General features: G+C 47.2%; 54 protein-coding genes and 1 riboswitch (2 of these 55 cut by a window edge). Of the genes, 51 read left to right on the top strand and 3 right to left on the bottom strand.

Annotated elements, in window-relative coordinates; genetic code table 11:
• The 26 genes from ACYQ2E_RS00535 to ACYQ2E_RS00410 form a co-directional block, all read left to right on the top strand.
• A protein-coding gene (locus tag ACYQ2E_RS00535; protein ID WP_460016091.1) for a beta-ketoacyl-ACP synthase III crosses the window boundary here: on the top strand, positions 1-805 show its 3' portion. 137 nt of this gene lie to the left of the window's left edge; 805 of the gene's 942 nt are visible here — the last part of the coding sequence; its start codon lies beyond the left edge, outside the window; it ends in the stop codon at positions 803-805.
• 79 nt (positions 806-884) lie between these two features.
• On the top strand, positions 885-1,109 hold the full coding sequence (locus ACYQ2E_RS00530; RefSeq protein WP_460016090.1) for an acyl carrier protein: 225 nt from the start codon (positions 885-887) through the stop codon (positions 1,107-1,109).
• 92 nt (positions 1,110-1,201) lie between these two features.
• Positions 1,202-2,125, top strand: coding sequence for an ACP S-malonyltransferase (gene fabD / locus ACYQ2E_RS00525; protein WP_460016089.1), 924 nt, complete (start codon positions 1,202-1,204; stop codon positions 2,123-2,125).
• A 12-nt stretch (positions 2,126-2,137) separates the two neighbouring features.
• Positions 2,138-2,872 carry a 3-oxoacyl-[acyl-carrier-protein] reductase gene (fabG, locus tag ACYQ2E_RS00520; protein ID WP_460016088.1) on the top strand — a complete coding sequence of 245 codons (735 nt, stop codon included), beginning with the start codon at positions 2,138-2,140 and terminating at the stop codon, positions 2,870-2,872.
• 78 nt (positions 2,873-2,950) lie between these two features.
• The gene (gene fabF, locus ACYQ2E_RS00515) at positions 2,951-4,180 is read left to right on the top strand and encodes a beta-ketoacyl-ACP synthase II (RefSeq protein ID WP_460016087.1); all 1,230 of its coding nucleotides are present in this window, start codon (positions 2,951-2,953) and stop codon (positions 4,178-4,180) included.
• Between the two features lie 3 nt (positions 4,181-4,183).
• Positions 4,184-4,657 carry an acetyl-CoA carboxylase biotin carboxyl carrier protein gene (locus tag ACYQ2E_RS00510; RefSeq protein ID WP_460016086.1) on the top strand — a complete coding sequence of 158 codons (474 nt, stop codon included), beginning with the start codon at positions 4,184-4,186 and terminating at the stop codon, positions 4,655-4,657.
• A gap of 21 nt (positions 4,658-4,678) precedes the next feature.
• A complete protein-coding gene (gene fabZ, locus ACYQ2E_RS00505) occupies positions 4,679-5,119 on the top strand; it encodes a 3-hydroxyacyl-ACP dehydratase FabZ (protein ID WP_460016085.1) in 441 nt (146 codons plus the stop codon).
• Positions 5,120-5,244: 125 nt separating this feature from the next.
• Positions 5,245-6,612 carry an acetyl-CoA carboxylase biotin carboxylase subunit gene (accC, locus tag ACYQ2E_RS00500; protein ID WP_460016084.1) on the top strand — a complete coding sequence of 456 codons (1,368 nt, stop codon included), beginning with the start codon at positions 5,245-5,247 and terminating at the stop codon, positions 6,610-6,612.
• Between the two features lie 41 nt (positions 6,613-6,653).
• Entirely contained in the window at positions 6,654-7,556 is a 903-nt protein-coding gene (gene accD / locus ACYQ2E_RS00495; protein WP_460016083.1) for an acetyl-CoA carboxylase, carboxyltransferase subunit beta, read from the top strand.
• Positions 7,549-8,304, top strand: coding sequence for an acetyl-CoA carboxylase carboxyl transferase subunit alpha (gene accA / locus ACYQ2E_RS00490; protein ID WP_460016082.1), 756 nt, complete (start codon positions 7,549-7,551; stop codon positions 8,302-8,304). The genes accD and accA overlap by 8 nt, the downstream gene beginning before the upstream one ends.
• Positions 8,305-8,495: 191 nt before the next feature.
• A complete protein-coding gene (locus ACYQ2E_RS00485; RefSeq protein ID WP_460016081.1) occupies positions 8,496-9,785 on the top strand; it encodes a uracil-xanthine permease family protein in 1,290 nt (429 codons plus the stop codon).
• Positions 9,786-9,953: 168 nt separating this feature from the next.
• Positions 9,954-11,537 (top strand): ribonuclease Y, encoded by a 1,584-nt coding sequence (gene rny / locus ACYQ2E_RS00480; RefSeq protein ID WP_460016080.1) that lies wholly within the window; start codon positions 9,954-9,956, stop codon positions 11,535-11,537.
• Between the two features lie 378 nt (positions 11,538-11,915).
• The gene (gmk, locus tag ACYQ2E_RS00475; protein WP_460016079.1) at positions 11,916-12,560 is read left to right on the top strand and encodes a guanylate kinase; all 645 of its coding nucleotides are present in this window, start codon (positions 11,916-11,918) and stop codon (positions 12,558-12,560) included.
• A 2-nt stretch (positions 12,561-12,562) separates the two neighbouring features.
• Positions 12,563-12,904, top strand: a complete 342-nt coding sequence (gene rpoZ / locus ACYQ2E_RS00470) for a DNA-directed RNA polymerase subunit omega (protein ID WP_460016078.1) — start codon at positions 12,563-12,565, stop codon at positions 12,902-12,904.
• Positions 12,905-12,954: 50 nt separating this feature from the next.
• Positions 12,955-15,315, top strand: a complete 2,361-nt coding sequence (locus ACYQ2E_RS00465) for a primosomal protein N' (RefSeq protein WP_460016077.1) — start codon at positions 12,955-12,957, stop codon at positions 15,313-15,315.
• Between the two features lie 12 nt (positions 15,316-15,327).
• Positions 15,328-16,275, top strand: a complete 948-nt coding sequence (gene fmt / locus ACYQ2E_RS00460; protein WP_460016076.1) for a methionyl-tRNA formyltransferase — start codon at positions 15,328-15,330, stop codon at positions 16,273-16,275.
• Positions 16,265-17,575, top strand: a complete 1,311-nt coding sequence (rsmB, locus tag ACYQ2E_RS00455) for a 16S rRNA (cytosine(967)-C(5))-methyltransferase RsmB (protein WP_460016075.1) — start codon at positions 16,265-16,267, stop codon at positions 17,573-17,575. The genes fmt and rsmB overlap by 11 nt, the downstream gene beginning before the upstream one ends.
• Positions 17,576-17,591: 16 nt before the next feature.
• Positions 17,592-18,341 carry a Stp1/IreP family PP2C-type Ser/Thr phosphatase gene (locus ACYQ2E_RS00450; RefSeq protein ID WP_460016074.1) on the top strand — a complete coding sequence of 250 codons (750 nt, stop codon included), beginning with the start codon at positions 17,592-17,594 and terminating at the stop codon, positions 18,339-18,341.
• Positions 18,338-19,888 (top strand): Stk1 family PASTA domain-containing Ser/Thr kinase, encoded by a 1,551-nt coding sequence (pknB, locus tag ACYQ2E_RS00445; RefSeq protein WP_460016073.1) that lies wholly within the window; start codon positions 18,338-18,340, stop codon positions 19,886-19,888. Before ACYQ2E_RS00450 ends, pknB begins: the two co-directional genes overlap by 4 nt.
• Before the next feature lie 152 nt (positions 19,889-20,040).
• Positions 20,041-20,310: a 30S ribosomal protein S15 gene (gene rpsO, locus ACYQ2E_RS00440; protein WP_460016072.1), complete on the top strand. Its 270-nt coding sequence runs from the start codon at positions 20,041-20,043 to the stop codon at positions 20,308-20,310.
• 512 nt (positions 20,311-20,822) lie between these two features.
• Positions 20,823-21,248 (top strand): transcriptional regulator Spx, encoded by a 426-nt coding sequence (gene spx / locus ACYQ2E_RS00435; protein ID WP_460016071.1) that lies wholly within the window; start codon positions 20,823-20,825, stop codon positions 21,246-21,248.
• On the top strand, positions 21,241-21,504 hold the full coding sequence (locus ACYQ2E_RS00430) for a UPF0223 family protein (protein ID WP_460016070.1): 264 nt from the start codon (positions 21,241-21,243) through the stop codon (positions 21,502-21,504). The genes spx and ACYQ2E_RS00430 overlap by 8 nt, the downstream gene beginning before the upstream one ends.
• Positions 21,505-21,556: 52 nt before the next feature.
• Complete coding sequence (gene murA, locus ACYQ2E_RS00425) at positions 21,557-22,855, top strand: UDP-N-acetylglucosamine 1-carboxyvinyltransferase (protein ID WP_460016069.1); 1,299 nt, start codon at positions 21,557-21,559, stop codon at positions 22,853-22,855.
• A 172-nt stretch (positions 22,856-23,027) separates the two neighbouring features.
• Positions 23,028-24,329 (top strand): trigger factor, encoded by a 1,302-nt coding sequence (gene tig, locus ACYQ2E_RS00420; RefSeq protein WP_460016068.1) that lies wholly within the window; start codon positions 23,028-23,030, stop codon positions 24,327-24,329.
• 163 nt (positions 24,330-24,492) lie between these two features.
• Entirely contained in the window at positions 24,493-24,837 is a 345-nt protein-coding gene (locus ACYQ2E_RS00415; RefSeq protein WP_460016067.1) for a DUF3784 domain-containing protein, read from the top strand.
• Positions 24,838-24,925: 88 nt separating this feature from the next.
• A riboswitch (THF riboswitch) is annotated at positions 24,926-25,049 on the top strand.
• A 47-nt stretch (positions 25,050-25,096) separates the two neighbouring features.
• Positions 25,097-25,654, top strand: coding sequence for a folate family ECF transporter S component (locus ACYQ2E_RS00410; protein ID WP_460016066.1), 558 nt, complete (start codon positions 25,097-25,099; stop codon positions 25,652-25,654).
• On the opposite strand, the gene proC is transcribed toward ACYQ2E_RS00410, so the two are convergent.
• Positions 25,646-26,431, bottom strand: a complete 786-nt coding sequence (gene proC, locus ACYQ2E_RS00405; protein WP_460016065.1) for a pyrroline-5-carboxylate reductase — start codon at positions 26,429-26,431, stop codon at positions 25,646-25,648. The genes ACYQ2E_RS00410 and proC overlap by 9 nt on opposite strands.
• A gap of 87 nt (positions 26,432-26,518) precedes the next feature.
• Between proC and glmU the strand changes: the two genes are divergently transcribed.
• From glmU to ACYQ2E_RS00380, 5 genes are read left to right on the top strand one after another with little or no spacing between them, the layout of a single operon-like run.
• Positions 26,519-27,892, top strand: a complete 1,374-nt coding sequence (gene glmU / locus ACYQ2E_RS00400; protein ID WP_460016064.1) for a bifunctional UDP-N-acetylglucosamine diphosphorylase/glucosamine-1-phosphate N-acetyltransferase GlmU — start codon at positions 26,519-26,521, stop codon at positions 27,890-27,892.
• 25 nt (positions 27,893-27,917) lie between these two features.
• Complete coding sequence (locus tag ACYQ2E_RS00395; protein ID WP_460016063.1) at positions 27,918-28,502, top strand: NUDIX hydrolase; 585 nt, start codon at positions 27,918-27,920, stop codon at positions 28,500-28,502.
• A gap of 14 nt (positions 28,503-28,516) precedes the next feature.
• Positions 28,517-28,798 carry a cell wall synthase accessory phosphoprotein MacP gene (macP, locus tag ACYQ2E_RS00390; protein ID WP_460016062.1) on the top strand — a complete coding sequence of 94 codons (282 nt, stop codon included), beginning with the start codon at positions 28,517-28,519 and terminating at the stop codon, positions 28,796-28,798.
• On the top strand, positions 28,789-29,118 hold the full coding sequence (locus ACYQ2E_RS00385) for an inorganic diphosphatase (RefSeq protein WP_460016271.1): 330 nt from the start codon (positions 28,789-28,791) through the stop codon (positions 29,116-29,118). Before macP ends, ACYQ2E_RS00385 begins: the two co-directional genes overlap by 10 nt.
• A gap of 27 nt (positions 29,119-29,145) precedes the next feature.
• On the top strand, positions 29,146-29,826 hold the full coding sequence (locus tag ACYQ2E_RS00380; protein ID WP_460016061.1) for a 5'-methylthioadenosine/adenosylhomocysteine nucleosidase: 681 nt from the start codon (positions 29,146-29,148) through the stop codon (positions 29,824-29,826).
• A gap of 30 nt (positions 29,827-29,856) precedes the next feature.
• Here the strand turns inward: ACYQ2E_RS00380 and ACYQ2E_RS00375 are convergent, their stop codons facing one another.
• Positions 29,857-30,321 (bottom strand): GNAT family N-acetyltransferase, encoded by a 465-nt coding sequence (locus ACYQ2E_RS00375; protein ID WP_460016060.1) that lies wholly within the window; start codon positions 30,319-30,321, stop codon positions 29,857-29,859.
• A gap of 48 nt (positions 30,322-30,369) precedes the next feature.
• Between ACYQ2E_RS00375 and ACYQ2E_RS00370 the strand changes: the two genes are divergently transcribed.
• The 14 genes from ACYQ2E_RS00370 (at position 30,370) to ACYQ2E_RS00305 (ending at position 51,059) form a co-directional block, all read left to right on the top strand.
• Entirely contained in the window at positions 30,370-31,494 is a 1,125-nt protein-coding gene (locus ACYQ2E_RS00370; protein WP_460016059.1) for an AI-2E family transporter, read from the top strand.
• A 133-nt stretch (positions 31,495-31,627) separates the two neighbouring features.
• Positions 31,628-32,968, top strand: coding sequence for a hemolysin family protein (locus ACYQ2E_RS00365; protein ID WP_460016058.1), 1,341 nt, complete (start codon positions 31,628-31,630; stop codon positions 32,966-32,968).
• Between the two features lie 135 nt (positions 32,969-33,103).
• Entirely contained in the window at positions 33,104-33,895 is a 792-nt protein-coding gene (gene pflA, locus ACYQ2E_RS00360) for a pyruvate formate-lyase-activating protein (RefSeq protein WP_460016057.1), read from the top strand.
• Positions 33,896-33,979: 84 nt separating this feature from the next.
• Positions 33,980-34,927 (top strand): manganese-dependent inorganic pyrophosphatase, encoded by a 948-nt coding sequence (locus ACYQ2E_RS00355; protein ID WP_460016056.1) that lies wholly within the window; start codon positions 33,980-33,982, stop codon positions 34,925-34,927.
• A gap of 160 nt (positions 34,928-35,087) precedes the next feature.
• Positions 35,088-36,320, top strand: a complete 1,233-nt coding sequence (pepT, locus tag ACYQ2E_RS00350; RefSeq protein WP_460016055.1) for a peptidase T — start codon at positions 35,088-35,090, stop codon at positions 36,318-36,320.
• Positions 36,321-36,587: 267 nt separating this feature from the next.
• A complete protein-coding gene (yjeM, locus tag ACYQ2E_RS00345; protein WP_460016054.1) occupies positions 36,588-38,159 on the top strand; it encodes a glutamate/gamma-aminobutyrate family transporter YjeM in 1,572 nt (523 codons plus the stop codon).
• 162 nt (positions 38,160-38,321) lie between these two features.
• A complete protein-coding gene (locus tag ACYQ2E_RS00340) occupies positions 38,322-38,852 on the top strand; it encodes a Crp/Fnr family transcriptional regulator (RefSeq protein WP_460016053.1) in 531 nt (176 codons plus the stop codon).
• A gap of 234 nt (positions 38,853-39,086) precedes the next feature.
• Complete coding sequence (gene pepO / locus ACYQ2E_RS00335; RefSeq protein WP_460016052.1) at positions 39,087-40,970, top strand: endopeptidase PepO; 1,884 nt, start codon at positions 39,087-39,089, stop codon at positions 40,968-40,970.
• Positions 40,971-41,034: 64 nt separating this feature from the next.
• The gene (locus ACYQ2E_RS00330; protein ID WP_460016051.1) at positions 41,035-41,244 is read left to right on the top strand and encodes a zinc ribbon domain-containing protein; all 210 of its coding nucleotides are present in this window, start codon (positions 41,035-41,037) and stop codon (positions 41,242-41,244) included.
• A 9-nt stretch (positions 41,245-41,253) separates the two neighbouring features.
• Positions 41,254-41,586, top strand: coding sequence for an MGMT family protein (locus ACYQ2E_RS00325; RefSeq protein WP_460016050.1), 333 nt, complete (start codon positions 41,254-41,256; stop codon positions 41,584-41,586).
• Between the two features lie 127 nt (positions 41,587-41,713).
• Positions 41,714-42,745, top strand: coding sequence for a hypothetical protein (locus tag ACYQ2E_RS00320; protein ID WP_460016049.1), 1,032 nt, complete (start codon positions 41,714-41,716; stop codon positions 42,743-42,745).
• A gap of 310 nt (positions 42,746-43,055) precedes the next feature.
• The gene (rpoB, locus tag ACYQ2E_RS00315; protein ID WP_460016048.1) at positions 43,056-46,643 is read left to right on the top strand and encodes a DNA-directed RNA polymerase subunit beta; all 3,588 of its coding nucleotides are present in this window, start codon (positions 43,056-43,058) and stop codon (positions 46,641-46,643) included.
• Between the two features lie 2 nt (positions 46,644-46,645).
• Entirely contained in the window at positions 46,646-50,305 is a 3,660-nt protein-coding gene (gene rpoC / locus ACYQ2E_RS00310) for a DNA-directed RNA polymerase subunit beta' (protein ID WP_460016047.1), read from the top strand.
• A 433-nt stretch (positions 50,306-50,738) separates the two neighbouring features.
• On the top strand, positions 50,739-51,059 hold the full coding sequence (locus ACYQ2E_RS00305; protein WP_460016046.1) for a YgjV family protein: 321 nt from the start codon (positions 50,739-50,741) through the stop codon (positions 51,057-51,059).
• A 77-nt stretch (positions 51,060-51,136) separates the two neighbouring features.
• Here the strand turns inward: ACYQ2E_RS00305 and ACYQ2E_RS00300 are convergent, their stop codons facing one another.
• Positions 51,137-52,081, bottom strand: a complete 945-nt coding sequence (locus ACYQ2E_RS00300) for an acetylxylan esterase (protein WP_460016045.1) — start codon at positions 52,079-52,081, stop codon at positions 51,137-51,139.
• A gap of 104 nt (positions 52,082-52,185) precedes the next feature.
• Here ACYQ2E_RS00300 and ACYQ2E_RS00295 point away from each other — a divergent pair, with 104 nt between their 5' ends.
• The 6 genes from ACYQ2E_RS00295 to ACYQ2E_RS00270 all read left to right on the top strand — a co-directional run.
• Entirely contained in the window at positions 52,186-53,115 is a 930-nt protein-coding gene (locus ACYQ2E_RS00295) for a glycoside hydrolase family 113 (protein WP_460016044.1), read from the top strand.
• Between the two features lie 81 nt (positions 53,116-53,196).
• A complete protein-coding gene (locus tag ACYQ2E_RS00290) occupies positions 53,197-54,498 on the top strand; it encodes an ABC transporter substrate-binding protein (RefSeq protein ID WP_460016270.1) in 1,302 nt (433 codons plus the stop codon).
• Positions 54,499-54,606: 108 nt separating this feature from the next.
• Complete coding sequence (locus ACYQ2E_RS00285) at positions 54,607-55,491, top strand: carbohydrate ABC transporter permease (RefSeq protein WP_460016043.1); 885 nt, start codon at positions 54,607-54,609, stop codon at positions 55,489-55,491.
• Complete coding sequence (locus tag ACYQ2E_RS00280) at positions 55,491-56,312, top strand: carbohydrate ABC transporter permease (RefSeq protein ID WP_460016269.1); 822 nt, start codon at positions 55,491-55,493, stop codon at positions 56,310-56,312. Before ACYQ2E_RS00285 ends, ACYQ2E_RS00280 begins: the two co-directional genes overlap by 1 nt.
• The gene (locus ACYQ2E_RS00275) at positions 56,309-56,869 is read left to right on the top strand and encodes a hypothetical protein (protein ID WP_460016042.1); all 561 of its coding nucleotides are present in this window, start codon (positions 56,309-56,311) and stop codon (positions 56,867-56,869) included. The genes ACYQ2E_RS00280 and ACYQ2E_RS00275 overlap by 4 nt, the downstream gene beginning before the upstream one ends.
• Positions 56,850-57,671, top strand: the 5' portion of a protein-coding gene (locus tag ACYQ2E_RS00270; protein ID WP_460016041.1) for an alpha-galactosidase. Its footprint extends 1,383 nt past the window's final position; only the first 822 of its 2,205 coding nucleotides appear in the window; the start codon lies at positions 56,850-56,852; the stop codon falls past the right edge of the window. Before ACYQ2E_RS00275 ends, ACYQ2E_RS00270 begins: the two co-directional genes overlap by 20 nt.

Genomic DNA, 57,671 nt, shown 5'->3' with positions numbered 1-57,671 from the left:
GATTCTTCAGCGCCATCTGGCGGCGGAGAATGAGACAACGACGGATTTGTCGGCTGCGGTGGCTGAAAAACTGCTGGCCCAGGCTGGAATATCTGCGGAGACGCTTGATTTCATCATTGTTGCAACTATGACGGCTGACACGGTCATGCCTTCAACGGCTGCGAAGGTCCAGGCGCGCGTGGGTGCGTCAAATGCCTTTGCCTACGATATGACAGCGGCCTGCTCAGGCTTTATCTTTGCGCTGGCCCAGGCGGACAAGCTGATTATGAGCGGCGCCTATCGCTGTGGGCTGGTTATCGGTGCTGAGACAATGTCGAGAGTACTGGACTGGTCGGACCGCTCGACGGCTGTCTTGTTCGGTGATGCGGCCGCTGGCGTGCTGCTAGATAATTCCGGCAGTCAGCCGCTGATTCTGGCGGAGAAGCTGCAGACGGACGGCTCACGGGCGGACAAGCTGACCTGTTCCAGTAAAGAATTTCTGAAAATGGACGGACGGGCAATTTTTGATTTCGCCCTGCGCGATGTGCCGAAAAACATCAAAGAAGTTGCGGGTGATGAAGAAATCGATTACTTCCTGCTCCATCAGGCCAATGCCAGGATTTTGGACAAAATGGCCAAGAAACTTGGCCAGCCGCGAGAGAAGCTTTTACAGAACCTGCAAAACTATGGCAACACAAGTGCGGCCAGTGTACCGCTTCTCTTGTCAGAAATGACAGAGGCAGGCACTGTGAAGCCCGGTCAGAAAATACTGCTGTCAGGATTTGGCGGCGGCTTGACCTGGGGCTCGTTACTGATTCAGATTTAAACAAGTCATAAACGTGAAAATATTTCACTTTTATAATATAATATTACTTACTGCCGAAAAGGCATAAAGGAGAAAAACAATGGCTATATTCGATAAGGTTCAGGACATTATCGCTGACGAACTTGACAAGAGCAAAGATGACATCACGCTTGAGACTTCATTTGAAGCGCTTGACGCAGATTCTTTGGACGTTTTCCAGATTATCAACGATATTGAAGATGAATTCGACGTTGAAGTGGACACTGATGAAGATTTGAAGACGGTTGGCGATTTAGTCAAATACGTTGAAGAGCATCAGGCATAAGAGTTCGGGGCGAATCCGCCCCCTTTTTCAAAAACTAATGGTTTGATGTTCAAAGTAACTTTGGCGAAAAAATGTCGCTAGACTGAGGTAGAATGACAAAGACAGCATTTTTATTTTCTGGGCAGGGTGCTCAGAAGTTAGGCATGGGCCGCGATTTATATGACAAATTTGACTGTGTCCGTGCAGCATACGATGAAGCTTCTGAGCTTTTGGGCTACGATTTGCGTACCCTGATTGACTCTGATGAAGAAAAACTGAATCTGACGGAATTCACGCAGCCTGCGATTTTGACAACTTCTGTGGCTATTTTGCGCTTATTGGCGGAAAACGGCTTTCAGCCTGATGTCGTAGCTGGTTTGTCACTTGGCGAATATTCAGCGCTGGTTGCAAGCGGTGCTTTGAACTTTGGCGATGCTGTGAAATTAGTCGCGAAGCGCGGCAAATACATGGCAGAAGCAGCACCAGCCGGTGTCGGCAAAATGGTGGCCGTCATGAAAACAGACCCTGCTCTGATTGAAGAAATCTGTGCGCGAGTTGCGGCAGAAACAGGCCAAATTGTCAGCCCGGCGAATTACAACACGCCTGACCAAATCGTCATCGGCGGTGAAGCGGCGGCCGTGGATAAGGCATGCGAAGCCCTGAAAGCAGCCGGCAGCAAGCGTCTGATTGAGCTCAAAGTCTCAGGTCCTTTCCATACTGCTCTCTTGAAGCCGGCCAGCGAGAAGCTTGCAGTCGAGCTGGAATCCGTGCAGTTCGGAAAGTTCAATATTCCGCTGATTTCCAATACAACTGCGCAAGTCATGCCGGAAGCCGATATTAAGCACTTGCTGACGCGCCAAGTCATGGAGCCCGTGAGATTCTACGAGTCAATCGCGACCATGCAGCAGCTTGGCGTGACACGTTTCATCGAAGTCGGACCAGGCAAAGTGCTCTCAGGTTTTGTCAAGAAAATCGCACCCGATGCAGAAATGGCAAACGTTGAGAATCTAGACACTTTTGAAAATTTGAACAATTAACAGGGAAAAATTATGGAAATCAAAAATAAAAACGTCTTCGTCACAGGCTCTACCCGCGGTATCGGCCTTGCCATCGCCGTGAAATTTGCGGAACTTGGGGCAAATGTCATCATCAACGGTCGCGGCCAAGTCTCAGAAGAAATTCTGGCGGACTTGTCCAAGCTAGGTATCAAAGCAGTGGCGGTTTCCGGCGATATCGGAAGCTCAGAAGATGCCAAGCGAATGATTGCCGAAGCGACAGAGCAGCTGGGCTCAGTGGATGTGCTGGTCAATAATGCCGGTATCACCCGCGATGGCTTATCGCTGAAAATGTCTGAAGCAGATTTCGAAGCCGTGCTGCACACCAACTTGACCGGCGCATTCAACATGACGCAGGCCGTCCTGAAGCCTATGACACGTGCACGTGAAGGCGCAATTATCAACATTTCCAGTGTGGTCGGTTTGATCGGAAATGCAGGTCAGGCGAACTATGCGGCCTCAAAAGCCGGTCTGATTGGCTTGACCAAATCCATCGCCCGCGAAGTGGCAGGGCGCAATGTCCGTGTCAATGTCGTGGCGCCTGGATTTATCGATTCTGACATGACAGCAGGCCTGTCTGACAAAGTAAAAGAGGCGATGCTCGGCCAGATTCCTATGAAACGATTTGGTAAGGTGGACGAAGTCGCTGATGTTGCGGCTTTCCTTGCCCAGCAAGAATACATGACCGGCCAAGTCCTGACAATTGACGGCGGCATGGTGATGTCTTAAGCAGCTGTACTTTCCTAGTTCCAGGCATTAATAAAATAATTGAAAAATTAACAAATCTTTCGAAGAAAGGTATTAAACATGACAAATAGAGTTGTAATCACAGGCTACGGCGTCGTTTCAGCAATCGGCAATTCAGCTGACGAGTTCTGGGAGAGCCTGAAATCAGGCAAAACCGGCATCGGCCCAATCACGAAATTTGACGCTGAAGCCACTGGAATCAGCGTTGCAGCTGAAGTAAAAGATTTTCCTTTCAGCAAATACTTCGAGAAAAAAGAAGCGCGCCGAATGGATCTATTCAGCCAATATGCAGTTTACGCGGCACTTGACGGCCTGGAAATGTCCGGAATTACGCAGGAAAACACTGATTTCGACCGTCTCGGCTGTATCATGGGCTCAGGCATCGGCGGACTCGAGCAGTCACAAATCAATTCACAGAAGCTCCTGCAGGGGCCTCGCAAGGTTTCGCCGCTCTATGTACCGCTAGCCATTGCCAATATGGCCGCCGGAAACATTGCTCTGCGCACAGGCGCACGCGGTGTGTCCCGAGCAGAGGTAACAGCCTGTGCAGCGGGTGCCAATGCAATCGGTTCAGCCTTCCGTGAAATCAAATTCGGCTACGCCGATGCTGTGATTGCCGGCGGTGCTGAGGATGCTATTTGTGAGTTAGGCATCGCTGGCTTCGCCAACTTGACTGCATTGACCAAAGAAACAGATCCGACTAAGGCTTGTATCCCCTTTGACAAAAATCGTTCAGGCTTTGTAATGGGGGCTGGCGCGGGTGTGCTGATACTTGAGAGCCTGGAGCATGCGCAGAAACGCGGTGCAGCCATTCTCGCTGAATTGGTCGGCTACGGCTGCAACAATGACGCTTTCCATATGACAACACCGTCAGCTGGCGGCATTGGTGCACAAAAAGCCATGCGCCTCGCACTTGACGAAGCAGGTGTTTCAGCTGAGCAGATTGACTATATCAATGCGCACGGCACATCCACCCATGCCAACGAAGAATCAGAAGCAGCAGCCATTCATGCAGTCTTTGGGGACAAAGTGCCTGTTTCCTCAACCAAGGCACTGCACGGCCACGCACTTGGCGCTGCCGGCGGTATTGAAGCAGTTGCAACGCTTCAGGCCATTCTCCACCAGTACGTTCCGGTCAATGCAGGCACCACCGAAATTGACGAAGACATGACTATCAACGTTGTACTTGAACACGGCTACGAAGCGCCGGTAGAATATGCCGTCAGCCAGGACTTCGGTTTCGGCGGACACAATGCCGTGCTTATCTTCAAAAAGTGGACAGGAGAATAATTCATGGATATCAACGAAGTAAAAGATTTAATGCGGGAGTTCGATTCCTCCTGCCTGCGTGAATTCAACTGGAGCAATGCGACAGATAAGATTTCATTTTCAAAAAACCAGACACCGCTGCTCACTGCAGGACCTGCCGTTTCAGCCGTTCCGGCTATTCAGTCTGACAAATTTGATGTCCCTGTTAAAACAGAGACAGAAGACGTAGAAGTTGAAGAGAAACCCGTGGAAACCGCAGCAGAAGGCGAATGCGTGAAAAGCCCGCTGGTCGGCGTCATTTACACCAAACCTGCGCCAGACAAAGCCGAATTTATACAAGTTGGCGATACTGTCAAAAAAGGACAGACACTGCTGATTATCGAGGCCATGAAAGTCATGAATGAAATCCCAGCCCCGCAGGACGGCATCGTTACAGAGATTCTTGTAAGCCCGGAAGAAGTCGTAGAGTACGGCCAAGAATTAGTTAGAATCAAATAAGCATTTTGTCGAGGTAAGTAAATGACATCAGTAAATATAGACATCACAAAAATAATGGAGGCTCTGCCTCATCGTTACCCCATGCTTCTCGTAGACCGTGTGACAGACATCTCCGAAGACGGAGACTCAATCACCGCCTACAAAAACGTGACCATTAACGAAGAAATCTTCCAGGGACATTTCCCGCAGAAGCCTATTTTTCCAGGCGTTTTAATCATGGAAGCACTGGCACAGGCTGCCGGCGTCCTGGAACTCTCAAAGCCAGAAAATAAAGGCAAGCTAGTCTTCTACGGCGGCATGGACAAAGTAAAGTACCGCCGTCAAGTCAATCCGGGCGACCAGCTCATGCTCCATGCGACTTTCGTCAAACGCCGCGGCAACGTCGCAGTTGTTGAAGCAGAAGCCACAGTCGACGGCGAAATGGCAGCCAAAGGTGTATTAACCTTTGCGATTGGTGAATAACATGATGCGAGACACGCCCGCTATGAAGCGTAGAAATTTAGGAAATTGGGGTTCTGCCGCAAGGCAGGTTCCCAATTTATCTAATTTCCTAGCTTCAGGCGTGTCGAACTCAAATAAGGAGGCCTATGTTCAATAAAATTCTAATTGCTAATCGCGGCGAAATTGCAGTGCGTATCATCCGTGCGGCGCGCGAACTCGGTGTCCAGACTGTTGCGGTTTTTTCTGAAGCAGACCGTGAAGCCCTGCATGTCCTGCTGGCTGACGAAGCCTTCTGTATCGGCCCGGCGCGCAGCAGCGATTCCTACCTCAACATGAATAACATTCTTGAAGCAGCCGTTGCAACTGGCGCACAAGCGATTCATCCAGGTTTCGGCTTCCTTTCAGAAAACTCAAAATTTGCGAGACTTTGTGAAGAGACCGGCATCAAATTTATCGGCCCATCCGCCGAAGTCATGGACATGATGGGCGACAAAATCAACGCGCGCGCCCAGATGAAAGCCGCCGGCGTGCCGATTACACCCGGCTCAGACGGTGAAATCTTCACCGCAGCTGAAGCCCAGGAAGTCGCAGACAGCGTCGGCTACCCAGTCATGCTCAAAGCCTCAGCAGGCGGCGGAGGCAAAGGCATCCGCAAGGTTGAGAAAGCCGAAGAGCTCGAAGCAGCCTTCAATGCAGCCACCGCAGAAGCACAAGCTGCCTTCGGTAACGGTGCCATGTACATTGAAAAAATGATTTTTCCGGCGCGTCATATTGAAGTCCAGATTCTTGGCGATTCGCAAGGGCATGTCATTCATCTGGGAGAGCGCGATTGCTCACTCCAGCGTAATAACCAGAAAGTCCTCGAAGAATCACCATCAGTGGCCATCGGGCACACGCTCCGCAGCAAGATTACCCATGCTGCCGTCCGGGCAGCAGAACACGTCGGCTACGAGAATGCGGGTACGATTGAGTTCCTGTTTGATGAAGCCAGCGGCAGTTTCTACTTCATGGAAATGAACACGCGTGTGCAGGTCGAGCATCCAGTGACAGAATTTGTCAGCGGTGTGGACATTGTCAAAGAGCAGATACATATCGCTGCCGGCGAGCCATTATCGGTTGCACAAGAAGATGTTCACTTCCAAGGACATGCGATTGAATGCCGTATTAACGCGGAAAATCCCAAGCTAAACTTTGCCCCGCAGCCGGGGACGGTGAAGAATCTCTTTCTTCCTGCTGGAGGCGTGGGCTTACGCGTGGATTCCGCGATGTACGAGGGCTATACTATACCGCCTTATTACGACAGCATGATTGCCAAGGTGATTGTCCATGCGCCGACGCGTTTTGAGGCGCTGATGAAAATGCAGCGCGCCCTCTTGGAGTTTGATGTTGACGGCGTCACGACGAATGCGGATTTCCAGCTGGATTTGATTTCGAATCCTTACGTGGTGGCAGGTGACTATGATACCAGCTTTTTGGGCGATACATTCCTGCCGGAATACCTGAAAGAAAGCTGAAACGAGTAGATATAATTGAAATGAAGGTTTGGTGATAAAATATGGCCTTATTTGAGCGAAAATCAAAATATATCCGAATTAATCCGAACCGTTCGGTCTTGCCGACTGGCAAGAAGCCTGAGGTTCCGGAGGAACTTTTTGCGCGCTGTCCAGCCTGCAAGAACACGATTTACTGCAAAGATTTAGGCGAGATGAAAGTCTGCCCGAAATGCGGCTATAATTTCCGGATTTCTGCGGAGGAAAGGCTGGCGCTGATTGCGGACGAAAACTCTTTCGAGGAGCTGTTCACAGGGCTTGAAACGTCAGACCCGCTGGATTTCCCCGGCTACCGTGAAAAAATCGCGAAAACACAAGCGAAGACTGGGCTTGATGAAGCAGTTCTGACAGGAAAAGCGACAATTTCCGGGCAGAAAGTTGCCCTCGGAATAATGGACTCGAACTTTATCATGGCTTCAATGGGCACGGTCGTAGGTGAGAAGATTACACGTCTTTTTGAGATGGCCAGAGCAGAAAAACTGCCAGTGATTCTATTTACAGCTTCCGGCGGTGCTCGGATGCAGGAAGGCATTTTATCGCTCATGCAGATGGCGAAGGTTTCAGCAGCCGTCAAGCAGCACTCCAATGCTGGCCTATTGTACCTGACGGTCCTGACGGACCCCACGACGGGCGGCGTGACAGCGTCATTTGCCATGGAGGGCGACATTATTCTGGCGGAACCGCAGGCGCTGATTGGTTTTGCGGGTCGGCGCGTGATTGAAGAGACGGTGCGTCAGACTTTGCCGGATAATTTTCAGAAGGCTGAGTTTTTGCTGGCGCATGGCTTTGTAGACGCAATTGTCAAGCGCGAGGAGCTTCGTGATAAGATTGCTCTGATTTTGGAGCTTCACACAGGGAAACCGAGCGCTTGCGCGAATGTTATTCCAAAGGAGGGCGAGAATGTCTGAAATTGCAGAAATCATTAGTAAAGCGCGCGCAGCAGATAGAATTTCAATGCGTGAAATCGCCGCAGAAATTTTTGACAACTTCATCGAACTGCACGGCGACCGCCAATTCACAGACGATGAATCTGTAGTCGGCGGCATTGCCAGCTTTGACGGCCAGCCAGTCACGATTATCGGCATCCAGAAAGGACATAATCTGGAAGAAAATCTGGCCACGAACTTTGGTCAGCCCAGTCCCAACGGCTACCGCAAAGCGCTGCGCCTGATGAAGCAGGCCGAGAAATTCAACCGGCCGATTATCACATTTGTCAATACAGCCGGCGCCTATCCCGGCATTGAAGCTGAGGAACGCGGTCAGGGCGAGGCGATTGCCCGCAATCTTTATGAAATGTCGGACATGACGGTGCCGATTGTCACTGTCATCACAGGTGAAGGCGGCTCTGGCGGTGCACTGGCACTGGCTGTCGCTAACTCTGTCCTGGTACTTGAAAATGCCGTGTATTCTGTGCTTTCGCCTGAGGGCTTTGCGACGATTCTCTGGAAAGACGGCAGCCGCCGTGACGAGGCCGCAGAGCTGATGAAAATGACTTCAGACAAGCTGCTGGAGATGAAAGTCGTAGACGGCGTCATCAAAGAAGATAATCTGCTGGAAAACATGACCGCAGCCATTCGTCAAGAACTTGAGAAACTGAAAAAACTGACTCAGCAGGAGCTACAAGAACAGCGTTATCAGCGCTTCCGGAAATTTTGAGCTGAAAACCCGAACTATTAGAAAAAATATTTTGGAAAAGAACAAAAGTCTGTGCATTGCCCAGATTTTTTTGATAATATAAATAAAGTGTGTGTGAACTGTTCACATGCCCGCATTTTATCTCAAACTTAATTTACAATTATGGCTGAGCGCCTGCGCGAACGCTATTTAACCTAAACAAAGGAGTTTCAATGAAAAACGATGTCATCTTAGACGTATATGACCGCCCGGATGCAAAACTCTGGTTCGGCCTATCTTTCCAGCATCTCTTTGCAATGTTCGGCTCTACGGTACTCGTACCTATTCTCGTAGGAATCAACCCCGCAATCGCACTTTTATCTTCAGGACTTGGGACTTTAGCTCATATGTCGGTGACCCGTTTTAAGGTTCCAGCCTATATGGGCTCTTCTTTTGCCTACATCGCCGCCATGCAGCTGCTGATGAAGCAGGGCGGCATGCCGGCTATTGCGCAGGGGGCCATGACCGGCGGTCTGGTTTACCTGGTTGTCGCCGTGATTGTTCACTTTGCCGGCCGTGACTGGATTGATAAAATCCTGCCGCCCATCGTCGTAGGACCAATCGTCATGGTCATCGGCCTTTCCCTCGCCCCAACCGCCATCAATGACTCCATGTTCGTCGGGGCAACTCCAGCCGGCAAATACAGCTTGGCCTTCCTCTGCGTGTCGCTGATTACAGTCCTTGCCATCATCATCTACAGCATCTACGGAAAAGGCTTCCTGAGCGTCGTTCCGATACTTTTGGGAATAGTGACCGGCTATATAGCAGCCATCGTTATTGGCAAAATCACAGGTATGACCATCGTTGACTTTGCCAATGTGGGCAAGGCGAACTGGTTCGAACTGCCCCCGGCCGAAATCATATTCGTCAGCTACAAATGGGCCTTTTACCCATCGGCCATCCTGACCATGGCACCTATCGCTTTCGTCACAATGACCGAGCACTTCGGACACGTCATGGTTCTGAATTCGCTGACCAACCGCGACTACTTCAAAGACCCTGGACTTGACCACACACTGGCCGGAGACGGCGTTGCACAAATTGTTGCAGGCGTCCTCGGTGCACCGCCAGTGACCTCTTACGGCGAAAATATCGGGGTTATGGCTATTACAAAAATCCATTCTATCTACGTGATTGCAGGCGCAGCCGTTCTGGCAGTCATCGTCAGCTTCATCGGGAAGATTTCAGCCTTGCTCCAGTCCATCCCCGCACCCGTTATCGGAGGCGCCTCTATTGCCCTCTTTGGCGTCATTGCAGCGAGCGGCTTAAAGATTATCGTTGAGAATAAAATTAACTTCGACATCAAGCGCAACCTGCTGATTAGCTCCGTTGTCCTGGTCATCGGCATCGGCGGTATGGTACTTAATATTACCTACGGGACGCACAATCTTCAGGTCTCATCCGTTGCCATTGCCACGCTCTTCGGGATTGTGCTTAATTTGATTCTACCGAAAGAAGATTGAGGAAATGTTCACTTAAAACTAGCGATTTCGTTAGTTTTTTGATTGAGCGGAAATATCAGAAACCTGTATTTTCTTGAGAATTGTGTTAGAATAGTACTTGTATGTTATGTGTCAGTTTTGGGCAAATTTTGCATAATATACCTAATTTTAAGTTTAGAAGGATTGTATATGGAATCGAATAATGTGATGAACATTGTTCTACTCGTCCTTGTAATCGTATTAGCAGTAGCTTTTGTAGCATTATTATTTCGGAGTCGCAGCAAGCAGCTGGAGAATCAGCAGGCCGCCGAAGACGCAGAAAATAAAGCAAATGAACTCTTAGCAAACGCAAAACGTGAAGCAGCAAACATTCAACGCGATGCCGCTTTGACGCTTAAGGAATCAGAGCGTAAGCAAAGAGATGAGATTCAGACAGAATTTAAGGAAGAACGCAAAGAGCTTAAAGATACAGAAAGACGTCTTGCGCAGCGCGAAGAGCAGCTGGACCGCAAGGATGATTTGTTGACGCGTAAAGAGCAAAGCCTTGATTCTAAAGAATCAAACATACAAAAGAAAACGGATGCGATTAATCAGCGCGAAGTAGAACTAAGCACGATTGAAGATAAGAAACACGCAGAACTTGAGCGTGTCGCACAAATGTCAGTAAAAGACGCGCAGAAAATTATACTGACTGAGACGCGCGACGGATTAACGCATGAAATGGCAGCGATGATTCGCCAGTCTGAAGAAAAAGCCAACCGCGAGGCGGATACAAAGGCCAAAAACATTATTTCACTGGCTGTTCAGCGCTTGTCCAGCGATTCAATCGCCGAGCAGACTGTGACAGTGGTGAATCTGCCTGACGAGAGCATGAAGGGACGTATTATCGGCCGTGAAGGACGTAATATTCGCACCTTTGAAGGACTGACAGGCGTGGATGTCATCATTGATGATACGCCGGAAGCCGTTGTTTTATCAGGATTTGACCCGATTCGCCGGGAAATTGCCCGCATGACGCTGGAGCAATTGGTTAAAGACGGCCGTATTCACCCCGCTCGCATTGAAGAGCTGGTGGCGAAAAACCGCAAGGAAATTGACCGCAAGATACGTGAATATGGTGAAGCCGCTGCCTTTGAGGTTGGTGCGCACACATTGCACCCCGACCTGATGAAAATCATGGGACGTTTGCATTTCCGTACCTCTTACGGGCAGAATGTCCTTGACCACTCCGTCGAGGTTGCCAATCTGGCAGGGCTTTTGGCGGGTGAAATCGGCGAAAATGTGACTTTAGCCAAACGTGCAGGCTTCCTGCATGATATCGGTAAAGCCCTTGACCACGAAGTCGAAGGCTCACACGTTGAAATTGGAACTGAGCTTGCACGCAAGTACAAAGAGAATCCAGTCGTCATCAATGCCATTGCCAGCCACCACAATGATACCGAGCCGAATTCGGTTATTGCTGTATTGGTTGCTGCCGCCGACGCTTTGTCAGCCGCGCGTCCAGGTGCACGCCGCGAGTCTGTCGAGAATTATATCAAGCGTCTTCAGGACCTTGAAGCTATTTCCAACAGCTTCACAGGTGTCAAGACAGCCTATGCGCTGCAGGCTGGCCGCGAGGTCCGTGTCATGGTTCAGCCGGAAAAGATTTCTGACGACCAGATTGTTGTTCTGGCGCACGACATCAAGAATCGCATTGAGAGCGACATGGATTATCCGGGGAACATCAAGATTACCGTTATCCGCGAAATGCGCGCCTCTGACACTGCAAAATAAGATGTGAAACACGCCCGTTAAGATGCGTAGAAATTTACCCCTAAAGGGGAAAGCTCCTCTAACCCGCTAAAGCGCTAAGAGCCTGCTTATCTAATTTCCTAGCTTCTGGCGTGATGAACTCAGTTATAGTACCTAGAAAAGTTGTCGAAAAACTCGGCAGCTTTTTAAATAAAAATATGCGAAATGCCAGAAAGTTAACATTTTCATTACAAACGCTTGATTTTCAGAAAAAGCTCTGCTATACTAGAAAAAGGTTTAAAGCGGCGGGAATTTGGTCACAAGCCGAGCTCTTCAGCGAATGCTATTACAAAACCGAACGCTTGCGCGAACGTTGTTACAAAACCGAGCGCTTGCGTGAACGTTATTCAAGGAGAAAAAATGCCAGAACGTGGATTATTAATTGTTTTTTCGGGCCCGTCAGGTGTGGGAAAAGGCACGGTAAGAAAAGCCGTCTTTGACCATCCGGACTGCCAAATCAAGTATTCTGTCTCCATGACAACGCGTCCGCAGCGGCCGGGTGAAGTGGACGGAAAGGATTACTATTTCCGGAGCCGGGAATACTTTGAGGAAATGGTTCGCCAAGGTGAGATGCTGGAATATGCCGAATACGTCGGGAACTATTACGGCACACCCTTAACGGCCGTTAATAAGCTGCTGGATGAAGGCTATGATGTCATGCTGGAAATCGAAGTTCAGGGAGCCTTGCAGGTCAAGGAAAAAGTACCTGACGGCGTCTTTATCTTCCTGACACCGCCGGATTTGCACGAATTGCGCCAGCGCCTGCAGGAACGCGGAACTGACGATAAGAAAGCCATCGAAGGCCGCATGATTAAGGCGAGAGAAGAAATTCACATGATGTCGGCCTATGACTATGTCGTCGTCAACGATGTGGTAGACTTGGCGGCTGAGCGCGTAAAGAAAATCATTGAAACTGAGCATTATCGCGTGGAACGTGTCATCGGCAAATATGAAGCTATGCTGGACGACCTGAAAGTCGATTCCGCAAAAGAAAGAGGTAAGTAATTATGATGTTAAGACCGTCAATCGACAGCCTGTTGGAAAAAGTCGATTCTAAATACTCATTGGTAGTTTTGGAAGCAAAGCGTGCACATGAACTCCGCGGGGGGGATGCACCAACGATGCAATTTAAGTCGGTTAAGCCGACTTTGCAGGCCCTGGAAGAAATTGCTGACGGCAGAGTCACAATTCACCCGGACCCTGAAGCAAAACGCGACACTCTGGCTCAAAGAGATGAAGTCCTGCACCTATACAAACTCGAGGAAGAGCATCGCATCAAAGAACTCATTGCCCAAGAAGAGCGTGAAGAAGAATCAAAGTCAAAGACAGCTAAAGGCGAGGCAAAATAAACGTCTTTACATTTTAAGCGGCCGAGCCGCTTTTTTGATAAAATAGAACCATGAAAAAAATTGCCCAAGTCATTGTGGACGTGCCTCTATTGCAGACAGACAGGCCCTATTCATACTTAGTTCCCGCAGAATTGTCGGAGCTGGTTTTGGCTGGAGAGCGGGTGCATGTGCCATTCGGCAATGGCGGGCGATTAGTTCAAGGCATCGTGACCAGTATAAGCCCAGAAAACGAAGCTGAGCAGCTAGCAGGTGATACCAGACTGAAAGAAATTGCCGAATTATTAGATGTAGAGCCCGTCTTATCCGAAGAACTGCTGGCCCTGGCAGATGACATGCGCCATAAAGTCTTCAGCTATAAAATCTCAATTCTCAAGGCCATGCTGCCCAACCTCCTGAACTCTAAGTACGACAAGATTTTGACGCGGCTTGAAGACGACAGCAGCGAGCGCTGGTCAAACCTGTCCGAAGAACAGCAGCTGGCGGCCATGAAAGATTTTCGCGCGGGCAAGCTTGACATTCGCTACATTGCGGAGTCGAAAGAAAACAAGAAAACCGAGAAGTACATTATTCCAGACTGGACAGCGCTTGAGGCCTATGAGCCAAGCAAAACGGCCAAAAAACGCATCGAATTCAAGGAAATCCTGCTGGAAACAGACCGCAAGCTGCCGATGGCGGACGCAGTGAAAATGGCCTCTCGGCCAATTGTCAACTTTTTTGCAGAAAATGGACTGATTCAGATTGAAGAAGTCGAAGTCTCGCGCATGGCTGAAGCCTTTGCAGATGTCGAAGCCGATGCGGCGAAGCCTCTGAATGACGAGCAGCAGCGCGCTTTTGACCAGATTATGCAAGACGGCGCAGACAAGCCATTCCTGCTGGAAGGTGTAACCGGCTCAGGCAAGACCGAGATTTATCTGCAGGTCATCGCGGAGACGATTGCCGCTGGGAAAACTGCTGTTATGCTGGTGCCGGAGATTTCGCTGACCTCACAGATTGCCAGGCGTTTCATTGCGCGTTTCGGCAATGAAGTTGCCCTGCTGCATTCGCGTTTGTCAGACGGCGAGCGTTATGATGAATGGCGGCGGATTAAGGCTGGCGGCGCAAAGATTGTGGTCGGTACGCGTTCTGCAATTTTTGCGCCTCTGGACAATATCGGCGTGATTATCATTGACGAGGAACATGATTCATCCTACAAGCAGGAGTCGAGTCCGCGTTATCATGCACGTGACGTGGCACTTTGGCGGGCAAAATTTCATGAGGCTCGTCTGATTTTCGGCTCTGCCACTCCTGCGCTGGAAACGCGGGCACGGGCTGAGCGAGGCCTTTATACGCTGCTTCGGCTGACACACCGGGCGAATCCTGAGGCGCAGCTGCCCAGCGTAGAAATCATTGATATGCGTCATCATCTAAGTGATAAATCGGCTAATTTTTCGGATTATCTGCTGGAAAAAATTGCAGAAAAGCTGCAGAAACGTGAGCAGATTGTCCTCCTGCTGAATCGGCGCGGTTACAGCTCTTTTGTCATGTGTCGGGACTGCGGTTTTGTGGTAAAATGTCCGAACTGTGATGTCGGCTTGACACTGCATATGGACACCAGAACGCTGAATTGTCATTACTGCGGCCATCGTGAGGCCATTCCGCAGGTCTGTCCGAACTGTCAGTCGCGTAATATCCGCTACTACGGCTCTGGTACTCAGAAGGTCGAGGAGGAGCTCATACAGCTTCTGCCGGCGGCTTCAATCATCCGGATGGACGTTGATACCACCTCGCGCAAAGGTGCGCATGACAGGCTATTGGACAGCTTTGGCCGCGGTGAAGCAGATATTCTGCTGGGCACGCAGATGATTGCCAAAGGGCTGGATTTTCCGAACGTAACGCTGGTTGGCGTCATCAATGGCGACACAGGCCTGAACCTGCCGGATTTCCGGGCGAGCGAGCGGACTTTCCAGCTGCTGACACAGGTGGCAGGCCGCTCCGGACGGGCGGAAAAACACGGCGAAGTGCTGATTCAGACCTTCAACCCGGACCATTATGCGATTCAATTGGCGGCAAAAATGAACTACGAAGCTTTCTATGCCACAGAAATGAATTTCCGCCGAAAACTGGCCTATCCGCCGTATTTTTATACCGTTCAGCTAGTCATTTCTCATCGGGATGAAGACACAGTGGTCAAAAAATCCTACGAAATCATGTCGCTGCTCCGCGCCAATCTGACGAACAAATCCCGCCTGCTCGGACCGATTCCGCGACCCGTGGCGCGTACGCACCAGCTTTACCACTATCAAATCCTAGTGAAATACCGCTTTGAAGATAGACTAGAGTCAGCGCTGAATGAAGTGCTGGAATTAACGCAATTACCAGAAAATAAAGACCTTCGTGTAATTATAGACTCGGAACCGATGTCATTCGTTTAAAAAAGGAAATAAATGAAAACAAAAATAATTTTTATGGGGACCATTGACTTCTCAGCTACCGTTCTGGCAGGCTTGCTCTCAGACGCGCGCTATGAAGTCATCGCCGTCACCACACAACCCGACCGGAAAGTCGGCCGCAAGCAAGTTCTAACCCCGACAGCGGTCAAAGAACTGGCGCTGCAGCACGATATCCCGGTTTATCAGCCGGCGAAACTGTCGGGTTCAGATGAGCTAGCCCAACTGATGAATCTCGACGCCGACGGCATCATAACAGCTGCCTTCGGCCAATTCCTGCCGACAAAACTGCTGAACGCGGTGAAATTCGCGGTCAACGTCCATGGCTCGCTACTCCCCTGGGGACGCGGCGGCGCACCCATTCAGCGGGCAATCATGGCCGGGCACAAAGAAATCGGCGTCACCATCATTGAAATGGTCAAGGAAATGGACGCCGGGAAAATGCTGGCGCAGCGGAGCATTCCCTGCCTGCCGGAAGACAATGCGGGGACAATGTTCGATAAACTCGCAGACCTTGGCCGCGACTTGCTGCTTGAATGCCTGCCGGATTACTTGTCAGGCGATTTAGTGCCAACAGCGCAGGACCAGACAAAAGTTGTCATCACGCCGAATATTGCACCAGAAGAAGAAATGATTGACTGGACGCGCTCAGCAACCCAGATTTGGAATCAAATCCGAGGACTGGCACCCCTTCCAGGAGCCTATACACTACTGAACGGCGCACGCTTCAAAATCTATCAGGCAGGTCTTGTCGAACCTGAAACAAGGGGCTCAGCAGCAGGCGAAGTCGTACTGAGAGACAAAAAACACTTGCAGATTGCAGCAGGCGAAGGCGCGCTGGAAATATTCGAAGTTCAGCCCTTCGGCAAAGGAAAAATGCCCGTCAGCGACTTCCTAAACGGCGTCGGCCGCGAACTCAAAGCAGGAGACCAATTTGGACAATAAACCAGAAAATCCGCATTTACTCTACAATCCGCGCCGCGTGGCACTTGAAGTGCTGAACGAAGTTTTCGGACAGTCTGCCTACGCAAACATCGCGCTGGATAATGCACTTTCAAACTCAAGCCTGGCAGAAATCGACCGCAGCTTCGTGACCGCCTTGACCTACGGCACCATTTCAAAGAAAATGCTGCTGGACTGGTATCTGCAGCCCTTTTTGAAAGGCAAAACCAAGCCCTGGCTGCATATGCTCCTCTTAATGACCGTTTATCAAATTCTCTTTATGGACAAAGTGCCCACCTCAGCAGCTGTAGACGAGTCCGTAAAACTGGCAAAAGCCCAAGGCGGACAGCAGACCGCCAACTTTGTCAATGCCGTTCTGCGGAATTTTTCACGGGCTGATTTGCCGGGAAAAACACCGAATTTCAGCATCAAATATTCAATTCCCGACTTTTTAGTGCAGAAATTCATTGGACAATTCGGCAAGGAACGTGCAGTTGCAATCTTTGAATCACTCGACGAACCAAGCAATGTCAGCCTCAGACTGATTGACCCAAAAGCTGCAGACAGCGTCGCACTGCAGGACACACGCCCATCCGAGATTTCACCCGTTGGCCGAGTGGCCGAGCACGGCAACTTTGCCGCAACAAAAGAATTTAAAGAAGGCAAAATCACGATTCAGGACGAAACAAGCCAGCTCGCGGCGCTTGCGCTCAATGCAGGGCCAGACGACCAAGTGCTCGATGCCTGTGCCGCACCCGGCGGAAAGACCTGCCAGATAGCTGCGGATTTGACAGGGGCAGGAATCGTGACAGCCTGTGACTTGTATTCCCATAAACTCCGGCTGATTGGAGCAAATGCCAAACGTCTGCACGTAGCAGACAAAGTCAGAACAATCAAGTTTGACGCCGCAAAAATAGATAAAAAATTTCCCGCAGAAACTTTTGACAAAATTCTGGTCGATGCGCCCTGCTCTGGCCTCGGCCTCATGCGCCGCAAACCGGATATCAAATACCGCAAAGAAGCCGCTGATTTCGCAAATCTGCAAAAAATTCAGCTGGACATCTTATCATCGTGTGCAAAAACCCTTAAGAAAAATGGTATAATGGTCTACAGTACCTGCACGCTGGCTGATGAAGAGAACTTTGACGCGGTCAAACGCTTCCTGGACAGTCATCCAGACTTTGAGCAGATTAATCTTGTACATGAAAAGCCGGAAATAATACGTGACGGTTGTATTTTTATAACACCGGAACAATTTCATACAGACGGATTTTTTATCGCAAAATTCAGGAAAATTTCCTAATTCGAGGTTTTAAATAATGGAATATCAAATTCTTTCAGATATTGGTGCCAAGCGCAAGTCAAATCAAGATTACGCGGGCACTTTTATGAACCAGAAAGGCAGCCAGCTCTTTCTCCTTGCCGACGGCATGGGCGGTCACCGCTCGGGCGACGTGGCCTCAAAACTCGCTGTAGACGACATCGGCTCGCTCTGGGAGCAGACGGCTTTTGACGGTGACGTCGACATTGAAACCATCGAAGCTTGGATGCGCCGGCAAGTTCTAGTCGAAAATGAAAACATCGCAAGTCTAGGAAAACTGGACGATTACAAAGGCATGGGAACCACACTTGAAATGCTCTTCTTAGGCAAAGGCCACGTGATTCTCGGCCACATCGGCGATTCAAAAAGCTTTCTGATTCGCAACCGCCAGCTTGTGCCTTTGACGCGGGACCATTCGCTGGTTCAAGAGCTGGTTGAAGCCGGTCAAATCACGCCGGAAGAGGCTCTGACCCATCCGCAGAAAAATATCATTACCCGTAGTCTCGGCCAGAACAAGGAGGCCGTGCCTGATACAGAAAGCTTTACTTACGCCACAGGCGACATCATTTTGATTAATTCAGACGGTCTGACCAACATGGTTTCAAACGATGAAATTCTGAATATTCTGAATTCTGGTATGCTCCTGAGCGAAAAAGCAGACGCACTGATTACGCAGGCCAATGCCAACGGCGGTTTGGACAACATCACCGTCATTCTCATCAAGTTCGACGGAGGTGATCTGTTATGATACAGATTGGCCGACTCTTTGCTGACCGTTATCAAATTATCCGGGAAATAGGCCGTGGCGGCATGGCCAATGTGTACCTTGCGACAGACAACTTTCTGGACAACCGGCAAGTCGCAGTAAAAGTACTGCGTCCAAACTTCGAAAATGACCAGTTAGCCATCGCACGCTTTCAGCGGGAAGCATACGCCATGGCAGAACTGGCTCACCCCAACATCGTGGGCATCATGGATGTCGGAGATTACGAAAATCAGCAGTACATCGTCATGGAATACGTCGAAGGCATCACGCTGAAGCAGTATATCAAGCAGAATGCGCCGTTGAGCAACACCGACGCTGTGGCCAAGGCTTCCGGAATTCTGTCCGCCATGGCCGTTGCCCATAACCGGGGCATCATTCACCGCGACATCAAACCGCAGAATGTCCTTGTAGCCATGGACGGCAGCGTCAAAGTGACCGATTTCGGCATTGCCAAAGCCCTCGGAGAAACTTCTTTAACGCAGACCAACTCTATGTTCGGCTCTGTGCATTACCTCTCGCCTGAACAGGCCCGCGGCGCCAATGCGACTGTCCAGTCAGATATTTACGCCATCGGCATCATTTTGTACGAAATGCTGGTCGGCCGTGTCCCTTATGACGGGGACTCAGCCGTTTCGATTGCACTGAAACATTTCCAGGAAGCACTGCCGTCAATCATCAACCAGAACCCGCAAGTCCCGCAGGCCCTGGAAAATGTCGTCATTCGGGCAACCGCTAAAAACATCAAATACCGTTACGTTTCCTCAATGGAAATGATGTCCGACCTGGACACCTCACTGTCACTCGACCGGCGCGGCGAGCGCAAACTCGTTTTGCCGAAAGACGACATCGGCTCCGTTGCCAAAGCACCCGTCATGATTAGTGACACACAGGAACTGATTCGCCAAGTCACCAATCAGCCGACAGGCGCACCGAGCAAGGCGCCGACACCGAATCAGAAGAAGAAATCTGTTCCAGTCGTCACAGCCTCTCAAATTCCGCAGAAGCAGCGGCATGTCGGACGAATCATCATGGTTTTCATGGTACTCCTGGCCCTAGCCGGCGGCAGCGCGATAACCTGGTTCTTTCTGAACTCTGGAGGTTCAGCGCTTGAACCAAAGAACTCTTCCAGTTCTGTGTCAAGCACTTCGTCCTCCTCGAAAACAAAAATGGTGATAATGCCGACATACAAAGAAGAAGGCGGATATTATACAACAACCCTATCGCAAGTAGAAAGTGACCTAAAGAAATTAGGAGTTACCCATATTGAAACCACGATTTTGCCCGATACTCCGACACCAGAAAATTATTCAGAGCCAATAGTTGTCAAATTCAACCCAATAGAAGGTAAGTCTTTTGACCCGAACCAGCTTGTTACCTTGACTATCACAAATAGTAATATTACAACAAGTTCTTCCAGCACCAGTTCTACATCGCAAAGCAGTTCCAGTACGGCATCATCTTCTGCCAGTGAAGCAACCTTACCAAGCTCATCATCTTCAACCACAACCGAGCAAAATACAAATCATTAATCATTAACTCTTGTCAAATACAACAAACTATGCTAGAATAGCAAAGTAGTTTTCTACAACCTAATCTTGGTTCAGCGCTGCCAACGTTTTACTCAGATTAGGCAAAAATCATCATGAATATGCATAATTGCTATTCAAAAGGAGAAACTAAAATGGCAATCTCAAAAGAGAAGAAAAACGAAATCATCGCAGAATATGCGCGTAAAGAGGGCGACACTGGCTCACCAGAGGTACAGATTGCTGTCCTTACTTGGGAAATCAACCACCTTAACGACCATATCAAGTCACACAAAAAAGATCACGCAACATACCGCGGCCTGATGAAGAAAATCGGCCACCGTCGTAACCTTTTGGCTTATCTGCGCGGCAAAGATATCAACCGCTACCGTGAGCTCATCGCAAAGCTTGGTCTTCGTCGTTAATTTAATAAAGAAATCCGTCGTTTTGACGGATTTTTTTGCAGGAAAAAATGCAGAGTGATAACACATCAAAGGCCATCTTGTCAAATTTTGTTGTGTCACCTGATTGGTGGTGTAAATATGAAATTCATCATTTTTTGGGTTTTTTATTATCAATTATCAAATCTAATATTCTCATTAAAGGACACAGTGTCCATTTGTGAAAACAAGAATTCAGCGAACTTTATTTTGAAGAAAAATCGATACTCAAGAAAATTGAAAAGGAGAAAATTACAAATTTACTTTGTATAATAGCTCTTTCCGAATTATCGTTTCAGAAAAATTATTTACTTTCCGAAATGTAAATACAGAATCGAAAAAAATGTATTTGTACATTAATTACAGATGTGTTTATTAGAAAAATTACAATTTCCTCTTGAAAAGCAGAATAATTTTGTTATAATAAGGGTAAGAATCTGGACATGGCCGATATTTTTAAAAAGGCTATGTCATTTGGACCGAGGTGAACATTAAAAATGGTAGAACTGTATCTTTCTCCAAGCTGCACCAGTTGCCGCAAGGCACGCTCTTGGCTCAATGACCACAAAATCGACTATAACGAACACAATATATTTACTCAAACTTTGTCGCCCGAAGCACTACGCAATATTTTGTCAAAAACAGAAAATGGCACGGACGACATTATTTCAATGCGCTCTAAAATTTTCCAAAAATTGAATATAGACGTGGATTCGCTGTCTATTGATGAGTTAATCGCTTTAATTGAGAAAAATCCGTCTTTGCTGCGCCGGCCGATTATTTTGGACGATAAGCGTCTTCAAATAGGCTTCAACGAGGATGATATCCGCGTTTTCCTGCCTCGTGATTATCGGCGGGTTGAGATGAAAACTTCAAAAGACGCAAAAGATTCAAACGAGGCAAAGGAAGCTATCAATGAGTGAGAATTATCAATATCCGCTGGACCTGTCCTGGTCAGCAGAAGAAATGGCGACTGTAATCGCCTTTTTTAATCAGGTCGAAAACTTTTACGAAAGCAGGGCAAATCCTGAAAAATTCGCCGCTGCCTATCGAGAATTCAAAAAAGTGGTACCGTCCAAAGGACAGGAAAAACAGCTAGAGCGTGAATTTGAGCAGGTTTCCGGCTATTCTTCCTATGCTGCAATTCGACGTCTTGTCAAAATTGACAAAAAAGTGTAAAATCATACTAATTCACAAGTACTCAAAAATGAATTAGGGAAATTACACATACATGGAAGATAAAATGATTGTCAGAGGCGGGAACACGCGTTTGACAGGTACCGTCGAGATTGAGGGTGCCAAAAACGCCGTTCTGCCGCTTTTGGCTGCTACTGTCCTCCCTTCAGAGGGAAAAACTGTTCTGACTAATGTGCCGATTCTGTCGGACGTTGAGACGATGAGCGGTTTGGTCAATAATCTGGATATTGAGCTTGATTTTGACCGGGAAAATAAGACGATTACGACCTTGGCTTCAGAAAACGTGAAATCCAAGGCGCCCTATGAGTTTGTCACTAAAATGCGTGCCTCGATTGTTGTGATGGGGCCGATTTTGGCGCGCAATCATCGTGCGCTGGTGGCGCTGCCCGGCGGCTGCTCAATTGGCTCACGACCGATTGATTTGCACCTGCGCGGTCTGGCACAGATGGGCGTGACCATTACGCAGAAAAACGGCTATATTGACGCGATGACTAACCATTTGGTCGGCGCGGATATTTATCTGGACTTTCCGTCAGTTGGCGCGACGCAGAATCTGATGATGGCGGCGACGCTGGCGGATGGCCTGACGACGATTTCCAATGCGGCGCGAGAGCCTGAAATCGTAGATTTGGCCAATTTACTGAATAAAATGGGCGCGCGTGTGCGTGGTGCCGGTACAGATACGATTCGTATTCAAGGTGTTGAGAAAATGCACGGGGCAGAGCATTCTGTGGTGCAGGACCGGATTGAGGCGGGAACGTTCATGGTGGCAGCTGCCATCACTCAAGGTAACGTGGTCATTGCGGATGCTGTGTCCGAGCATAATCGGCCGCTGATTTCCAAGTTGACTGAGATGGGCGTGAAGTTCATTGAGGAAGATGAGGGCCTGCGCGTGATTGGCCCAGAGCGTTTGAAAGCAACGACGGTCAAAACCATGCCGCATCCCGGCTTTCCGACGGACATGCAGGCTCAGATGACGGTTGCCCAGGCGGTGGCTGACGGTGAGTCGGACATGTATGAGACAGTCTTTGAAAATCGTTTCCAGCATTTGGTTGAAATGGCGCGTATGGGCTTGGATACTGAGATTCTGGGGAATCGCGCGATTATTCAGGGGACTGACCACTTGCAGGGGGCTGAGGTCAAATCTACGGATTTACGTGCTGCCGCAGCACTGATTCTGGCAGGGCTCGTCGCTGATGGTGAGACGACAGTGACTAAGCTGCATCATCTTGACCGCGGCTACTGGCATTTCCACCAGAAACTTACAGCGCTGGGGGCAGATATTGAGCGTGTCCCAATGACAGAGACGATTAAAGTCGCTGGCAAAGCTTGACCGGAAAAAAAGTCGAAAAGTCCAAATAGGGCTTTTTTCCTTGAAAAATTAGCAAATTTATGATATTCTGTTCTAGTATGAAATTTTGCTGAATCGCGTGCTAATGTGCGTTTCGGCTCTAATGATAAAAATATAGCTTTTCAGTGAATGATGGAGAGCGACGGAGGAAACAATGACAGCAACATTTGAAAAAACAGGCGCAACTGAAGGAACGTTGACATTTTCAATCGACCAAGACCTGCAGAAGAAAGGGCTTGATGCCGCTTTTAACAAACAAAAGGGCAAAATTACAGTTCCTGGATTCCGCAAGGGCAAGATTACGCGCCAGATGTTTAATCGGATGTTTGGTGAAGAGGCACTCTATGAAGAGGCAGTTAACATCGTGCTTGAAGAGGCTTTCCTTGCTGCTCTGGCTGAGGTAAAGGTTGAGTCGGTTGACCAGCCGAAAATTGAAATCAAATCAATGGAAAAAGGCAAGGACTGGGAGCTGTCGGCTGTCGTTACGACCAAGCCTGAAGTGAAGCTCGGCAAGTACAAAGACCTGTCACTCAAAGTGAGCGTTGACAAAGAAGTCAGTGATGCGGACATTCAAGCACGTCTCGAAGCGGCTCAGAACCGTATGGCTGAGCTGGTTGTCAAGGACGATGCAGCAGCAGTCGGCGATACAGTTGTCATTGACTTTACGGGCTCTGTTGACGGGGTTGAATTTGAGGGCGGCAAGGCCAATAATCATAGCTTGGAACTTGGCTCAGGTCAGTTTATCCCAGGTTTTGAAGATCAACTCGTCGGTCACAAATCCGGTGATGAAGTCGAAGTGAAAGTGACTTTCCCTGAGGATTATCAGGCAGCAGACCTTGCTGGTAAAGAAGCTGTTTTCGAGACAACCATTCATGAAGTGAAGACAAAAGAAATTCCTGAGCTTGATGACGAGTTGGCGAAAGATATTGATGACACAGTTGAAACTGTTGAAGAGCTGAAAGCGAAGTACGCAGAAGAGCTCAAGACTTCGAAAGAAGATGAATACCGTGATGCCGTTGAAGAAGCAGCTATTGAAGCAGCAGTTGAAAATGCTGAAATTGACGAAATCCCAGGCTCAATGATTCATGAAGAAGTTCACCGCTCAATGAACGAGTTCCTCGGCGGTATGCAGCAGCAGGGTATCTCGCCGGATATGTACTACCAGCTGACAGGCACAACTGAAGACCAGCTGCATGCGCAGTATGAAAAAGATGCTGACAAGCGCGTGCGTACAAATCTTGTGATTGAGGCAATTGCAGCCAAGGAAGCTTTCCAGGTTGCTCAAGATGAGATTGATGCCGAAGTGGCTGATTTGTCTGAGCAATACGGCATGCCGGCTGACCAGATTAAGCAGCTCTTGCCTGAGTCAATGCTTGAGCATGACATCAAGATGAAAAAAGCAGTTGATTTGATTGCGGATTCCGCAAAAGTTGAAGTTGAGGCTAAGAAAGACTAAATTTAGACAAAGACACAGCAAACGTCTATCTGCTGTGTTTTTTTGTTGTCTTTTGACAGAAAAATGCTATGATAAGCGTGAAAGCAGGCCTTTAAACTAGTTTTGGAGGTAATTTAAGTTGTAGGCCGTATGCCTACTGCGCTGTAATTTGTACAAAGGTAAGATGGTTTTAGAGTGGGAGAATGGCAAAATGATTAACACATTTTATATCGGATTGTATATACTACTGGAAATATCTATAATTATCTGCGGGATACAGCTCTGGAGAGGCAAGTGGCTGAAACTATTCTGGAAATACAGGCACATGAATGAAGAAGAAAAACGCAAGTCAAATGCGAAATTCACTGCGCGTGTCGTTGCATTGCAGCTTTTTCTCCTCGCAATACTTCTTACTGTAGGCGTCCTATTTCCGCGAACTGCAATAGTTTGCACAGTTTTGACGGCCCTTACTGCTCCTGTTGTAATAGTTTATACGAAAAAGAAAGCACGTGAAAATCGTGAAAAATAGTAAAATAAAATTCTCTGTTCTGAAATCTTACTTCCAGAAACAAAGAATTTTATTTTCCAGAAAATTATGATACAATAAGTCAACTCTTTACAGAGTAAATTGCGAAGCGTTAAGTGCCTGCGGGATGGGATGTCGCCTGGAGGACGAAGCTGGTTTAAGATGTGAGACACTCAGTTTTAAACCGGCGCGGTTTGGCAATTGCATTCGCTGTAAAAATCTTTTTTTGCAGCTCTCATTTTTTAGAATGGAGCTTTTTCTTATGTTAAAAAAACTCAGAGGGTCAAGACTGACGCTGCATTTGCTGGTGCTTTTGGCTATACTGGTTGCGCTCAGTATCATTGTCGGACAGTTTTTGTCCTTTGGTACAAATGTCCTGCAGGTTTCTTTCAGCTTCGTGATGAATACAATCATCGGCACGCTGGCTGGGCCTATCTGGACGGGACTTTCACTTGCAATTGAGGATGTTATCGGGACTTTGCTTTTCGGGAAGTACGGCTATTTTCCCGGCTTTACCCTGTCGTCCTTCGTTGTGGGACTGCTTTACGGGCTTTTCTTCTTCAGGAAGAAACTGACGCGGACAAAATGGCGGGACTGGCTCTATACTTTCTTCGCCATGGCGCTTATCATGCTTGTTGACACGGCCTTTTTCAACACACTTTGGGTGACATTACTATACAAAGCACCCTTTACTGTCAACCTAGCGACGCGGCTGCCCCTACTCTGGCAGATTCCCTTGCGAACGCTGGTGGTAATGCTGATTATTCCGGCATTGCAGAATATCCCTTTTATCAAAAAAACACTCTCATCATCAGACTGAGAGTGTTTCTTCTTTCTTAATCGTCGCGTCAATCGCAGAAATGACAGCCGCGTTGAAGCCGTGATTTTCCAGCGCAACAATGCCCTCAATCGTGGTGCCGCCGGGACTTGCGACAGAGTCTGCCAGGGCTTGCGGGTGTACATCGGATTTCAGGACATTTTCGGCAGAGGCGGCAACCGTTTCGGCAACGACTTGCGTGGCTAGCTCTTTGGACAGACCGTGCAGAACGCCGGCGCGTGCCATGGCATCAATAAACATGTAAATGTAGGCAGGGCTTGAACCAGCCAGCGCAGAAAATACCGGAAAATCATGTTCTGCCACCTCATGGACGGTCCCGACTTGTCCAAAAAGTGATTTAATCAGCTGGTAATCAGCGTCAGAGACCTGGCCGTTTCTCACGATGGCGCTGGTCGACTGCTGAATCGCGGCGTTGACATTCGGCATGACGCGGACAATCGCCTGCTGGGGGCTTGTCATTGCGGACAGGCTTTCTAAATCAATGCCGGCAGCAATTGAAATCAGTGTTTTCTTCTGGTTTAGGCTGGGCAAAATCTCTGCTAACACAGACGCGACGACCTGCGGCTTGACCGCCAGCACGATAAAATCGCAGCCCAGTGCAAGTTCAGCATTTGACGAAGCAGCGCTGACAGCGAGCAGCTTAGCCGTTGCCTGAGTTTTCTTCAGGTCCCGTCCGGAAATCATCAGCTCAGACTTGTCAGAAAGCCCCGATATAATTGCTTGCGCCATCTTTCCAGCGCCGATAAAACCAGTCTTCATAAACAAATTTTACCACGAAAATGCTATAATTGCAGTGATAGAAGTTACTGAATTTAATGATGAGCAATACGAAATGAAGGAGCTATTGTGAAAAAATTTGCTATTATCTTAGCTGCCGGCAAGGGAACGCGTATGAAATCTGATTTGCCCAAAGTCATGCACAGAATCGCGGATAAGCCGCTGATTTCACATGTTTTGGACAATTTTTCCGCCCTGAAACCGGACAGAACTTTCGTGGTTGTCGGTTTTGGCGCTGACCAAGTGATTGACATTCTGCCGGAAAATGTCCAGTATGTTGAGCAGCTTGAGCAGAATGGCACTGGCCACGCGGTTAAAATGGTCGGTCCGCTCTTGTCTCAGGCCGAGGGAATGACCATCGTCGGCTATGGCGACATGCCTCTAATCACCAGCGAGACACTGTCTGATTTGATGGCTTTCCATGAGGAGCAGAATGCTGCTGCAACGGTTCTGACAGGGATTGCAACAAATCCTTTCGGCTACGGCCGAATTGTGCGCGAACACGGTGAAGTCAGCCGAATCGTTGAGCAGAAAGATGCCAACGAGCTGGAGCAAGCGATTCAAGAGGTCAACACGGGTATTTACGTCTTTGACAATCGCATGTTATTCGGTGCCTTGTCACAGCTGAAAACCGACAATGCACAAGGTGAGCTTTATCTGACAGATGTCATTGAAATTCTCAAAAATGAAGATGAAAAAGTTTGTGCCTATGTGCTGGAGAATTTTGATGAGTCGCTCGGAATCAATGACCGCGTGCAGCTGGCGACTGCCGAGAAGCTGATGCGTGCGCGTATCAATGAGAAGCATATGCTGAACGGCGTCACACTCATAGAGCCAGAAACGACGCGGATTGGCGCGGATGTGCAGATTGGCAGCGACACGGTGATTGAGGGAAATGTCACTTTGCTCGGGAAGACTTCCATCGGCAAGCGCTGCTTGATTACCAGCGGTTCACGCATTACGAACAGCCGGCTTTCACGTGATATTGTGGTCAATAACTCAACTGTGGAGAGGGCAATTATGGACAGTGGTTCTAATTGCGGCCCTTATGCCCATTTGCGGCCGGATAGCGTCCTTCACGAGGATGTGCACGTAGGAAATTTTGTCGAAGTCAAAGGCTCCAGTCTCGGACGGGGGACGAAAGCTGGCCATTTGACCTATATTGGCAACTCGGTTGTGGGAGAGAAGGTCAATTTTGGTGCAGGTACGATTACGGCTAACTTTGATGGTAAAAGCAAGCACACGACTGAAATTGACGACTTTGCCTTTATCGGCAGCAATACGACGCTGATTGCACCGGTTCATGTCGGGAAAAATGCTGTAACAGCCGGAGGTTCGACGATTACTAAAGATGTGGTCGAAGATGAAGTGGCGATTGGTCGTGCCCGTCAGGTGGACAAACTTGGTTTGGCTAAGAAGATGCCGCATTACCGTGGTGAATAACAGATAGACAAAGGAATTTTTAGATATGGATTTTGAAGAGAAAACCATTTCCCGGCAGGAAATTTTTAAAGGGAAAATCATTGATGTTGCGCTTGACGAGGTTGAATTGCCTAATGGCTTGGGGACGAGCAAACGTGAGCTGGTTTTTCATCCGGGCGGCGTAGCAGTTCTTGCAGTCACGCCGGAAAATAAAATCGTCCTGGTGCGTCAATTTCGTAAGCCGATTGAAAAGGTCATTTATGAAGTGCCTGCTGGGAAGCTTGAGGCTGGTGAAAAGTCAGATTTGCGCGGAGCCATTTTACGCGAACTTGAAGAGGAAACCGGCTATACGACGCAGAAGATAGAGCAGATTTCTGAATTTTATGTTTCACCGGGTTTTACAAATGAGAAAACTTATCTTTTCTTCGCAAGTGACCTGGAAAAAGTTCCAAATCCCAAGCCGGCCGACCCGGATGAGGTTCTGGAAATCCATGAAGTCACGCTGGACGAGGCAAAAGCTCTGGTCAAATCTGGTGAAATCGATGACGCCAAAACCATCATTGCGCTGCAGTACTTGGAACTTATGCAGCTGCGTCATGAATCTGACAATGAATGGCATTTTGGACGTTGAGGCGGTGATGAAGAATGGCCAAAAGACCTATACTGACAGATGACATCGTCAATCAGGCGAAGCGTGAACGTGAACAGCTGGAAGAGGACATTCGCCGCGGCATGCAGGAAGACACGCAGCTGGTGCGCAAATACGATGAAATCGAGCGTAAGCAGAAGAAGCAGGCGGTTTACAAGTCCCGCCGTATTGAAAATGTCAAGACCAAGGAGCGCGGGAAGAAGCTGAATCGCTATCTGGTGATTCTGATTGTTATTCTGCTGCTCATGATTGCCTGGATTTTGAGCCCCTGGTCATGAAAAAAATCACTGTAAAAATTGACAGACCGATTGGTTTTGTCCATCATGGAGCAGCTTATCCTCTGAATTACGGCTTTGTTCCTGGATTAATCGGCGGTGACGGCGAGGAGCAGGATGTTTACGTGCTGTCCGATTTACCGGAAAATCAGCTGCCTTTGACAGAGTTCAATGGCCGTTTGATTGCGATTATTCATCGGCGTGATGATAATGAGACCAAATGGGTTGCGACAACGGCGGGCGAAAGCTTTACTGCGGAAGAAATCGCAAAGCGCGTGAGCTTTATGGAGAAGTACTTTGACAGTTGGATTGAAATGTTGTAACGGAAAAGGGAGGGGAAGTTCAGAGATATGAAAATCGGCATAATTTGTGCTATGGATGAAGAAATCAGGGTTTTACGTGAGAATTTAGAAAAACCGGAGCGGCAGACCCGCTTCGGCTGGATTTTTGAAACTGGCTCAATCGGGCGGCACGAGGTCGTGCTGGTGCAGTCGGGTATCGGCAAGGTGATGAGCGCGCTCGCTGTTTCGTTTTTGAGCGAGATTTTCGAGGTGGATGCCATCATTAATTCCGGCTCTGCTGGGGCGGTGGACGGCTCGCTGCGGATTGGCGATATCGTGATTGCGGACCGTCTGGCTTACCATGATGTGGATGTGACGGCTTTCGGCTATGAGTTCGGGCAAATGGCGCAGCAGCCGCTTTACTATGAGTCAAGCAAGTATTTCGTCTCTGAGCTGAGAAAGGTGATGGCGGAGCCGATTGTCGGCTTGATTACTAGCTCTGACAGCTTCATCGCCAGTCCTGAGAAAATCGCTGAGATTAAATCGTATTTTCCGGATGATTTAGCGGTGGAGATGGAGGGCGCATCAATTGCTCAGGCAGCTGCGGCGCTGAAGAAGCCTTTTGTGGTGATTCGGGCGATTTCGGACACGGCCAGTCATGACGCCAATGTCAAGTTTGATGAGTTCATTGTTGAAGCGGGGCGAAAATCTGCTGAGATTCTGATTAAGATGCTGAAGCACATGGTTTAAGCAGGAAGAGATAAATTCCTGCTTTTTTTGTTACGGCAATGTTTTGACCATCGTGATGTGCTGAATACCGGCTTCTTCGAAGATTTCGCCTTTTGGCAAATAGCCCATTTTATCGTAAAATCCGCGGGCACTGAGCTGCGCGTGCAGTGTGAGTTTGTGGATTTTATGTTCTTGGGCAAAAATCGCTAAATTGTCCATTAATCCGCTGGCGACTCCGGTTTCACGGGCAAATTTAAGAACGGCCATCCGCTGAATCAGGCCGGACTCGTAGTTCTGGCTCATTAACAGCCTTACGGTACCGAGGGCTTTCTCGCAGCCTTCATCATCGCAGCTGTCACTGTATGCGACGAAGTGCACGGCCATTGCCTCTTCAACTGGCGAGCCGACTTCCAGCGCATAGGGCACGCCCTGCTCTTTGACGAAAACTTCGTTGCGGATGCGCAGAGCGTCAAGATAGACGTCGCTCATGGTGTCGCGGGTATTTTTAATAATCATATAACTCCAGACCTTGCTAAAAATTGTTAAATCCATTATAATACAAATATGTTTAATAAGAGTAAATTGTTTTTCTGGACGATTGAAATTCTGGCCGTTGCGGCTCTGCTTTTTCTGCTGGTTAAAATTGACTGGATTTTCAATCCGATAACGACGCTCTTTTCCGCGATTTTTATTCCTTTCATCATCGCCGGATTTCTTTATTATGTTTTTGACCCGCTGCTGGACATGCTTGCGAGAAAGTGGAAGTTCAGGCGCGGTATCGGAATTTTGTTGTCGATTTTAATCGTTATCGGTGCTTATGTCTTAATTGCGGCGCTGGTTATTCCGAATGTAGTGACGCAGCTGACGGCTTTGTACAAGACGACGGTGAATCTTTACCCGCAGTTTGTGGACTGGGTGCAGGGCATCACGGATTCTCCGCAGTTCAAGGAAATTTCGACGCAGATGGACTTGAGCAGTGCGCTGAAAAGTCTGAATACTTCTTATCAGGGGATTCTGCAGAATCTGGCTAAAGGGATGACTTCCAGCATCGGCTCAGTTGTCGGGACGATTGTTTCGATTGGGCTGACGCTTTTTCTGATTCCGATTCTGCTTTATTATATGCTTAAAGACGGCGATAAAGTTCTGCCTTTTGTCAAGCAGAATATTCTGGTTGAGGACAAGTATGATATTATTAGTCTGCTTGAGAGGATGAATAAAACCATTTCCAAGTATATCTTCGGTCTGGCAATGGATGCGCTCTTTATTTTCATTATGGTGCTGATTGGCTATCTGGTGATTGGGATTCCGTATGCTTTTCTCTTCGCGCTTTTTGCGGCTGTGACCAATCTGATTCCGTATTTAGGCCCTTATATCGGCGTTGTGCCGGTGGTTTTGACGGTGGCCTTCAATCATCCCATTCTGGCACTGATTGCCGTTGTCTACGTTCTGGTTATCCAGCAGTTGGACGGGAATGTCATTTATCCGAAAATTGTCGGTCAGGCTGTGCATGTCCATCCAGTAACGGTCATGGTATTGATGATGGTGTCAGGCTCACTTTACGGCCTGCTCGGCATGGTTATTGCCGTTCCTGCGTATGCTATGGTCAAAGAAATCGTTAAATTCTTGGTCGCGCTCTACCGTAATATCAAGGCGGAACAAAAAAAGAAAAAAGAAATGACTCAAGTGTGATATAATAGTTCTAATATTTTACTTTCGTTTCACAGAAAAAGGAAAAGCGCTTTATTGCAAATTTTTTGTGTTGAAGTATGATTAATAAAAAACGGTGCTTGTGCCCCGCTATTCAAAAGGAGATTCCCGCCTCATGGCTGACCCCGCCGAACAGTCTGTTCTGTTTCAAGTAGTACTGCTTATTGTTCTTACCGTTATTAACGGCTTCTTTTCTGCCGCTGAAATGTCGCTCGTTTCACTTTCTCGGGCAAAAGTAGAGCAGAAAGCCAGTGAAGGCAGCAAATCCTATCAGAATCTGATTAAGATTCTTGACAAGCCTTCCAATTTCCTGTCGACGATTCAAGTGGCCATCACTTTGATTCAGATTTTGATTGGTTCGTCTTTGTCGGACAGTCTGACAGAAAAATTAGTGCCTCTTGTCGGTCCGCATTTTAAGATTGTGGCACAAATTCTGGTGCTGGCAGTTTTGACTTATGTCTCAATTGTACTGGGCGAGCTTTATCCTAAGCGCATTGCGCAGAATATGAAAGAGCGGATGGCCTTGTTTGTGGCCAAGCCGATTCAGGTCATCGGCTTCATTCTGCGGCCGTTTGTCTGGCTGCTGGCTAGCTCGGTCAATCTTCTGAGCCGTATCACGCCGATGAAATTTGATGATGCCGAGGATACCATGTCCCGCGACGAAATCGAGTACATTCTTTCACAAAATGAAGAAGCGCTGGATGATGAAGAACGCGACATGCTGCAGGGGGTCTTCAGTCTTGACGGCATGGTGGCCCGGGAAATCATGGTGCCCCGGACGGATGCTTTCATGATTGATATTGAGGATGACACGCAGGAAAATATCGCGGAGATTCTGTCAGAGTCCTATTCGCGCGTGCCTGTTTATGAAGATGATAAAGACAAGGTCATCGGTATTCTGCATACCAAGCGTCTGCTGAAAGTCGGTTTTGACCAGGGCTTTGAAAATCTGGACTTGCGTCAGGTGCTGCAGGAGCCACTGTTTCTGCCGGAAACCATTGATGTGGACAATCTGCTTTTCCAGCTGAAGAGAACACATAACCAGATGGCCGTTCTGCTTAATGAATACGGCGGATTTGAAGGCATTGTCACGCTGGAGGACCTGCTGGAAGAAATCGTGGGTGAAATTGAAGACGAGTCAGATATTGCCAGCCGCGACTTTGCAAAAATCGGCGACAACCTTTGGGTCGTTCAAGGCCGGGTCACGCTGAATGATTTCAACGAAGAGTTCGGGACGCATCTGGAATCTGATGATGTGGACACGATTGCCGGCTTCTACCTTGACAAGTTAGGCTCGATTCCGTCAAAGGGCGAGCAGATTACTGTACGGGTTGATGATGAGGAGAATGATGAGCATTTGACGATTACGTCGCTTGAGATTGAAGACAAGCGTATCGTCAAGGTTCGGGTTGAATTTCTGCCGAAAACGGAAAATGAAGATGAAAAAGCCGATTAATAATCAGCTTTTTTATTATTGGTATTGGGAAAGCTGCAAAAGACCTATGCAGCCTCGTTTAGTTTTTTAGATTTGATAAAACTTCCAATCTGCGGTAAAATAAGATTGTTAAGAATAATATTAGGGAGAAATCTCATGGCGATAGATATAGAAGCTTTAAAGCAGGTAACAGGCTTGGTCAATGCGACTGAAACTTTCGGGACGGTTGATGGACCCGGCGTGCGCTTTGTTGTTTTCATGCAGGGCTGCCGTATGCGCTGCAAGTATTGTCACAATCCGGATACATGGGCGATGAAAAGTGAGCGGGCGGTGACGCGTACGGTTGAAGACGTGATGCAGGATGCGCTTCGTTTTCAGGGATTTTGGGGCGAGAACGGCGGAATTACAGTTTCCGGCGGTGAGGCCATGCTGCAGATTGATTTTGTGACGGCGCTCTTTACCTATGCGCAGAGCCTGGGCATTCACACGACGCTTGACACGGCGGCACAGCCTTACAAAACGGATTCTTACGTGACGGAGCATATTGATGACTTGCTGGCGGTAACTGACCTTGTCCTGCTTGACCTCAAGGAAATCAATCCCGAGCGGCATAAGGAATTAACTGCTAATAAAAACGACAATATTCTGGAGTTTGCACAATATCTGTCTGAAAAGGGAGTTGCCATGTGGATTCGTCATGTCCTTGTCCCAGGAGAATCCGACTTTGACGAGGATTTGGTCAAATTAGGCGAATTTGTCAAAACACTGAAAAATGTTTTGAAGTTTGAAGTTCTCCCCTATCACACGATGGGCGAGTTTAAATGGCGCGAACTGGGCTGGAAATACCAGCTGGAAGGCGTTAAACCGCCGACATCTGCGCGTGTCCATAATGCAGAAAAACTGATGGACACGGAGTCTTATCAAGATTATATGAAACGCATCCGCTGATGAGCGAAAGACTTTTAAAACTGTGAAAAAACCCATTGTTTCTGCTATAATTAATACGAATAAATAAAAGGAAGTAAAAATTTAATGTCATTAGATAAAGTTTTAGTTTTCGGCCATCAGAATCCTGATACTGACGCCATCGGCTCTTCCATGAGCTTTGCCTACCTGCGCAAAAATGTGCCTGTCGGGGCAATGAACACAGAAGCAGTTGCACTGGGCGAAGTCAATGAAGAAACGGCTTTTGCGCTGAATTATTTCGGGCTTGAAGCACCGCGCATTGTCAAGTCGGCTAAAGAAGAGGGCGTTGACACAGTTATCCTGACGGACCACAACGAGTTCCAGCAGTCTATCAGCGATATTGAAGATTTGACTATTTTTGGTGTGGTTGACCATCACCGCGTGGATAATTTCCGCACAGCAGCTCCGCTGTTCATGCAGGTTGAGCCGGTCGGCTCCGCTTCGTCAATTGTTTACCGTGCTTTTTTAAGCAATAATCTTGAGATTCCTAAGGCCTTGGCTGGCATGATGCTGTCAGGCTTAATTTCTGACACGCTGCTTCTCAAATCACCGACAACTCATCCAACTGATTTTAAAGTGGCAGAGGATTTAGCCAAAATCGCCGGCGTTGACCTTCAGGAATATGGTTTGGCAATGCTGAAAGCTGGAACAAACTTAGCTACTAAGACAGCTGAGGAGCTGATTGACATTGACGCGAAGACCTTTGAGCTGAACGGCTCCAAAGTCCGCATCGCGCAGGTGAATACGGTTGATATTCCAGAGGTGCTTGCGCGCCTTGACGAAATTAAAGCTGCTATCAAGTCTTACATGACAGCTGAAGGTTTTGATGACTTTGTATTCATGGTGACTGACATTGTAAACTCAAACTCAGAAATCATCGAAATCGGCGCACACCCTGATAAGGTTGAAGCTGCTTTCCACTTTACACTGGAAGATGACCATGCTTTCCTGGCCGGCGCTGTTTCACGCAAAAAACAGGTTGTACCGCAATTGACAGAAAGCTTTGATGCTTAAATTATAGAACTCATATTTGTTCAGATTTCCATAATCTGAACATTTTTTAACGAAAATTGTCTTGGAAATTTGACAGTGATTACAAGAAAATGATAAAATGTTTTATGTAAAGAATATTTAAGGTACGACACATATTAACAAAAGGTAAAGGAGAAAAATTATGAAATATGACACATTGCTTGAGCGTTTTCTAGGTTACGTCCGTGTGAACACACGCTCTGACGAAAACAGTACGACGACGCCCACCACGCCTGCCCAGAAAGAATTTGCCCTGGCACGCGGCGAAGAGATGAAGCAGTACGGCGTTGTAGACGTGCACTATCTTGATGCGAACGGCTACATCATCGGTACAATTCCATCCAACATGGATAAGCCGGTTAAGAAAATCGGTTTCCTCGGTCATGTGGACACGGCTGATTTTAACGCTGACGGCATCAATCCGCAGATACTGGAAAATTATGACGGAAAATCTGTGATTAAACTTGGCGACACTGAGTTTACGCTGGACCCGGCTGAATTTCCTAACTTGAAGAACTACGAAGGCCAGACACTTGTTCACACAGACGGCACAACGCTGCTCGGCGCTGATGACAAATCCGGCGTGACTGAAATTATGACCCTGGCTGAGTATCTGCACAATCATCCGGAAGTCAAACACGGAGAAATTCGCATCGGCTTCGGCCCTGATGAAGAAATCGGTATCGGCGCAGATAAATTTGACGTGCCGGACTTTAATGTGGACTTTGCTTACACAGTCGACGGCGGACCGCTGGGTGAGCTGGAATACGAGACTTTCAGCGCAGCCGCTGCCACAGTGCACATTCAAGGAAAAAATGTCCACCCGGGAACAGCCAAGAATCAGATGGTCAATGCCCTGCAAGTGGCCATTGACTTCCACAATGCGCTGCCTGAATTTGACCGTCCTGAAAAGACTGAAAAGCGCGAGGGCTTCTTCCACTTGCTCAAACTTGACGGCACGCCTGAAGAAGCCAGCATGTCCTACATCATCCGCGACCATGACAAGGCGAAATTTGAGATGCGCAAGGAAATGGTGACAAACGTTGCTAAGATGCTGAACGAAGAGCTTGGCATCGAGCGCGTCAAGATTGACATGAAGGACCAGTACTACAATATGGCTGAGGTCATTGAGAAGGATTTCTGGATTGTTGAGCTGGCTAAGAAAGCAATGGAAAATCTCGGTATCAAGCCAATTATTGAGCCAGTGCGCGGCGGAACTGACGGCTCTAAGATTTCGTTTATGGGTCTGCCGACGCCGAACCTTTTCGCCGGCGGCGAGAATATGCACGGCCGTTACGAATTCGTTTCCGTTCAGGTGATGGAGAAAGCAGTGGATACGCTGCTTGAAATCATTCGTCTGAACAACGAAGCGTAAAACGAAGTGTAAAATCAAAAAAACTTAGATTTCAAAAAGTAAGTCGCTCAGGCAAAATTGAGCGGCTTGCTTTAGTTATCTCTCGAAATTTTCTAACAATTTCAATAAATTTGCAATTAATTCTTAAATAATTGTCTGTGTGTGCAAAAATTCTTACGCTGGTGATATGCAGTACAGAGGAGTTGTGTTGTGCTGAGCTCATATATGCCGGCAAGAAAGACATAGTCTGGCCACATGTACAAAAATAATAATACATTAGGAGGTATTATGTCTAAACCAAACAAGGGCAAGCTTTCCATGATTGCCCTCTCACTGATGATTTTCACATCAGTCTACGGCTTCGGTAATATTCCCGTCGCCTTCTACCAGATGGGCTACGGCGCCATTCCCTGGTACATCATCGGCGCTCTGCTTTTCTTCATTCCTTTTGCTTTCATGGTCACGGAAATGGGCTCGGCTTTCAAGGAGGCGCGCGGCGGCATTTATTCGTGGATGGAGGAGGCGGTTAACCCGACTTTCGCTTTTATCGGCACTTTCATGTGGTACGCCAGCTACATCATCTGGATGGTCACTGTTTCTTCGAAAATCCTGCTTCCGATTGTCAATCTGATTTTCGGTAATTCTGACAAAATGCCGAATATCGGCTGGATTTCGATTGTGGCTGTTATCTGGATGGCACTGATAACGCTTGCAGTTTCCCGCGGTGTGGATACAATCAAGAAGTTTACTTCAGTTGCAGGTACGGCAGTTCTGGCGTTGAACGTCATTCTTATCCTCGGCGCACTGATTGTCCTGGTTGTCAATGGGCATCCGGAAACTCCGATTACACTTAATTCATTCATCGTATCGGCGGCGCCTAAGTCGGTCTTCCACGGCGGAATTGTCTCTTATATCTCATTTCTCGTTTTTGCTATCTTTGCTTATGGCGGCGTTGAGGCGGTCGGCGGACTGGTCGATCAGACGGAGAATCCAAAGCGTAATTTCCCGCGCGGCCTGATTTTCTCGGCCATCATCATTGCGGTCGGCTATTCAGTGGCCATTCTCTGCGTCGGCTTCTTTATCAGTTATGACAAGGACTGGCTTCCTCAAATTACGAACGGGACAATGAACCTGGGCACGGTACCTTACCAGCTGATTCAAACGCTCGGTGAACGAGTGGCCCAAGCACTTGGTATTACCGGCTCGACGGCATCGATTATCGGAGGCATTTTTGCCCGTTACATCGGCCTTTCTATGTTGCTCGCATATATGGGTGCTTTCTTCACACTGACATACAGCCCTGTCAAACAGCTTATCACTGGTACACCGAAAAAGCTTTGGCCTGAGTGTCTCTCTAAGCTTTCCAAGGACGGCATGCCTAAGTTTGCCATGCTGGTTCAATTTATCATTGTTACAATCATCGTCATCCTGAAGTACATCACTCAGCAAGGCGGTGCCACTCAGTTCTATCAAATTCTGACTTATATGGCCAATGTTTCAATGACGCTGCCTTATATCCTGATTGTGATTGCTTACTGGTACTTTAAGAATAACAAGGCAATTGAAAAGCCGGTTGAATATTTCAAATCGCACGCAGTTGTGACTTTCTTAACGGTTGTGGTTCTGATTGTTGTTATCGGTGCCAACTTCATGACCATTATTCAGCCTGTGTTTGATTTCACGCAAATGTCAGCGGCTGCTCAAAAGGCTTCGCTGCAGAGTACAATCACGAGCGTGGTTTCCATGGCTGGCGGGCCGCTCTTGTTCGGCGTTATCGCTTTCATCATGATGCGCCGCTACAAATCAAAATACCCGGATGAATACAAGTCTCTTGGTAAGAGTTACCTGAAGGAAAAGTGATTCTCAAGAAGTTTTTCGACACAATTATGCAATCTTTCTAAAAAAGTGCACACTTTCCTTTAAAGTATCTATAATCCACTTGGAAATTTTAAAAAAAAGTTTAAAATAGAGAAGTGGGATACACAATTTCACAATCTCAGAAGAGAAGAAAGGAGAATTTTTATGATTTCGTTTATTCGACAAAGTAAAGTAGCAATGTGGATTTTGACTGTATTGAGGGTTTACCTGGGTGTTCTCTGGGTTATTGCCTCGTCGGACAAGGTCTTCAAACCTGATTTTAATGCTATCGGCATGATTAAAGGGGCTATTGCCCTGCCTCTTGCAAACAAGCCAGGGAATCCGGGGAATTACGTTTATGGCTGGTTTACAGATTTCTTGAAAGCGACAACTCAAGGCGGTACTAATGCAGGTCCTTTTAACTTTCTTGTGCCCTATGGCGAGCTGCTCGTCGGTATTGGGCTGATTGTCGGCTGCTTTACGCTCGCGGCTAATTTCTTCGGCTTGATGATGGGCTTTACCTATCTGCTTTGCGGCTCGCTGTCCAACATTCCAACGCTCATTCTTATCGGATTCATCATCATGATGGGTGGTTTTAATGCAAGTAAAATTGGTCTGGACTACTGGGTAACACCGTTCCTGCGCCAGCATTTCAAATTCCTCAACAATGATATTTCGACAAGACTTGACGCTTAAAAGCTAAAGGAACTGACTTCACGGGTTGGTTCCTTTTTTGATTGAAACCGAGCGCTTGCGCGAACGTTATTCAAGGAATAAAAAGGTGAAAGTTAGAATGTCTGTAAAATGTCCAAAAAGCCGTATTCTTGCTTGAGTTCTGTTGAAATAAATGATATTATTTATTTTATTAGCATACAAGCAGGGCAAGCTCAAAATCAAGGCTTGCACGGATGATATAACAAAGGAGAAAATATGACAAGAATCCAAGACGACCTATTTGAGGCGGTGAATGCTGAATGGCTGGCCGCAGCTGAAATCCCGGCAGACCGCCCTCGTATTGCCGCATTTGACGAATTAGTCATTGAAAATGAGAGTAAATTGAGTGCAGATTTGGCTGAATTTGTCAAAGTAGAACCAGCTGATGCTCTGCTCAAGCAGGCAGTTAAATTCTACAAAAAGGCCGGTGACTGGGAAGCGCGCAATAGCGACGATTTTTCAGCTGTCAAGACTGAATTGGCAAAAATTGAGGCCTTGACAAATTTGGCAGAACTGAACAAACAGGCGTCTGATTTAGTTTTCCATTCTCAGGCGGCTCTGCCTTGGGGATTGAGCGTCGGTGTGGACATGAAAGATGCGCTGCATCATGCCTTGGAATTCACTGGTCCGGGTCTGATTTTGCCTGACACAAGCTACTATGCAGAAAATCATCCGCGTAAAGCCGAGCTGCTTGATTTCTGGCAGAAAAATTCCGCTGAAATTTTGACAAAACTTGGCCTGGCGGATGCTGAGCAGATTGCAGCCGACGCAGTCAAATTCGATGCCCTGCTGGTACCTGCCAGCAATACCTCTGAAGAATGGGCAAAATACGCTGAGCTTTATCATCCCGTACAAATTGCAGAATTCACAGCAAATTTCAAAAACATTGATTTTGCAGCTAATATTGAGCAATTGATTGGACAGAAAGCCGACAAAGTCTTAGTCTTTGAAGACCGTTTCTTTGAGCAGTTCGACAGCATCGTGAACGAAGAGAACTGGCCGCTGATAAAAGCCTGGATGCTTGTCAATGCAGCCCGCAAGGCCACAAGTTATCTGTCAGAAGACCTGCGTATTTTGGGCTCAGATTTCGGACGTTTCCTGCGGAATACTGCCGAGCCGCGCTCACAAATCAAACACCAGCTGGATGTCACTGAAAGCTTTTTTGACCAGGTCATCGGCCTCTATTACGGCAAAAAATATTTCGGTGAATCTGCCAAAGCAGATGTAAAACGCATGGTCGCAGCCATGATTGCTGTTTATCAGGAGCGTTTGGACAAGAATGCCTGGCTGAGCCGTCCAACAATTGATTTGGCGATTGACAAACTGAACGCATTGACCGTCTTTGTCGGTTATCCGGATAAACTGCCGGCTGTCTACGACAAACTCATTGTGGGCGACGGAACACTTTATCAGGATATGGTTAAATTTTCCGAAATTTTGACTGCGCGTCATTTTGAAAAATTCTCAGAGCCAGTGGACAAGACAGAGTGGCATATGCCTGCTCACATGGTAAATGCTTATTATTCGCCTAATTCAAATACAATTGTATTCCCTGCGGCAATTCTGCAGGCACCTTTCTATTCATTGACAACACAGTCTGCCACGCAAAATTTCGGCGGAATCGGTGCAGTCATTGCGCACGAAATTTCTCACGCCTTTGACAACAACGGCGCCCAATTTGACAAATTCGGCAACTTGCACAAATGGTGGACAGACGAAGATTACGCTGCCTTTGAGAAAAAGCAGGCCGAGATGATTGCAGAATTTGACGGCCTGGAAACTGAAGCCGGCAAAGTAAACGGCAAGCTCATCGTGTCGGAGAACATTGCGGACAATGGCGGAATTGCCTGTGCACTTAGTGCTGCGCAGAAAGAGGCCGATTACAGCGCTCAGGAATTCTTCGAGCAATGGGGAACAATCTGGCGCATGAAAGCCAGCATTGAATTCCAGCAGATGCTGCTTTCGACGGACGTTCACGCTCCCGGCAAGCTCCGTGCCAACGTTCCGCCGACAAATCTGGAAGAATTCTACAGCGCCTTTGACGTAAAAGAGGGCGACGGCATGTACCGTCCGGAAGAAAAGCGCGTCAATATCTGGTAAACTGCGGAAAACGACTCCTCAGTTTAATATCTGCCGACAAAGGCAGAAGAAAGAAGACAAAAAAATGGAACAAAAACAGTATGTCTGTCCAAAATGCGGGAACCAGCACTATGAGCAGGACCAGTTTCAAGCGACTGGCGGTAATTTTGCAAAGTTCATGAACATTCAGAACAAAAAAATGATTACAATCACTTGCACCAGCTGCGGCTATACCGAGCTTTACCGCGCTTCGACGACAACGGGCTCCAATGTTCTTGATTTTCTGCTGAACTAATTCATTCAAATGGACAAAAGTCACGAATTTGAAGCCGGCGATGATTTCTCCAAGTTAAAGCTGGACACTCAGAACATCATCCGGCAAATCAAGTGCATTCCTTATGGCCAGGTTGCCTCCTACAAAGAAATCGCTAATCTGGCCGGACTGACGAACGGCGCACGCCAAGTTGCACGCATTCTGCACAGTTTGTCAGACAAATATGAGCTGCCTTGGTGGCGGGTTATCCGCTCGGATGGAAAAATCGCTTTGACTGGATTTGGACGGGTTGAACAGATTCGTTTGCTGCGATTAGAAGGTATAACTGTGGATGAACTCGGACATGTTGAGCAATCTAAGTAGGAATGTATAATTTAAAGGGAAAGTTTTACGGAAAATTTACTGAGTAACACCTTGCTTTTGGAAAACGATTACTTTATAATAGTTATATCAGCTGGGCATCTGCGTGGCTAATTTTGAACGGGAGATTATGAAAAAACTACTAAAAATTGTCTTAGTTGCCTTTCTGGCAGTTATGGCCGCTCTTACGTTAACTGCCTGCAAGAGCAGCAGCAATAGCAACGTTTCAGCAAAAAAAGCCTTTATTTCAGATTATGCTGCGCTCAGCAAATCTAACGGCAATGTTCAAGAACTTTCCGTCAGCGTAGACAAAGTCAAAGCAACAGGAGACGGGGCGGAGGCTGTCAATCAGCTTGCAGGCGCTAAAGCTGCTTTCAGTGTGAACACGGATACTAAGGATAAGACGGCAAGTGCCTCTGTGACAATTAACGCAGTCGGCATGAATCTCAAACTGAATCTGCTGATGGTCAAAGCCGGCATCTACATTCCCGGAGATGATATCAAGAAGCTTTACAATGACCGTGCCCTCCATTCTTTATTAACATCGGACGATGCGGCAACAGAAGAAGTTTATGATGCGATGATTACGGGATTGACAGCGCCTTATCTATCTCTTGACGCCGACTTATTACATCAGCTGATGAGCAGCAGAACGAGCAGCAATGGTCTAAGTTGGGAGAACATGATTGACGAGATGTTTAATGCGTCTTCGAAACAGGCTCTCAGCGAAGCTGATTTGACAAAGGCACTGAGCAAAGTGCCGAATTCTGATTTCACCCAGAGTAGCGGTAAAACGACTATCAAGCTCCCGGTGGGAAGCAGTTCTTTCAATGATTTTTTCACAGGAGTTGCTTCTTCTAATGCCAGCCTTACGAAAGCTCAGACTGAGCAGATTTTGAAAACTATCTCTGATTCCGGAGTTGACCTGAAAAAAATGACGGCAGAAATTACTCTTGATAGAGAGAAACGTGAGCTGACGATGGTTATAAGCGGGAAAGTGACGAGTCAAAATAATCAGACTTTGGATTTTGGAATGACAATCAATTCAAAATCAAGCAATTCTTCGAAAAAAGTTACCATACCGGCTGCAAATAAGGTTCAGACATTTGAAGACGTGAGGGATGCAGCGATTTCTATACTGATGGGCGGGCAAAGCTCGTAAGATTATGTAAAATTATGAAAATGGACTTGAAAAATTGAAAAAATATGATATAATTAACTCACGTTAATTTGTCGAAAAAGCTTGGGAAATCTTGTCCCCATTGCTTTTGAAGCAAGGTAGAAAATATCCGCCTTGCTTTTTTTGACGCCTGAAACAGATAAATATTCAGTTTGTTACGTAATTGTTGACTTTCTGAATGTTCTGAATTTCACATTTATCGGCAAATTCAATGCAAATAAGTGAACAGAATTTGTGCTGCCTTTGTGTTACTAGAGGACGCAAATACTATTCAAAAAGGAGAACATACTACATGACGTCAGGACATGATGTTGCCTACGGTAAACACAGTACCCGCCGCAGTTTCTCGCGGATTAAAGAAGTGCTGGACCTGCCGAACCTCATAGAAATCCAAACGGAATCCTACAATGACTTTGTCACTGAAGGACTCGCAGACGCTTTCAAAGAAGTCTTTCCGATTGACAACTTTGCCGGAACGATGGAACTCGAATTTGTCGGCTACGAGATGAAAGAGCCGAAATACACGGTGGAAGAGGCGCGCGCCCATGACGCGAACTACTCTGTGCCGGTTCACGTGCGCTTTCGTTTAGTCAATAAAGAAACTGGCGAGCTGAAAGAGCAGGAAGTCTTTTTCGGTGAATTCCCTAAAATGACGCCGATGGGCACTTTCATCATCAATGGTGCAGAGCGTCTGATTGTCAGCCAGCTCGTGCGTTCACCCGGCTCCTATTTCCATCTCAAGACAGACAAGAACGGCGTGGATTCTTATGGTCACACGACAATTCCTAACCGCGGCGCCTGGTTTGAGCTGGACACTGATGCCAAGAATATCGGTTATGCCAAACTTGACCGCAGCCGTAAGATTCACTTTACGACAATGCTGCGTGCTCTAGGTTTCGGCTCTGATGAGCAGATTCGCGACATTCTCGGTGAATCAGGGCTGCTTGAGAATACGCTTGAGAAAGATATTCACAAGAATCCTGCCGACACACGCGTTGAAGAAGCGCTGAAAGATATTTATGACCGTCTGCGTCCAGGTGAGCCTAAAACAGTTGATTCTTCACGGAGCTTACTGATTGCGCGTTTCTTTGACCCACATCGTTATGATTTTGCGCCGGTCGGCCGTTACAAGACCAATAAGAAACAGGCACTCGAAAATCGTCTGCTCGGTTTGACATTGGCTCAGCCGATTGCAGACCCTGAGACAGGTGAAATCATTGCTGAAGACGGTACTTTGCTGACGCATGAGGTGCTGGCCGCATTGAAGCCTGCTTTTGATAATGGTGCAGTCACAGAGACTTATTATCCGAATGAAGAAGCCGTTCTGACAGAGCCTGTTGTCGTGCAGCTTGTTAAAGTTTATTCGCCGATGGACAATGAGCGCGTGGTGAACGTGATTTCAAATGCTGCGCCGGCTGACAATATCCGTGTTTTGACGCCGGCAGACATCATCGCCAACATTAACTATTGGCTGGGGCTTTTTGAAGGCATCGGAAAGGTTGATGATATCGACCATCTGGGCAACCGCCGCATTCGCTGTGTCGGTGAATTGCTTCAAAACCAGGTTCGCGTGGGCCTTTCACGTATGGAGCGTGTCATTCGCGAGCGTATGTCCTCTTCAGAAAACGAGAACATGACGCCTGCCGGCTTAATCAATGTCCGCCCTGTAACAGCCTCTCTGAAAGAATTCTTTGGCTCGTCACAGCTGTCGCAGTTCATGGACCAGCACAATCCTTTGTCTGAGCTTTCTCACAAGCGCCGTTTCTCGGCCCTCGGCCCTGGCGGTTTGACGCGTGACCGTGCTTCCGTTGAAGTCCGTGACGTGCATTATACACACTATGGACGTATGTGTCCGATTGAAACGCCAGAAGGTCCGAATATCGGTCTGATTAATAACCTCGCTTCATATGGTAAAATCAACAAATTCGGCTTTATCATGTCTCCTTATCGTAAAGTGGACAAGAAGACAGGCGAAGTTACTGATAAGATTGAGTATCTGACGGCCGACGAAGAAGATAATTACGTGGTGGCTCAGGCGAATTCACCATTGACAGACGACTCTAGATTTGCCAATGAAACAGTGATGGCCCGCCACGCTGGTAACAATATTGAAGCTGATGCTGAAGATGCTGACTTCATGGACGTTTCACCTAAGCAGGTAGTTGCCGTTGCGACCGCTTGTATTCCTTTCCTGGAAAACGATGACTCCAACCGTGCCCTCATGGGTGCGAACATGCAGCGTCAGGCAGTGCCTCTGATTGACCCGCATGCACCGTTTATCGGAACTGGTATGGAACATCAGATTGCGCATGATTCTGGTGCGGCTGTCATTGCCAAATTCGGCGGTGTGGTTGAATATGTGGATGGCGATGAAGTCCGTATCCGCCGTGAATCTGGTGAACTTGACGTTTATCACATTCAGAAATACCGTCGTTCGAATGCTGGAACTTCATATAACCAGCGTCCGCTTGTCAGGCTGGACGAAAAGGTTGATGCCGGCGACATTATTGTTAACGGACCTGCCATGGAAAACGGCGAAATGGCTCTGGGACAGAATCCGCTGGTTGCCTTCATGACTTGGGAGGGTTACAACTTCGAGGACGCGGTGATTATGTCTGACCGCCTTGTCAAAGAAGATGTCTATACTTCCATTGCCATTGAAGAATATGAAGCTGAAACCCGTGATACAAAGCTCGGCCCTGAAGAAATCACCCGTGAAATTCCAAACGTGGGTGAAGATGCGCTGCGCCATCTGGACGCTGACGGCATTATTCGCGTCGGTGCGGAGGTCAAAGAGGGTGATTTGCTGGTTGGTAAGGTGACACCTAAGGGTGAATCTGACCCAACACCAGATGAGCTCCTGCTGCGTGCCATTTTCGGTGAGAAATCTCGTGAAGTCCGTGATACGTCATTGCGCGTGCCGCACGGCGGAGATGGTATCGTTGCGGATGTGAAAATCTTTACACGTGCCAACGGCGATGAGCTGCCAACCGGTGTTTCTCAGGTTGTCCGTGTTTATATTGCACAAAAACGTAAGATTCAAGTCGGTGATAAGATGGCCGGACGTCACGGAAACAAGGGTGTCGTGTCAATTATCGTGCCGCAGGAAGATATGCCGTTCATGCCGGACGGAACACCGATTGACATCATGCTGACGCCGATGGGTGTGCCTTCGCGTATGAATATCGGTCAGGTTATGGAACTCCACTTGGGTATGGCTGCCCGCACTTTGGGCATTCAAATCGCTACGCCAGTCTTTGATGGTGCGACGGATGACGATATCTGGGATACAGTCAAGGAAGCCGGCCTAGCTGCCGACGGAAAGACCGTTCTCTACGACGGGCGTACTGGTGAGCCGTTTGATAACCGTGTGTCTGTTGGTGTCATGTACATGATTAAGCTCCACCACATGGTTGATGATAAAATCCATGCCCGCTCCGTCGGTCCATACTCACTGGTTACGCAGCAGCCGCTCGGCGGTAAAGCCCAGTTCGGCGGACAGCGTTTCGGTGAGATGGAAGTTTGGGCGCTGGAGGCTTATGGTGCTGCTAACATTCTGCAGGAAATCCTGACTTACAAGTCTGATGACATCACAGGCCGTACCAAGGCTTATGAGGCCATCGTCAAAGGCGAGCGTATTCCGCAGCCGGGTCTGCCTGAGTCCTTCCGCGTTCTGGTCAAAGAACTGCAGTCGCTCGGACTTGACATGAAGGTGCTGGACAAAGACAACAATGCGATTCAGCTGCGTGAACTTGATGATAACATTGGTTTCCAGAGTCATGACGAAAAAGTCACTCCGGAAATGATTGAAGAGCAAGAAGAAAAGCTGAAAGAAGCAATTGAAACTGAAACTGAAATTGTAGAGAAGGAGAGCAAATAAGAATGGTCGATGTAAATAAATTCGAAAGTATGCAGATCGGCATTGCGTCTCCGCAGAAAATCCGCTACTGGTCATTTGGAGAAGTAAAAAAGCCTGAGACGATTAATTATCGTACACAGCGTCCGGAGCGTGAGGGTCTCTTTGATGAGCGTATTTTCGGCCCGTCAAAAGACTGGCAGTGTGCCTGCGGCAAGCTGAAAGGAATTTTCTACCGCAATCAGGTCTGTGAAATCTGCGGTGTCCAGGTAACGAATGCTAAAGTGCGCCGTGAGCGTATGGCTCATATTGAGCTGGCTGCACCTGTTTCACATATCTGGTATTTCAAAGGTATCCCGTCACGTATGGGACTTGCCCTTGACATGAGTCCGCGGGCGCTGGAAGAAGTCATTTACTTCGCCAGCTATGTGGTCATTGACCCGAAAGAAACTGACCTGGAGAAGAAGCAGCTTCTGTCAGAGCGTGAATACCGTGAGCAGATTCTCAAAAACGGCTTCGGCTCATTTGTTGCTAAAATGGGCGCGGAAGCCATTCAGGATTTGCTGCGCGAAGTAGATATCAAGAAAGAGATTTCTGAGCTCAAAGAAGACCTGAAAAAAGCTTCCGGTCAGCGCCGTATCAAAGCGATTCGTCGTCTGGATGTGCTCAGTGCCTTTGACAAGTCTGGCAACATGCTGGAGTGGATGGTACTCAACGTTCTGCCGGTTATTCCGCCGGATTTGCGTCCAATGGTTCAGCTTGACGGCGGACGTTTTGCAACGTCTGATTTGAATGATTTGTATCGTCGTGTTATTAATCGTAACAATCGTCTGAAGCGTCTGATGGAGCTGAATGCGCCAGGTATCATTGTGCAGAATGAAAAGCGTATGCTGCAGGAAGCCGTTGATACTTTGATTGACAACGGCCGCCGCGGCCGTCCGATTGCTGGTGCCGGCAACCGTCCGCTGAAATCTCTCAGCCATATGCTGAAAGGTAAGCAGGGACGTTTCCGTCAGAACTTGCTCGGTAAGCGTGTTGACTACTCAGGACGTTCGGTTATCGCCGTTGGCCCGTCACTGAAGATGTACCAGTGTGGTGTGCCGCGTGAAATGGCGATTGAGCTTTTCAAGCCGTTTGTCATGTCTGAAATTGTCAAGCGCGGAATGGCCGGTAATATTCGTGCGGCTAAACGTAAGATTGAGCGTCTGGATTCTGATGTCTGGGATATTCTTGAAGAAATCATTAAGGAGCATCCAGTATTGCTTAACCGCGCACCGACGCTTCACCGTCTGGGTATTCAGGCCTTTGAGCCGGTCCTTGTTGACGGCCGTGCGCTGCGTCTGCACCCGCTGGCCTGTGAAGCCTACAATGCCGATTTCGACGGTGACCAGATGGCTATTCACGTGCCTCTGTCAGAGGAAGCTCAGGCGGAAGCCCGTATTCTGATGCTGGCGGCTGAGCACATCCTGAACCCTAAAGATGGTAAGCCTGTCGTAACACCGTCTCAGGACATGGTTTACGGTAACTATTACCTGACCATGGAAGAGCCCGGTAAAATCGGCGAGGGCATGGTTTTCTCAAGCCCTGAAGAGATGGAATTGGCGCTGCATAACGGTTATGTGCATCTGCACACGCGTATCGGTATTTCGACAAATTCGCTGAAGAAATCTTGGACGAAAGAGCAGCAGGACCGTATTCTGATTACAACTGTCGGCAAGGTAAAATTCAATGATATCCTGCCGGAAGATTTCCCTTACTTGAACGAAGCAACTACTGAAAATTATGTTGCTATTGATGATAAGTATTTTGTTGAACCAGGAAAATCCGTTAAAGAAACGATTGAAAATCTGCCTTTGGCGAAGCCTTTCAAGAAAAAGGACCTTGGAAATATTATTGCAGAGGTCTTCAAGCGTTATCGTACGACGGCAACTTCCGAGTTCCTGGACCGTCTGAAAGATTTAGGCTACCACCAGTCAACGCTGGCTGGTCTGACGGTGTCAATTGCGGATATTCCGATTGTTGATGACAAGAAAACGATTATTGACGCGGGACATAAAAAGGTCGAGGAAATCACGAAGCAGTTCCGCCGCGGTCTCTTGTCTGAGGATGAGCGTTATCTGGCTGTAACTAATGTCTGGCGTGATGCGAAGGAAGAGCTGGAGCGCCGTCTGGTGGCTTCACAAGACCCGTCAAATCCTATCGTCATGATGATGGACTCGGGTGCCCGCGGTAACATTTCCAACTTCTCGCAGCTGTCTGGTATGCGCGGACTCATGGCCGCTCCTAATGGAAAGACCATCGAACTGCCCGTTATCTCCAACTTCCGTGAGGGTCTGACTGTCCTGGAAACTTTCTTCTCGACGCACGGTGCCCGTAAGGGTATGACTGATACGGCCCTGAAAACAGCCGATGCCGGATATCTGACACGTCGTCTGGTTGACGTGGCGCAGGATGTTATCATCCGTGAGGATGACTGCGGAACTGACCGCGGTCTGGTGATTTCGGATATTAAGAACGGCTCAGAGATGATGGAGCCTTTGTATGATCGTCTGGTAGGACGTTATACAAAGAAGGTTGTCAATGACCCTAAAACTGGCGAAATTATCATCGATGCGGATGAGCTGATTACTGAGGAAATTGCCCACCAAATCATTAATGCCGGTATCAGCGAGGTGACAATCCGCTCTGTCTTGACATGTAATACGCGTCATGGTGTCTGCCGTCACTGTTATGGTGTCAATCTGGCTACGGGCGACGCAGTTGAGGTCGGCGAAGCTGTTGGTACGGTGGCTGCGCAGTCTATCGGTGAGCCTGGTACACAGCTGACGCTTCGTACTTTCCACACGGGTGGTGTGGCCTCTGATGAAGATATCACGCAAGGTCTGCCGCGTGTCCAGGAAATTTTTGAAGCCCGCAATCCTAAGGGTGAGGCGCTGATTTCTGAAGTGACGGGTGTTGTTGAGGATATCGTCGAAGATGCGGCGACACGTACGCGTGAAATCATCGTCAAGGGCGAGAACGACAGCCAGTCTTATGTGGTGCCGTTTACTGCACGTCTGCTGACTTCTAAAGGCGCGAAGATTCACCGCGGGGACCCGCTGACGCACGGCTCAATTGAGCCTAAGCACTTGCTGAAGATTCGTGACACTTTGTCTGTTGAGACTTACTTGCTGGCCGAGGTTCAGCTGGTTTACCGCTCACAGGGTGTTGAAATCGCCGACAAGCACATCGAGGTTATGGTCCGTCAAATGCTCCGCAAGGTGCGCGTGATGGACCCGGGCGATACGGACTTGCTGCCTGGTGTTCTGATTGATATTACTGACTTTGAGGATGCCAATGCGGAGATTCTGATGAGCGGCACTCAGCCGGCAACGGCACGTCCTGTTCTGCTCGGAATTACTAAGGCTTCGCTTGAGACTAATTCATTCTTGTCTGCGGCTTCCTTCCAGGAGACGACGCGTGTCTTGACGGATGCGGCGATTCGCGGGAAGAAAGACCATCTGCTCGGCTTGAAGGAAAATGTTATCATCGGTAAGATTATTCCTGCTGGTACTGGTATTGCCAACTATCGTGAGATTGAACCGCTGGCGACTGTGCCGAACTTTGATGAGGTCGTGGCTCAGCGTACGACGGATGAAGAAGTTGCGGCTGCAGCGGCTGAAGCGATTGAGAAAGCGGCTGAATAAACAAAATGTGAAGCACGCCTGTTAAGAAGCGTAGAAATTTAGGGAAAGCGGCTTCTAAGCGCGAAAGCGCTAAGAATCTGCTTACTAGCTTCTAGAAATTGCCAGAGCTTTAGCTCTGTGTGAACTCAGTTAATAAGCTTTATTAACCTGTCAAGTTTTGCTTGGCAGGTTTTTTGCTGCAAAATTTAAAAATAATAAGTTGTTAAATTTTAATCAAATTTATGCTAATATGTCAATCTAATGCCAATTATGACGGAAATCTGAAAGAAATGGAAACTGATGATGTACATTATTTCGCAGCTGTTGTCGGGAATCAGCGCTGTCTTGTTTTTGTGCAGCATACTTCAGAGGAAAAACAAAAAAATGTTTGTGCTCGGCGCATTTCAAAATCTGGGCGATTTTATTAAATGTATTTTGATGGGCGGCTATTCAGGTGCTTGTTATCCAAGTTTTCAGCGGCTTGCTTGCCTGGGGAATTATTGCTGCGCAGATTATCTTCGGTGTTATTGTTAATAAAAATGGCTTTATTGGTTATCTGCCGATTGTGGCTTCTGTCGGGTATTCGCTGCTGCTGATGAAGACGGAGAACAATCTGCTTATCAAATATGGGCTGGTTGTCAATGCGCTGCTGTGGGCGACTTATAATCTGAGTATCAGAGATTATGTGGGGGCGGCGACGAACCTTATCTATGCTCTGGTTACTCTTGTAATCACTGTGAGTCAAAATCTGCAGCTGAAACGTAGAAATAACTAGAATAAAACCTGGAGATAGAAATTTCCAGGTTTTTGAATGGTATTTGTTAAGCTGGTGGTTACGATTTGCGAAATCTGTCAGATTAATCCTTTCTCAATAAGATAGTCGCTGATTTTAGGGAGATATTCGTGACCGTATTCCGGCAGAACGAAGAGCTGCTTATCAGATTGGATTTTATTGTATGCGGCCATTTGTGTCATAGGCGGGACGACGGTATCTAGTCCTCCTAAAATCCAGGTCACTTTGGCCTTTATTCTTGGAACCAGATTTTGTATATCTATGTACTCAAGTTGGTCAAAGAACCAGTCTTCACGCTGATGCAGCGGGTCTCTAAACTGGAACCAATAGGGGATTTCTTCAAAAGCAGAGGTTTGTGCACCTAACTGGTAAGCTTTACGAAAGTCAGACAGAAAGGGGTAAGTTGCAATGACACTTTTAATTTGTGGCACTAGAGCAGCGCAGGCAATGGAAAGTCCGCCGCCTTGTGAAGCGCCGCGCGCTGTGATGTTGCTCTCATCAACAAATTCTAAGTTCATCAAGATTTTGGCTGAACTGGCTAAATCAAGATATTGCCTCACGTAGTAGAGATTCTGGTATCCCTCTTCTATTCCGCGGATGATAAGCCCCTTCATAGTTTGACCGGAAGTGACAGTAATATCCTGGCTAGGTCCGCCCTGTCCGCGGCAGTCTAAGGCTAGAACAACGTTTCCTTCAGCAGCGGCACCAATCTTGTCTACCCAATCGCCGCTATCGGTGTGATAACCGTGAAACTGCAGGATTCCCGGATATTTCTTAGTCAGGTCTTTTGGGCAGATGAGCTGCGCGTGAATTTTGGCACCATCAATTGCAGTGAACCAGAGCTCGAAAAAATCTGCGACGTTTGAATGAAGCTCTTTCGGCTCAAGTGTGTAGTCAAAGTGATGTGAATCAATTTGAGATAAGTTGTGATTCCAGAAATCATCAAAGTCTGCAGGCTTTTTTGCCATTCCGGAATAATCTTGCCATTCCTGTGGAATTTTCATAAATCCTCCTTGAAATAAATGTAATATTAGTATATACTTTTGTTGAAACTATTGCAAGTAGAGCTTAGGCTCGAACAATGAACAATACTCACAAAGGAGTTAACATGAAGAGAATTAATGCAGTAACCTTCGGCTATATGGCCAAGGAAGGTGAACTTGGAAGCCCAGAAGCGGCTCAGTCGCTGGAACTTTTGGTGTCACGAACTTCAGCCAGCACAATCATTCTGCCGGTTGTCGCTTTGCAGGCGAATGCTCATACGATTGACATTGACTGGAAGCATAATTTGCCGACGGATAATGAAGTAATTGATACAGTTGAAGCTGCAGGAAAACTTGGGCTTGATGTCATTTTAAAGCCGATGGTCAATCTTGAAGACGGGACTTGGCGGGCATATATCAACTTTTTGTGGCCTGATGTACCTTGTGAGCCGAAGTGGAGTGAATGGTTCGCCAATTACGAGAAATTTATTCTTCATTATGCAGAAATTGCTGAAAAAACTGGCTGCCGAATGCTGGTCATTGGCTGTGAAATGGTTAGTACAGATGGGCGCGAAAAAGAGTGGCGCTCCTTGATTGAAAAGGTGCGGGAGATTTATCACGGTTTGATTACTTACAATTGCGACAAGTATCAGGAGGATAGGCTGAGCTGGTGGGACGCGGTGGATGTGATTTCTAGCTCTGGTTATTATCCCTACGATAAGTGGGAGGAAAATCTGCAGCGGATAGAGAAGGTAGTTAAAATGCAGAATAAACCGTTTTTCTTCTGTGAAGCAGGGGCGCCCAGCCGTGACGGAGGAGAGCTTCTGCCCAATGACTGGACGCTGCCAGGAGAAGTGAATATGGACGCGCAAACAAGGTTTTTTGAGGCAATGTTTGTGGCCTGTGCTCGTTTTGACTTTGTTGAAGGCTTCGGACTTTGGGACTGGAAGGCAATTTTATATAGAGAAGAGGACGCTGCAAATGATAGGGATTATGCGCTCTTTAATAAGCCGGCGGAAAAAATTGTCAAAAAATATTATAAAATGCAAATTTAGGCTTGACAAGAAAAATAAAAAAGTATATACTAATTTTATAAAAAATAATAAAACGTTTTCATTAACAGGAGGAAAATGTACATGAAAAAGGGTAAAGTTTTAGGTTTGCTGGCGGTTGGAGTATTAGGGTTCGGGCTAGCTGCCTGCAGTAAGTCTGATTCCGACAGCTCAGGCAAAACAACGATTACTTTCATCAATCACAAGACTGACTGGCAGACTGACGGAACTTGGAAAAAATACATGGCTGAGTTCAACAAAAAGTATCCTGACGTTACAGTCAAGATAGAGACAATCACAGATTATGCCGGTCAGATGAAAACACGGATGAATTCAAAGGATTATGGCGATTTATTGATGCTGCCGACAACCATAAACCCGAAAGATTATAAAAACTTTTTCGTGGAGCTGGGCAAGACATCAAAATTGTCTGATACTTACATGGGCTTGACCACTGTGGGCAGTTATGAAGATAAGCAGTACGGATTACCAAGTCAAATGAATGCATCGGGTTTGGTTGTGAACTGGGAAGTTTTCACCAAAGCAGGAATCACAGAATTTCCAAAGACACCGGAAGATTTCATCACAGACCTTCAGCAGATTAAGAAAAAAGAGCCGGATGTTACACCGCTTTATACGAATTACGCAGCCGGATGGACTTTGTCAAATTGGGATTTTGTGAGACAGGCAGTTGCGGGAGACCCGAACTATGACAACGATATGGTGTCTGATAAATCACCATTCGAAGAAGGCAAACCTCTCTATACGATTTATGACACACTGTTCAAGACTGCAGAAAATAAGCTGATTGAAAAGGACCCCACAACTTCGGATTGGGAGCAGTCAAAAGTTGACATGGCTAACGGTAAGATAGGCGTCATGGCCCTTGGAAGCTGGGCGATTCCGCAGATTCAGGCAGCTAATGAAGATAATGCGGATAATATTCAATTCCAGCCGTTCCCTACAAATACGGACGGGAAGCAATATCTTTTGACTGGTGCTGATTACGAATATGCCATTAATAAAAACAGCTCAAAAGCTAAGCAGAAAGCTGCGCGTGAATTGATGGACTGGCTTTTGAAAGATTCAAAATATGCTCAGGACAATGGCGGTTTATCAGCTGTTAAGGGAAGTGAATATCCGGACAGCCTGAAAGCAGCTCAAGATGCAGGCGTGGAATTGATGGAGCCTGATCCAGCTCCAGCTGGTAAGGAAAGTCTCTTCAGCGATATTAACAATGAGTCGGAACTTGGAATAGGTACCACAGATACAGAAAAACAGCGTATTATTGATGCAGCTATTGGAAACTCGGATGAAAGCTTTGCTGATATTATGAAAGATTTCAACAGCCGCTGGGCAGCAGGAGTCGAAAAATATAACATGTAATGATTCGCTCATCCTCTCGTAGTCTAGTTTGTCAAGTTGGACGGGAGACATATACTTTCGAAACGGCGAGTCACTTCGTCGTTTCGACCTATTATAGAGAGGTTACTTATGTTTAAAAATATTTCTCAGAAGAATCAGAAGCGCTTGATTATTTTTCTCTTTTCAGTGATTCCCGTTGCGCTGCTTCTGATTTTTTCTTACTATCCGCTGGTCAGAATGTTTCAATATAGTCTGACAAATTGGGATGGCGTCTCGCCAAATAAAGATTTTGTAGGACTGGAAAACTATAAGCGGGTGCTGACAGACCCTAATTATTTCTCTGTTTTCAAGACCAGTGTTTATTATTTCTTAGCAACTTTTCCGCAGCTGGGAATTGCGCTATTCTTGGCAACCTTGCTAAGTTTCAAGGTCAGATTTGCCAATTTCTACAAAGGGGCTATTTTCTTTCCTTATTTGTTAAATGGTGTGGCAATCGGCTTTATCTTTTTATATTTTTACAAAGGCGGCGGAACATTAGATACAATTTTGCATTTTATAGGCATCAAAGGTGAATTACCGCTTTGGCTGGGCGACCGCAGCATTAATAATATTTCTCTGGTTTTCACCTCTTTCTGGCGATATATGGGATTTAATTTTCTCATATTTCTTGGCGCGATACAGTCAATTAATCCGGAAATTTATGAGGCGGCAGAAATTGATGGTGCAAATAAGTTCAAGCAATTTCTCTATATTATCCTTCCTGCTATTAAGAACATTGTCTATCTGAATCTGATTCTGGGTGTTTCTGGAGCCCTGTCAGTCTTTGATATTCCTTATATCATGACATCCGGCGCTAACGGAACAATGACCTTCGTCATTCAGACAATCAACACGGCCTTTAAGTATAACAAAGTTGGTCTAGCCAGTGCAATGGCAATTATTCTGCTCTTCATTGTGATTTTCGTATCGGCAGTGCAGCGGCTCTTAACTTCAGAGAAGAAAGGACGGAAATGATGAGGAAATTTCATGTTTCATCTATTTTTAAACATTTGGTTCTGATTTTTGCTGTGATAGTGGCAGTTCTTCCTTTGCTGGTCGTCTTTCTGGGCTCATTTAAATCACAGAATGAGTTTTTGTCCACAAGCGTACTCAGTTTACCTAAAAGTCTGGATTTTTCTAACTATATCACGGCTTTTGTGAATGGGCAAATGCTGCTGGGATTCAGAAACACTCTTTTCATCTTTGCTGTATCGATGACTGGAAAGCTGATTCTAGGTTCCATGTTTGCGTATGTCATGAGCCGCTTCAACTTTCATGGGAAAAAACTGATTCTCCTGCTTTTTATGCTGGCGATGCTGATTCCAGGTATCACCAGTCAGGTAGCAACTTTTCAGATTATAAACGGTATCGGTCTCTTCAATACAATCTGGTCCGTTATTCTCTTAAATCTAGGCACAGATGTGATTTCGGTTTATGTTTTCCTGCAGTTTCTGGATGAAATTCCAATATCATTGGATGAATCTGCATTTCTTGACGGTGCCTCTTACTTTAGAATTTTCCGCTCGATTATTCTGCCGAATTTGAAAGCGCCCATTGTAACGATGCTGATTATCTCAGGCGTTGGTGTTTATAACGACTTCTATAATCCGTTTCTTTATATGCCTGACCCTGAGCTCAAAGTCATTTCGACAGCACTGTTTGCTTTCAAGGGACCTTACGGGACACAGTGGCCTGTTATTCTTGCTGGTGTCGTCATTGTTATTTTGCCGATTCTGATTCTCTTTATTTTCCTGCAGAGATATATTTATAACGGAATCGCAGGTTCAGTCAAATGAGAGTTTCACGGTTTACCTATGCTGTTCAGCAGTTTTACTTACTGATTCTGTTGTCTGTCCGCTTCTGGATTGAGCTCTTGCGGGGATTTGTCTTTTTCGGAACAACTTATGCCTTTCGCAAAAGTTTCTGCTTTGTCAGGAAGAATTCTTACTATACAAGCTATAAAGAGGCAACCAAAGAGGTGAAATTTAGTCTTGACTTCATCAACCTTCTTGTCATTTTCTTACTTGGCTTCTTATTTTTATCTTCCTTTCGTTGGGTAAATGCGCTCGCAGGGCTTGGAACACTGATAAGTATAATTTATTTACTCTTACTTTTGTCTTTTATTTGCTTCAAAAGCTATTTCGAAATGGACAGCAACTTGGAGGTTTTGCGGCTGATGTTCACTAACCTGAAGTTAGTCGGATTTGTTCTGGCAATGCTGCTTCTGACTTTTCTGCTGGCCGGGCTTAATCGTTTTCTAGTGCTGCTTTTCTTGCCGGGAATTTTTTTCAAAATGATTGACTTAGTTTTCAAAAATCAGAAAGGGCTCAATAATGGCAGTTATAATCAATGATGAGGAAAACTTATTCACGCTGCAGACTCGGGCTTCAACCTACCAGATGAAAGTGGACAAAGACGGCCGTTTACTCCATACTTATTACGGAAGAAAGACTGCGGCTGAGGATTTATCGTATCTCTTCTATGAAGGAGAAAGCTTCTTTACCGTTTATCCTTATGAATCAAAGGACCGCTCAGGTTCACTTGAACTTCTTGCCCAGGAGTATTCAACTTCCGGCTCAGGAGATTTGCGGACTGCCGGTCTGGATATTGTCAATTCTGACGGAAGCAGTGTTACCGACTTGCGCTTCAAGAGCTATCAGCTCACGAATGACAAATACCGATTAGAAAGTTTACCAACATTTTTTGCGCTTGAAAATGAGCGCGTAGAGACGCTGAAAATTGTCCTATTTGATGAAGTTTCAGAAGTTCAGGTTGAATTGCTTTATGGAATCTTTGAAGAAAAAGATGTCATTACCAGAGCAGTTAAAATTACGAATCGGGGCTTGAATGCTCTGACGATTCGCAGAGCTCAGTCACTGGTTCTCGACTTTCCTTACGGGAATTTTGATTTGATTCACTTTCCGGGCAGATGGGGAGCGGAGCGCAATTTTGAACGTCTTGCCTTATCACAGGCTAAAATCAATTTTTCCTCAAATTACGGCACTTCAAGCCATGCACAGAATCCGGGCTTTATTCTGACAGAGAAAGCTGCAACTGAGACGCAGGGCGACTGTTACGGCTTTAATCTAGTTTATAGCGGGAACTTTCTCGCCACGGCTGAACAGTCTAACATGGGCTTAAGTCGTGTAACACTT

Source organism: Lactovum odontotermitis, from assembly GCF_054658595.1.
The sequence above is the reverse complement of the archived record's forward strand: the minus strand, read 5'-3'. Positions and strand labels throughout refer to the sequence as shown.

What these genes read in the sequence shown, in the direction of transcription:
- ACYQ2E_RS00530 (WP_460016090.1), top strand. Translation starts at nt 885, where the DNA reads ATGGCTATATTCGATAAGGTTCAGGACATTATCGCTGACGAACTTGAC.
- fabD (WP_460016089.1), top strand. Translation starts at nt 1,202, where the DNA reads ATGACAAAGACAGCATTTTTATTTTCTGGGCAGGGTGCTCAGAAGTTA.
- fabG (WP_460016088.1), top strand. Translation starts at nt 2,138, where the DNA reads ATGGAAATCAAAAATAAAAACGTCTTCGTCACAGGCTCTACCCGCGGT.
- fabF (WP_460016087.1), top strand. Translation starts at nt 2,951, where the DNA reads ATGACAAATAGAGTTGTAATCACAGGCTACGGCGTCGTTTCAGCAATC.
- ACYQ2E_RS00510 (WP_460016086.1), top strand. Translation starts at nt 4,184, where the DNA reads ATGGATATCAACGAAGTAAAAGATTTAATGCGGGAGTTCGATTCCTCC.
- fabZ (WP_460016085.1), top strand. Translation starts at nt 4,679, where the DNA reads ATGACATCAGTAAATATAGACATCACAAAAATAATGGAGGCTCTGCCT.
- accC (WP_460016084.1), top strand. Translation starts at nt 5,245, where the DNA reads ATGTTCAATAAAATTCTAATTGCTAATCGCGGCGAAATTGCAGTGCGT.
- accD (WP_460016083.1), top strand. Translation starts at nt 6,654, where the DNA reads ATGGCCTTATTTGAGCGAAAATCAAAATATATCCGAATTAATCCGAAC.
- accA (WP_460016082.1), top strand. Translation starts at nt 7,549, where the DNA reads ATGTCTGAAATTGCAGAAATCATTAGTAAAGCGCGCGCAGCAGATAGA.
- ACYQ2E_RS00485 (WP_460016081.1), top strand. Translation starts at nt 8,496, where the DNA reads ATGAAAAACGATGTCATCTTAGACGTATATGACCGCCCGGATGCAAAA.
- rny (WP_460016080.1), top strand. Translation starts at nt 9,954, where the DNA reads ATGGAATCGAATAATGTGATGAACATTGTTCTACTCGTCCTTGTAATC.
- gmk (WP_460016079.1), top strand. Translation starts at nt 11,916, where the DNA reads ATGCCAGAACGTGGATTATTAATTGTTTTTTCGGGCCCGTCAGGTGTG.
- rpoZ (WP_460016078.1), top strand. Translation starts at nt 12,563, where the DNA reads ATGATGTTAAGACCGTCAATCGACAGCCTGTTGGAAAAAGTCGATTCT.
- ACYQ2E_RS00465 (WP_460016077.1), top strand. Translation starts at nt 12,955, where the DNA reads ATGAAAAAAATTGCCCAAGTCATTGTGGACGTGCCTCTATTGCAGACA.
- fmt (WP_460016076.1), top strand. Translation starts at nt 15,328, where the DNA reads ATGAAAACAAAAATAATTTTTATGGGGACCATTGACTTCTCAGCTACC.
- ACYQ2E_RS00450 (WP_460016074.1), top strand. Translation starts at nt 17,592, where the DNA reads ATGGAATATCAAATTCTTTCAGATATTGGTGCCAAGCGCAAGTCAAAT.
- pknB (WP_460016073.1), top strand. Translation starts at nt 18,338, where the DNA reads ATGATACAGATTGGCCGACTCTTTGCTGACCGTTATCAAATTATCCGG.
- rpsO (WP_460016072.1), top strand. Translation starts at nt 20,041, where the DNA reads ATGGCAATCTCAAAAGAGAAGAAAAACGAAATCATCGCAGAATATGCG.
- spx (WP_460016071.1), top strand. Translation starts at nt 20,823, where the DNA reads ATGGTAGAACTGTATCTTTCTCCAAGCTGCACCAGTTGCCGCAAGGCA.
- ACYQ2E_RS00430 (WP_460016070.1), top strand. Translation starts at nt 21,241, where the DNA reads ATGAGTGAGAATTATCAATATCCGCTGGACCTGTCCTGGTCAGCAGAA.
- murA (WP_460016069.1), top strand. Translation starts at nt 21,557, where the DNA reads ATGGAAGATAAAATGATTGTCAGAGGCGGGAACACGCGTTTGACAGGT.
- tig (WP_460016068.1), top strand. Translation starts at nt 23,028, where the DNA reads ATGACAGCAACATTTGAAAAAACAGGCGCAACTGAAGGAACGTTGACA.
- ACYQ2E_RS00415 (WP_460016067.1), top strand. Translation starts at nt 24,493, where the DNA reads ATGGTTTTAGAGTGGGAGAATGGCAAAATGATTAACACATTTTATATC.
- ACYQ2E_RS00410 (WP_460016066.1), top strand. Translation starts at nt 25,097, where the DNA reads ATGTTAAAAAAACTCAGAGGGTCAAGACTGACGCTGCATTTGCTGGTG.
- proC (WP_460016065.1), bottom strand. Translation starts at nt 26,431, where the DNA reads ATGAAGACTGGTTTTATCGGCGCTGGAAAGATGGCGCAAGCAATTATA.
- ACYQ2E_RS00395 (WP_460016063.1), top strand. Translation starts at nt 27,918, where the DNA reads ATGGATTTTGAAGAGAAAACCATTTCCCGGCAGGAAATTTTTAAAGGG.
- macP (WP_460016062.1), top strand. Translation starts at nt 28,517, where the DNA reads ATGGCCAAAAGACCTATACTGACAGATGACATCGTCAATCAGGCGAAG.
- ACYQ2E_RS00380 (WP_460016061.1), top strand. Translation starts at nt 29,146, where the DNA reads ATGAAAATCGGCATAATTTGTGCTATGGATGAAGAAATCAGGGTTTTA.
- ACYQ2E_RS00375 (WP_460016060.1), bottom strand. Translation starts at nt 30,321, where the DNA reads ATGATTATTAAAAATACCCGCGACACCATGAGCGACGTCTATCTTGAC.
- ACYQ2E_RS00370 (WP_460016059.1), top strand. Translation starts at nt 30,370, where the DNA reads ATGTTTAATAAGAGTAAATTGTTTTTCTGGACGATTGAAATTCTGGCC.
- ACYQ2E_RS00365 (WP_460016058.1), top strand. Translation starts at nt 31,628, where the DNA reads ATGGCTGACCCCGCCGAACAGTCTGTTCTGTTTCAAGTAGTACTGCTT.
- pflA (WP_460016057.1), top strand. Translation starts at nt 33,104, where the DNA reads ATGGCGATAGATATAGAAGCTTTAAAGCAGGTAACAGGCTTGGTCAAT.
- ACYQ2E_RS00355 (WP_460016056.1), top strand. Translation starts at nt 33,980, where the DNA reads ATGTCATTAGATAAAGTTTTAGTTTTCGGCCATCAGAATCCTGATACT.
- pepT (WP_460016055.1), top strand. Translation starts at nt 35,088, where the DNA reads ATGAAATATGACACATTGCTTGAGCGTTTTCTAGGTTACGTCCGTGTG.
- yjeM (WP_460016054.1), top strand. Translation starts at nt 36,588, where the DNA reads ATGTCTAAACCAAACAAGGGCAAGCTTTCCATGATTGCCCTCTCACTG.
- ACYQ2E_RS00340 (WP_460016053.1), top strand. Translation starts at nt 38,322, where the DNA reads ATGATTTCGTTTATTCGACAAAGTAAAGTAGCAATGTGGATTTTGACT.
- pepO (WP_460016052.1), top strand. Translation starts at nt 39,087, where the DNA reads ATGACAAGAATCCAAGACGACCTATTTGAGGCGGTGAATGCTGAATGG.
- ACYQ2E_RS00330 (WP_460016051.1), top strand. Translation starts at nt 41,035, where the DNA reads ATGGAACAAAAACAGTATGTCTGTCCAAAATGCGGGAACCAGCACTAT.
- ACYQ2E_RS00325 (WP_460016050.1), top strand. Translation starts at nt 41,254, where the DNA reads ATGGACAAAAGTCACGAATTTGAAGCCGGCGATGATTTCTCCAAGTTA.
- ACYQ2E_RS00320 (WP_460016049.1), top strand. Translation starts at nt 41,714, where the DNA reads ATGAAAAAACTACTAAAAATTGTCTTAGTTGCCTTTCTGGCAGTTATG.
- rpoB (WP_460016048.1), top strand. Translation starts at nt 43,056, where the DNA reads ATGACGTCAGGACATGATGTTGCCTACGGTAAACACAGTACCCGCCGC.
- rpoC (WP_460016047.1), top strand. Translation starts at nt 46,646, where the DNA reads ATGGTCGATGTAAATAAATTCGAAAGTATGCAGATCGGCATTGCGTCT.
- ACYQ2E_RS00300 (WP_460016045.1), bottom strand. Translation starts at nt 52,081, where the DNA reads ATGAAAATTCCACAGGAATGGCAAGATTATTCCGGAATGGCAAAAAAG.
- ACYQ2E_RS00295 (WP_460016044.1), top strand. Translation starts at nt 52,186, where the DNA reads ATGAAGAGAATTAATGCAGTAACCTTCGGCTATATGGCCAAGGAAGGT.
- ACYQ2E_RS00290 (WP_460016270.1), top strand. Translation starts at nt 53,197, where the DNA reads ATGAAAAAGGGTAAAGTTTTAGGTTTGCTGGCGGTTGGAGTATTAGGG.
- ACYQ2E_RS00285 (WP_460016043.1), top strand. Translation starts at nt 54,607, where the DNA reads ATGTTTAAAAATATTTCTCAGAAGAATCAGAAGCGCTTGATTATTTTT.
- ACYQ2E_RS00280 (WP_460016269.1), top strand. Translation starts at nt 55,491, where the DNA reads ATGAGGAAATTTCATGTTTCATCTATTTTTAAACATTTGGTTCTGATT.
- ACYQ2E_RS00275 (WP_460016042.1), top strand. Translation starts at nt 56,309, where the DNA reads ATGAGAGTTTCACGGTTTACCTATGCTGTTCAGCAGTTTTACTTACTG.